We start from the raw sequence: 56,081 nt of genomic DNA, 5'->3' as shown, positions 1-56,081 counted from the left end.
CCGCAGGATCTTCTCGAAGGGGGCTTCCAGGGAGATGCCCGCGAGGTGGATGATCGCGTCGACGCCCCGGACGGCCTCCCGCAGCGCTTCCCCGTCGGCGAGGTCGGCGGTGATCGCGTCCGGCTCCCCCTCGATCGGCACCACGTCGAGCAGGCGGAGCCGGTATCCGTACGCGGGCAGCAGCCCCCGCATGAGAGTGCCGAGGCCTCCGGCGGCGCCGGTGAGCAGGACGGTACGGGCAGCGGGCATGGGCTCGTTCTCCTTGAGATGACGCGGTGACTCAGGTACGTAGACCGAATTCACATGCGTGGACACGCTAGAGAGTGGCCCGGGGGGCGTCAAGTGTCGCGCGGAAGCGGTCGGCTCCGCCTCCGGGTCGCGGTTTCCAGCCTTGACCACCGGGCCGGAGCTGGCCTAGCGTGGCAGCGTTCAGAAATGTAGACACTGATCAGAAACGTGCACGATGATCTCGCCCAGGGAGCGCTCGTGACCTCAGCCCCGCTCGCCGGCCGACTCGACGGCCTGCTGTTCTTCCCCGTCACCGCGTACGGACCCGACGGCGCGCTCGACCTCGACGTCTTCCGCGCCCATGTGCGCGCCGGGGTCGAGGCCGGAGCCGCCGCGGTGTTCGCCTGCTGCGGCACGGGCGAGTTCCACGCCCTGACCCCCGAGGAGTTCCGGACCTGCGTCGCCGCCGCGGTCGAGGAGACCGCCGGACGCGTGCCGGTGGTGGCGGGTGCCGGCTACGGCACGGCGCTCGCCGTCGAGTACGCCCGGCTCGCCGAGGACGCGGGCGCCGACGGGCTGCTCGCCATGCCGCCCTACCTCGTCGTCGCGGACCAGGAGGGGCTGCGTCGCCACTACACCGCGCTGGCCGGCGCCACGGGCCTCGACGTCATCGTCTACCAGCGCGACAACGCGATCCTCACCCCCGAGACGGTCGTCGAACTCGCCCGCGTCGACGGCATCATCGGCCTCAAGGACGGCCACGGCGACCTCGGCCTGATGCAGCGGATCGTCAGCGCCGTCCGGGACGAGGGCCTCGACCTGCTGTACTTCAACGGCCTGCCGACCGCCGAACTCACCGGCCTCGCCTACCGCGGCATCGGCGTCACGCTGTACTCGTCCGCCGTCTTCTGCTTCGCCCCCGATATCGCCCTCGCCTTCCACAAGGCGCTGAACGGCGGCGACGACGACACGGTCAACCGGCTCATCGACGGCTTCTACCGGCCGCTGGTGGAGCTGCGCGCCCAGGGCCGCGGCTACGCCGTCTCGCTCGTCAAGGCCGCGGTCCGGATGGGCGGTCTCGACGTCGGGGAGGTCCGCCCCCCGCTGAGCGAGCCCGCCCCGGCCCATCTCCAGGAGCTCGCCCGGATCATCGAGCGGGGCCGCGCCCTGCTCATCGACGACTCCGTCCGGTCCCCGGACCGCGAGGAGGGCGGGGCGTGAAGACCTCGGCCTTCGTCTACCCCTGGGACGTCATCGGCGACCCCGGCGCGGCCGAGCGCATCGCCGGGCTCGGCGTCCAGCAGGTCACCCTGGCCTCCGCGTACCACTCCACGCGCGCGCTGACCCCCCGTCACCCGCGCCACCGCCTCGTCACCGCCGAGTACGCCGCCGTGCTCTACCCGCCGGACCCGGCGCGCTGGGCCGGGCGCGCCCTCGCGCCGTACACGGCGGGCGACTGGGCCCCGGACGACGCCTACGGCAGGGCCGCCGAGGCTCTGGAGGCGGCCGGACTGGAGGTGCACAGCTGGGTCGTCCTCGCCCACAACTCCCGCCTCGGCGCGGAGCACCCCGGCACCTCCGTGGTCAACGCCTACGGCGACCGCTACCCCTGGGCGCCCTGCATCGCCCAGGACGCCGTGCGGGCCTATCTGGTGGAGCTGGCCGCGGAGGCCGCCGTACGGCCCGGGGCGAGCGGCACCGAACTGGAGTCCTGCGGCTGGTACGGCATGGCCCATCTGCACGCCCACGACAAGATCGGGGGCGTCGCCCTCGGGGACGCCGCGCAGTACCTCATGTCGCTGTGCTTCTGCCCCGCCTGCCGCGAGGGGTACGCCGGACAGGGCCTGGACCCCGACACGACGGCGGCCGCCGTGCGCCGCGCCCTGGAGCCCGTCTGGGCGGGCGGCGACGCGTCCGGCTCCGGCCTGCCCGCCGTCGAGCGGCTGATCGGGGCCGGCCTCGCGGCGGCCACCCTCGCCTGGCGCGTCCAGGCCGCCCGGACGCTCCAGGAAGCGGCTGTCGCAGCGGTGCGGGCGGCCGCCCGCGGGGTCTCGGCCGACGAGGAGGCCCGGCCGTTCCAGGTGCTGCTGCACGCCGACCCCGCCCCCCACCGCGGCGGCGCCAACGTCGGGGTGGACCCCGCGCACATCCTCTCCCTGGCCGACGGGGTCGTCGTGCCCTGCACGGGCGGCGGCGCGGACACGGTGCTCCCGCCGTTCGCGGAGCACGCGGGGCCGGACAGCGTGCTGGCGGCGAACCTCACCGTGGTGACCGGCATGGGCGGCGCGCCGGCCCGGCTCGCCGAGGACGCGGCCCGCGCGGCCGCCCTGGGCGCCACCGAACTGCGCCTGTACCACGCGGGCCTGGCCTCCGGCCCGGACCTGGCCGCGGTCACCGAGGCGCTGGCCGCCCTGCGCCGGACGGACGGGGCCCCGGCGCCGGGGCGGTGACGGGGCGGGCGTCGGCGTGCCGGTCGGCACGCACGGCGGCCCGGCCCCGATCAGGCCGCTCGCGGCCGGTGCCACCCCGCCGTACGGCGGGTTCCGGGCCCCGCCGCGACGGCGTACGGGGAGACGCCGGCCGCCCCGGAGGCACGCTCCGGCATCCGCCCCGGAAGCGGTGATCCACCCGCCGGGCCCACGACCACCGGGCGCGCGCCCCGCACCGCCCGCGGGACCCCCGGGCAGGCGCACGCGCCCGCACACGGTGCCGGCCGCCGTGCCGTCACCGTCCCGTCGGCGCCGCCGCGCCGTCACCGCCCGTCCGGCGCCGGCGGCCGCGGTGAGGGCGAGCCCCGCAGAGGCCGCGCGCCTCCGCGCGCCCTGCGTGGAACCCCCCTTGCCGGCGGCTTTCTCGCACTCCTCCTCCCGTACGGGCGCGGCCAGGGCGCCCGCCCGCCGCCAGGGCGCACGCCGCGGCGCCGAGCGGCCCCACGGGCGCCGCCGCGAAGAGGATCGCGGTACGGACCGGGCGGTTTCCGTATCCGAACGACCTTGTTCTGTCAGAAGCGTTGACGAATGCGGGGCGTCGCTCTAGCTTCATCGCGTCGTACTTCGTACGTCATATATGAGACGCGATATGCGAGATATGAGAGCCGCCGTATGGCCTTCGCCGCCCCCACCCCGATTCCCTCCCGCACCCAGTACGTCCTGGAGGCGATCAAGCACGCCATCCTCACCGGCCGGTTCAGCCCCGGAAAGGCGCTGGTCGAGACCGAACTGGCGGCCCACTTCGGGGTGTCGAAGACGCCCGTGCGGGAGGCCCTGAAGACCCTCGCCGGAACCGGGCTCGTCGTCATGAGCCAGTACAAGGGCGCCACCGTGCGCACGGTCGACGCCGCCATGGCGCGCGAGGTCTACGACGTGCGGCTGCTGCTCGAACCGGAGGCGCTGCGCCGCACCATCACCCGCCGCGCGTCCCTGGAGGCCGCGGGGCAGGCCCTGGCCGACGCCGACGGCGCGGCCGACCAGGCCGAACGCTCCCTGGCCAACCGGGAGTTCCACCGCGCGCTCTATCTGCCCTGCGGCAACCCGCTGCTCGCCCGGATGCTCGACGAGGTGCGCGACCAGGCCGCCCTGGTGTCGACCGTCGCCTGGAGCGCCGACCCCTCCTGGCGCCGCGAGGCCGATGAGCACCGGCGCATTCTCGGGCTCGCTCAGGCCGGCGACGCCGACGGCGCCGCGCGGGCCCTGCACGACCACATCGCCTCGTTCCTCCACCGGGCCTTCCCCGACGGGGTGCCGGACGACGGCACGGCGATCCCGGACCACCTGTGACCGAGCCAGAGAAGGGCCAAGCACGCATGGACCACTCCTCGTTGAGGGCGGCGCTCGCGGACGTCGTCGCGATCCCCGTGACACCGTTCGACGCCGACGGCGGCGTCGACCGTGACACGTATCGCTCTCTGCTGCGCAGGCTGCTCGACGGCGGCGTACGGGCCGTGACCCCGAACGGCAACACCGGCGAGTTCTACAGCCTCACCCCCGACGAGCGGTACCTGGTCACCGAACTGACCCTGGAGGAGGCCGGCGACCGGGCCGCCGTCCTCGTCGGCGTCGGCCACGACCTCCCCACCGCGACCGCCGCCGCCCGGCACGCCCGTGACGCCGGCGCCGGCATGGTCATGGTCCACCAGCCCGTCCACCCGTACGTCTCACGCGACGGCTGGATCGACTACCACCGGGAGATCGCCGACGCCGTCCCCGAACTGGGCGTCGTCCCCTACATCCGCAACCCGCTGCTGGGCGGCGACACCATCGCCCGCCTCGGCGAGCTGTGCCCCAACGTCATCGGCGTCAAATACGCCGTGCCCGACGCGGCCCGCTTCGGCGCCGTCGCCCGGGACGCCGGCCTCGGCCGGTTCGTCTGGATCGCCGGCCTCGCCGAGCTGTACGCGCCCTCCTACTGGGCGATGGGCGCCACCGGCTTCACCTCCGGCCTGGTCAACGTCGCACCGGCGCTCTCCGTCGCCCTGCTGGACGCGCTGCGCGCCGGGGACCGATCGGCCGCGCTGGAGATCTGGGAGCGGATCCGCCCCTTCGAGGACCTGCGCGCCGCCGACCAGTCCGCCAACAACGTCACCGTCGTCAAGGAGGCGCTGGCGGCGCTGGGGCTGTGCCGCCGCGACGTCCGCCCGCCGAGCCGCCCGCTGCCGGAGCCGAACCGCGCCGAGGTGGCCGGCATGGTCAAGGGCTGGGGCATATGAGCACCGGACAGCGACCGCTGCGCAGCCACCAGTGGTACGGCACGGACGGGCTGCGCTCCTTCAGTCACCGCGCCCGCACCCGCCAGCTCGGCTACCTCCCCGAGGAGCACCTGGGCAAGCCGGTCATCGCGATCCTCAACACCTGGTCCGACATCAACCCCTGCCACGTCCACCTACGCGACCGCGCCCAGGCCGTGAAGCGGGGCGTGTGGCAGGCCGGGGGCTTCCCGCTCGAATTCCCGGTCTCCACGCTCTCCGAGACCTTCCAGAAACCCACTCCCATGCTCTACCGCAACCTGCTGGCGATGGAGACCGAGGAGCTGCTGCGCTCCTACCCCGTCGACGGCGCGGTGCTCATGGGCGGCTGCGACAAGTCCACCCCCGCGCTGCTGATGGGCGCGGCCTCCGTCGACCTGCCCGCCGTCTTCGTACCGGCCGGACCGATGCTGCCGGGTCACTGGCGCGACGAGGTCCTCGGCTCGGGCACCGACATGTGGAAGTACTGGGACGACAAGCGCGCCGGGCTCATCGGTGACCGCGAGCTGGCCGAGCTGGAGAACGGCCTGGCCCGCTCGCCCGGCCACTGCATGACCATGGGGACGGCCTCCACGCTGACCGCCGCCGCCGAGGCGCTGGGCGTCACCGTGCCGGGCGCCTCCTCCATCCCGGCCGTCGACTCGGGGCACGACCGGATGGCGGCCGCCTCCGGCATGCGGATCGTCGAGCTGGTGCGCCAGGACCTCACCCTGTCGAAGATCCTCACCCGGGAGGCGTACGAGGACGCCGTCACCACCGTCCTCGGGCTGGGCGGCTCCACCAACGCCGTGATCCACCTGATCGCCATGGCGGGCCGTTCCGGCGTCCGGCTCACCCTGGACGACTTCGACCGCATCGCCAGGACGGTGCCGGTGCTGGCGAACCTGCGCCCCGGCGGGCGGTACCTGATGGAGGACTTCCACTTCGCCGGCGGCCTGCCCGGATTCCTCTCCCGGATCACGGACCTGCTGCACCTGGACCGGCCGACCGTCGCACACGCCACGATGCGGGAGCAGCTGGCCGGCGCCCGGGTGCACAACGCCGACGTCATCCGCGACCGCGACGAACCGCTCGCCGACGAGGGCGGCGTGGCCGTCCTGCGCGGCAACCTCTGCCCGGACGGCGCGGTCATCAAGCACATCGCCGCCGAGCCGCATCTGCTCGAACACACCGGCCCGGCCGTCGTCTTCGACGACTACCGGACCATGCAGCGGACCATCAACGACCCCGCGCTCGGCATCACCGCCGACCACGTCCTGGTGCTGCGCAACGCCGGCCCCAAGGGCGGCCCGGGCATGCCGGAGTACGGGATGCTGCCGATCCCCGACCACCTGCTGAAGCAGGGCGTACGGGACATGGTGCGGATCTCCGACGCCCGGATGAGCGGTACGAGTTACGGCACCTGTGTGCTGCACATCGCGCCCGAGTCGTACGTCGGCGGCCCTCTGGCCCTCGTCCGCACGGGCGACCTCATCACCCTCGACGTCCGGGCACGCGTCCTGCGGCTGGAAGTGGGCGACGAGGAGCTGGAGCTGCGCAGGGCCCGGTGGACCCCGCCGCCCGCACGGTACGGGCGCGGCTACGGCGCGCTCTACAACGAACAGATCACCCAGGCCGACACCGGCTGCGACTTCGAGTTCCTGGCCAGGACCGGCGAGGTCCCCGAGCCCTACGCGGGCTGAACCGCCCTTCGCGGCACCGGGAACCGCATGTCCGAAATCCCGAACATTATCCGCGAAGCGCTTCACCCGCACCGTACTTCGAACGGAGAACATGTCATGGCCCAAGCCGCAGCCGTGGCGGAACAACCCCGGGCCCGGCGCCGCACGGGAGCCGAACCACGCCGCCTGCCCTATCTGCTGATCGCCCCCGCCGGTCTGCTGATGCTCGCCTTCATCGCCTATCCCGTGCTCAGCGTCTTCTACTACAGCCTGCAGAACTACAACGTCACCAAGCCCTGGAAGAACGGCTTCGCGGGCCTGGACAACTTCACCCGCGTCTTCACCGAGGACCCCCTCTTCTGGTCCACGCTCGGCTTCAGCGCCAAGTGGGTGATCGTCCAGGTCAGCCTCCAGCTCGCGCTCGGCCTGGTGCTGGCGCTCCTGGTCAACCAGACGTTCGTGGGACGGGCCCTCGCCCGCTCGCTGGTCTTCTCGCCATGGGCCGTCTCCGGCGTGCTGACCACCACGATCTGGATGCTGCTCTACAACCCGTCCACCGGCATGAGCCGCTACCTCGCGGACGTCGGCATCGGCTCGTACGGCACATCCGTGCTCTCCGACACCGGGACCGTCTTCTGGGCGGCCGTCGTCGCCGAACTCTGGCGCGGCGTCCCCTTCTTCGCCATCCTGATCCTCGCCGACCTCCAGTCCATCCCGAAGGACCTGTACGAGGCGGCCTCGGTGGACGGCGCGAGCCGGCTGCGGCAGTTCTTCCACATCACCCTGCCGCACCTCAAGGACGCGATCATCCTCTCCACGCTGCTGCGCGCGGTCTGGGAGTTCAACAACGTCGACCTGCTCTACACCCTCACCGGCGGCGGCCCGGCCGGAGTCACCACCACGCTCCCGCTGATGATCGCCAACACCGGTATCGAGGGCCACGACTTCGGTTACGCCTCCGCGCTCACCACCGTCGCGTTCGTGATCCTCCTCTTCTGCTCGATCCTCTATCTGCGCCTGAGCAAGTTCGGAGGCGACCGCACATGACCGCCGCACTCGCGGAGAAGGGCACCCGCACGGGCGTGCCCACGCACACCGGCCACCCCGCGCCCCGGCCCGCCGTGCGCCGGCCGAAGCGCGAACGCGCCTTCGACGACGTACCGCGCTGGCAGATCTATGTGCCGCTCGGCATCTACCTGCTCTTCACGCTCGTCCCCTTCTACTGGATGCTGCTGTTCGCGCTGCGGCCCGCGGGCTCCACCTCGCTCGTGCCGTGGCCGGTCACCTTCGAGCACTTCTCCAAGGTCTGGAACGAGCGCAGCTTCGGCGTCTTCTTCCAGAACAGCATGATCGTCGGACTGGCCACGCTGGTGACCACCACCGCCGTGGCGCTGGCCGGCGGGTACGCGCTGGCCCGCTTCGACTTCCGCGTCAAGAACGGCTTCATGCTGGCGCTGCTGTGTTCGCAGTTCATCCCCGGCGCCCTGATGCTGGTCCCGCTGTTCGAGATCTTCCGCAACATGCAGATGATCAACTCCCTGGGCAGCGTGATCATCGCCGAGACGGTCTTCCAGCTGCCGCTGTCGATCATCCTGATCAGCGGATTCATCAAGAACGTGCCGGTCTCCCTGGAGGAGGCCGCCTGGGTGGACGGCTGCTCCCGCTTCCGCGCCTTCTGCGCGGTGGTCCTGCCGCTGCTGCGGCCGGGACTCATCGCGGTCGGCTCCTTCGCCTTCGTGCACAGCTGGAACCACTTCCTCTTCGCCCTGATGTTCCTCAGCGAGCAGGACAAGCAGACGATCCCCGTCGGCCTCAACACCCTGATCGGCGCCGACAGCGTCGACCTGGGCGCCCTGGCGGCGGGCGGTGTGGTCGCGGCCGTCCCCGTGGTGATCGTCTTCGCCTTCATCCAGAAGTGGCTGATCACCGGATTCAGCGCCGGCGCGGTCAAGGGCTGACCCCGCCCGGGCGCGGCCGCCGGCCCGCCCGCGCGAGCCCGAGGGGCCGGCGCCCGCCCGCCCCGGCCCCGCGGAACCAACGAGGAGGACGACACATGAGAAGCACAGCAGCCGGCCGGCTCCGCCGGACGGCCCCGAGCGCGGGCGCGGCCGCCCCGGTCGCCATCCTCGCGGTGCCCGCCGCCGCGCGGGCCGAACCGCCCGCGTACGCCGGGGGCCGGGACCCCGGCCGGGGGGTCCTGGCCCCGGGGGACGGCGGGAACGGCACCGCACCGCACGGGACCGGCGCCGCGTTCAACGGCTTCCCGGCCGACCTGCTCCCCCTCCACGACGCCGACGCCTCCGGCAGCGCACGCCCCCTCGTGGCCGGCCCCGGCCGGACCCCCGCCCTCCACGGCGGGGCCGCCGGCGCGCCCCGGGCCGCACAGGACGCCGCACGCGGCGCGGGCGCCGGGAGGATCCGATGAGCACCCCCCTCCCCGTCGTCCTCGCGGGCGCCCGCGGCCACGGCCGCTGGCACCTGCACAACATCCACCGCCTCGCCCGGCAGGGCCTGGTCGAACTCGCGGGCGTCTGCGAACTGCGACCGCTCGACGCGCACGAGCTCGACGGCTTCGGCTCCCCGCTCCAGTCGCCCGACCTCGGCGCCCTGCTGGACGCCACGGGTGCCGCCGTCGCCGTCGTCTGCACCCCCATCGACACCCACACCGAGCTGGCGCTCACCGCCGCCCGGCGCGGCACGCACATCCTGCTGGAGAAGCCGCCCGCCCCCTCCTACGCGGAGTTCCGGCGGATGGCCGACGGGGTGCGGGAGGCCGGCACCGTCTGCCAGATCGGCTTCCAGTCGCTCGGCTCGCACGCCCTGCCCGCCATCGCGCGACTGGTCGCCGACGGCGCGATCGGCAGGCTCGTGGGCATCGGCGCCGCCGGGGCCTGGGCCCGCGACGAGGCGTACTTCCGGCGCTCCCCCTGGGCGGGCAGACGGCGCATCGGAGACACCGACGTGGTCGACGGGGTGCTCACCAACCCCCTCGCCCACGCCGTCGCCACCGCCCTCGCCCTGGACGGCAGCACGCACGCCGAGGACATCACCGACATCGAACTGGAGCTCGCGCGCGCCAACGAGATCGAGGCCGACGACACCTCCTGCGTACGGATCACCACCACCCGCTCCACCTCCGTGACCGTCGCCGTCACGCTCTGCGCCGAGGAACCCGGCGAGCCGTACGTCCTGGTCCACGGCAGCCACGGCCGGATCACCTTCTGGTACAAGCAGGACCGGGTGCTGGTCCAGCGCGCGGGCCACGGGCCGGTCGAGAGCGTCCACGGCCGCACGGACCTGCTGGAGAACCTGGTCCACCACCTCGGACGCGGTGACGAACTGCTGGTCCCCCCGGAACGCACGGGCGCCTTCATGCGGCTGGTCGAGGCCGTGCGCACCGCCCCCGAACCACGCGCGCTGCCCGCGGGGGCCTGGCGGACCGAGCCGGGCGACGCCCGGCCGCGCCGGGTGGTGAAGGGCATCGACGGCCTGATCGCCGCGAGCGCCGACACCCTCACGCTCTTCTCCGAACTGGGCGCCCACTGGGCGATCCCCGACGAGGTGACATCCCCATGAACACCACCGCCCCCGGCACCACCCTTGTCCTGCGCTGCGCCGGACGTCCCGTCGGCCGCTACCTCTACCGGCCCGAGCTCGACACCCGGCTCTCCCCGCGCCCCTACCTCCACCCCGTCACCACCCTCCGGGGCACCCCCGTCACCGAGGAGCTCCCCGAGGACCACCGGCACCATCTGGGCGTCTCCGTCGCCGTGCCCGACGTGGCCGGGCGCAACTTCTGGGGCGGACGCACCTACGTCCGCGAACAGGGCCCGACCGAGCTCGACAACCACGGCGAGCAGCGCCACGCGGAGTGGAAGCTCCGCGACCCCGACGGTTTCGTCGAGGACCTCTCCTGGCACGCGGACGGCACGGAGCTGCTGCGCGAACGCCGCACCGTCGCCGCCACCGGCCTGACCGCCACCGCCTGGGCCCTGGACTTCACCTTCTCCCTCACCAACCCCGGCACAAAGGACCTGTCCATCGGCTCACCGGCCACCAACGGCCGCCCCGGCGCCGGTTACGGCGGCTTCTTCTGGCGCGCCCCGAAGGAGGCCGCCGCACCCGCCGTCCTCAGCGCCGCCTCCCACCCGGCCGGGGGGCCCGGCGTAGACGGCGGCGGCGGAGCGAGTGGCGAGGAGGCGGTCCACGGCCGTCCGGCCGACTGGCTGGCGCTGGTCGGCGAGGACTGGACGCTCGTCTTCGCCGGGGCCACCGACGACACCCGCAAGGACCCCTGGTTCGTACGGACCGGCGAGTACCCGGGAGTCGGCTCGTCGCTCGCCTGGGACGGCAGGCTGGCCGTCCCGGCGGGCGGGACGGTCGTACGCCGGGTCGTGACCGTCGTCGCGGACGGCCGCCTGGACCGTGCCGGGGCCGCCGCACTCGTACGCAAGGCCCTGTCGTGACCGCCGCCCGCAGCGCCGACCTCGGCGACGGCACCTACCGCAACCCGGTCCTGCACGCCGACTGGTCCGACCCCGACGTCCTCGCCGTGGGGGAGGACTTCTACCTGACCGCGTCCAGCTTCGGCCGCGCCCCCGGCCTGCCGCTGCTGCACTCCCGCGACCTGGTCAACTGGTCGCTCATCGGACACGCCCTCGAACGGCTCACCCCGGACGCCGACTTCGCCGTGCCCCGCCACGACCGGGGGGTGTGGGCGCCCTCCCTGCGCCATGCCGACGGCCGCTTCTGGATCTTCTGGGGCGATCCCGACCACGGCATCCACCAGATCAACGCGGAGCACATACGCGGCCCCTGGAGCGAGCCGCATCTGCTGAAGGCGGGCAAGGGACTGATCGACGCCTGCCCGCTGTGGGACGAGGAGACCGGCGAGGCGTACCTCGTGCACGCCTGGGCCAGATCGCGCTCCGGAGTGAAGAACCGGCTCACCGGCCACCGGATGAGCCGCGACGGCCGCGAGCTGCTCGACGAGGGCACGACCGTCGTGGACGGCGACCGGATCCCCGGCTGGTTCACCATCGAGGGCCCCAAGCTGTACCGCCACGGCGGCTGGTTCTGGATCCTCGCCCCGGCCGGGGGAGTGCGCACCGGCTGGCAGGGCGCCTTCCGCGCGCGGGACTTCTTCGGCCCGTACGAGGAGAGGACCGTCCTCGAACAGGGCGGCACCGACGTCAACGGCCCCCACCAGGGCGGCTGGGTGCGCACCCCCGCGGGCGAGGACTGGTTCCTGCACTTCCAGGAGCGCGGGGCCTACGGCAGGGTCGTCCACCTCCAGCCGATGGCCTGGGACGCGGAGGGCTGGCCCGTACTGGGCGACGGGGGCGAGCCCGTCCTCGTCCACCGCAAGCCGTCCGCCCCCGCCCAGCCCCCGGAGGCGCCCGCGACCGACGACCGCTTCCCGGGCGGGCGGTACGGCCGGCAGTGGCAGTGGACGGCGAACCCGCGGGCCGGGTGGACCGTCGAGCACGGAGCCGACGGGCTGCGCATGAGCTGTGTACGCACCTCCGACGCCCATGACCTGCGTCTGCTGCCCCATGTGCTCACCCAGCGGTTGCCCGCCGAGACCTTCACCGCCGAGGTCACCCTCGCCCTGGACAGCACCGGGCCGGGAGCCCGGGCGGGGCTCGCGGTCCTCGGCGACGCGTACTCCTGGATCGGGCTGCAACGGGGTGAGGACGGCGAGGTCCACCTCGTGCACCGGTTCGCCGAGCAGGTCGCCGAGCGTGAACGGGACGCCGCCCGCCCGCGCCCGGTGCCCGGCGGGAGGGTCCGGCTGCGCGTCGAGGTGTCGGCGGGCGCCCGGTGCCGCTTCTACGCCACCGACCTCAGCGGCCTCAGGGACCTCACTGGCCCTACCGGCCCGGCCGGGCCGGCCGGTGGCGCCGGGCCGGGTGCCTCGGGGCCGGTCTTCGCCGCCACGCCCTGGCGCTGGGTCGGGGCGCTCCTCGGCCTGTTCGCGCTCACCCCCGCGGAGCCGGGGCGGCCGGACGGTCCGGTGCCGTCCGACGGGGGGAGCCCCGGCACGGCCACGTTCACCGACTTCCGCATCACCCCCTGACCCGCCGCCCGGGGCACTCCCGGGCCACACCCACCCACCTGTACGCCTGTAGGAGCCGCAATGACGCACCTCCTTAGCAAGCGCTTGCCGGGCGGAGCCCTGGCCACCGTCACGGCCCTGCTGGCCGCCCTGGGACTCGGAGCGGCCGGCCCGGCACCGGACGCCCGGGCGGCCACCCCCGACCGTCACACCGCCACCGCCACCGCCCCCGCCCCCGCCTCCGTCCCCGCCTCCCAGGGCACGTGGTCCGATCAGCCCCACGGGTTCGCCTCACTGGCGGGCGGGACCACCGGCGGCCGGGGCGGCAGGGTCGTCACGGTCCGCTCCCAGGCCGAGCTGGCGGCGTACGCGGCCGCGCCCGAGCCCTACGTCATCCGGGTCGCGGGCACGATCGACGTCGCCCCCTTCGGCTCGGACATCGTGGTGGCCTCCGACAAGACCATCGTCGGGGTCGGCACCGCCGGCGAGATCGTCCACGGCGAGCTGCACCTGAGGCCGGGCACGCACAACGTCATCATCCGCAACCTCACCATCCGCGACTCCTACGTCGAGGGCGACCCGGACGGGAAGACCAGCGACTTCGACGCCATCCAGATGGACTCCGCGGACCACGTCTGGATCGACCACAACCGGTTCGCGCACATGGGCGACGGACTGCTGGACGTCCGCAAGGACAGCCGGTACATCACCGTCTCGTACAACCGCTTCGAGAACCACAACAAGGCGTTCGGGATCGGCTGGACCGACAACGCCATCACGCAGATCACCATCGACCACAACTGGTTCAGCGGCACCAAGCAGCGCAATCCGTCCGTCGACAACTGCGCCTACGCGCACCTGTACAACAACTACCTGTCGGCGCAGGTGGCGGACGGCGACCCGGTCTGGACGTACGGGAACTGGGCGCGCGGCCGGACCCGGATGGTCATCGAGAACAGCTACTACCGGGACGTCCAGCACCCCTACCAGGCCGACGCGACGGCCGAGCTGGTCGAGCGGGGCTCGATCCTGAGGAACACCACGGGGCGGCACGACGAGTGGGGCACCGCCTTCGACCCGCGTGCCTTCTACCCGTACCGGCCGGACCCGGCGGCCGCCGTGCCGGCCCTGGTGTCCCGGTTCTCCGGGCCGCAGCGCAACCTCGGCACGGACACCGTCCTGAACGTGCCCGCCGACCACCCGACCGTGCAGTCGGCCGTCGACGCGGTGCCCCCGGGCAACGACGGCCGGGTCACGCTGCGCATCGCCGCCGGGACGTACCGCGAGAAGGTCCGCATCCCCGCGGACAAGCCGAACATCTCGCTGCTGGGGACCGGACAGGACCGGTCGAGAACCGTGATCGTGTACGACACCCCCGCCGCGTACGGGGGCTCGACGGGCAGCGCCACCGTCCTGATCGCCGCGTCCGACGTCTCCGCCCGCAACCTCACCTTCGTCAACGACTTCGACGAGGCGGCGGTGGAGCTCAGCGGCGAGCAGGCCCTGGCGATGAAGACGACCGGCGACCGGATCGTCTTCGAGGACACGGCCTTCAAGGGCAACCAGGACACCCTGATGACGGACAGCCCCAAGCTGGACCTCATCAGCCGGGTCTACATCCGCGACTCGTACATCGAGGGCGATGTGGACTTCCTCTACGGACGCGCCACCACCGTCATCGAGCGCTCGCTCATCAAGGCGCTCAGCCGCGGCTCCGCCACCAACAACGGCTACATCACCGCGGCCAGCACATGGAAGGGCAACCCGTACGGCTTCCTGATCACGCGATCGCGGATCGTCAGCGACGCCCCGGCCGGCTCCTTCCACCTCGGCCGCCCCTGGCACCCCGGCGGTGAGCCGGACGCCGTCGGGCAGGTCCTGATCAGGGAGACCCGGCTGCCCGCGGCGATCAAGTCGTCGCCGTGGACCGACATGAGCGGTTTCCCGTGGAAGGACGCCCGCTTCACCGAGTACCGCAACAGCGGTCCGGGAGCGGCCGTCACCGCCGACCGCCCGCAGATGCCGGCGTCCGAGGCCGCCGCCCACGAGGTCGCCGACTACCTCGCCGGGCAGGACGGCTGGGCGCCGCACCGCCTTCGAACGGCCTGAACCACCGCCGAACGCGCCGCTGGGCGACGCGCCTCGGCACACCACTGAGCACACCGCCGGCCGGTGCCCCCCGGCACACCAGCGGCACCGCTGAGCACACCTGAGAACCCGTGAGAGAGAAGAGCCGACCATGACCATCCCCAAGACCCTCACCAGACGAGCGGCCGCGGCCGTGTCGCTGACCGCGGTGCTCGCCCTGACCGCCACCGCGTGCGGTGACGACGGCAGCGGCGGCAGCGGGGCGGAGGGCTCCGGCACGGGAACGATCACCTTCTGGGACAACAACGGCGGTGTGCGCACCGACGTCTGGGAGGAGATCATCAAGGACTTCCAGGCGAAGAACCCGGACATCAAGGTGACGTACGTCCCGGTCCCCAGCGAGGACGTGCAGTCGAAGTACGACACCGCGATCGCGGGCGGCGGCCTGCCCGACGTCGGCGGTGTCGGCGCCGCCTACCTCGCCAACATCGTCGCGCAGGACGCCCTGGAGCCCGTCGGCGACCGGATCGAGGCGTCCGCCCTGAAGGGCAAGCTCGTCCCGAGCATGGTCAAGTCGGTCAAGTCGGCCGGCGGCCGGGGCGACGAGATGTACTCCGTGCCGACCTCCGCCAGCAACGGGACCCTCTACTACCGCACCGACCTGTTCAAGGCCGCGGGCCTCCAGCCGCCCACCACCTGGGCGAACTTCTACACGGCGGCCGAGAAGCTGACCGACGTCGACCGCAACAGGTTCGGCTACACCATCCGCGGCGGCTCCGGCTCCATCGCACCGGCGCTGGACGCCATGTACGGCCAGTCGGGCATCACGTCCTTCTGGAAGGGCGACAGGACCACGGTCGACGACCCGAAGAACGTGGCGGCGCTGGAGAAGTACGTCGGACTGTTCAAGCGGACCACGCCGCAGGCCGACGTCAACAACGACTTCAAGAAGATGGTCGCCCAGTACGACACCGGCACCATCGGCATGCTCAGCCACAACCTGGGCTCCTACACCGACCACGTGAAGGCCCTGGGCAAGGACAAGTTCCGCGGCATCCCCAACCCCGTCGGGGACAACGGCACGCGCGTCCAGGTCTCCAACCCGGTCGACGGGCTCGGTCTGTTCAAGGCCAGCAAGAACAAGGCCGCGGCCTGGAAGTTCATCGAGTTCGCCGTCTCCCACGAGTCCAACAGCAAGTGGAACGCGTCGGCGGGGGCGATTCCCTCGAACATCGAGGCGGCCGCCGACCCGTGGATCAACGAGGCCGAGCCGACCAGGCTCGGGGCGCGGTCGCTGACCGACGGGTCCACCAGGATCGTGGAGCTGCCGTACTACCTCCCCGACTGGAACAAGATCAGCAAGGCCGACAACGAGCCCAACTTCCAGAAGGTGCTCCTCGGCGCGATGACCGCGAAGGAGTTCCTGGGCACCCTCGCGAAGCAGCTCAACACGGCCCAGGCCGAGTGGAGCGAGCAGAACGGGAGCTGACCCGTCCCCGGACCGGCCGGCGGCGGTCCGAGTCGCGCCACCGCCGCCGGCCACCCACCACGGGGCCCCCGGGCCCTTCCGTACGAGAGGGAGGCACGACGACATGTCCCTGAGCCGCAGACAGACCGTGGCCGCGCTGGCGGCCGCCCTCCCCCTGGGGCCCGCCGCCGCGGGCACCGCGCGGGCACATGGGCGCGGACGCCCCCGGCCGCGGACCCTCCACATCGCCGGTGACTCCACGGCGGCCCAGAAGTACGCCGACGCCGCGCCCGAGGCGGGCTGGGGCATGGCCCTGCCGTACTTCCTCGGCGGCGGGCTCGACGTGGCCAACCACGCCGTCAACGGCCGCAGTTCCAAGAGCTTCGTCGACGAGGGCCGGCTCGACGACGTCCTGGCCGTGCTCCGGCACGGCGACATCCTGCTGATCCAGTTCGGGCACAACGACCAGAAGGCCGCCGACCCCTCCCGCTACACCGAGCCCTGGTCGACGTACCAGGAACATCTGCTCCGCTTCGTACGGGGCGCCAGGAGCCGAGGGGCCGGAGCGGTGCTGCTCACCCCGGTCGAGCGGCGCAGGTTCGACGCCGGGGGCCGGGCCGTGACCACCCACGGAGAGTATCCGGCGGCCATGCGGGCGCTCGCCGCGCGGGAGGACGTGCCCCTCGTCGACGTCCAGGCGTCCTCGATCAAGGAGTGGCAGGCCCTGGGGCCCGAGCCGTCCAAGGCGTACTTCAACTGGCTGGCGCCTGGCGAGTCGCCCAACCACCCCGACGGCAGCCAGGACAACACCCACTTCCGGCCCCGGGGTGCCATCGAGGTGGCCCGGATGGTGGCCCGCGGGCTGCGGGGACGCGGGGTCCTCCCCGCCCGTGACCTGCGGCGGATCGACGAACCGGTCCCGGCCGGGTGGATCACCTGGCCGCCCCCGCCGGACGCGGAATCGACGGCCACGGCAACCGGGCCGGCCTGACGGCCCGGCAGCACACCCACGACAGACGAGGCAGGAGCCACCATGCGTACAGAGAGATGTCAGGGCCGGGCCATCGGTTCGGCGGTCGCGCTGATCGGCTGCACCGCGCTGGTGCTGTCCCTCACCGGCGCCGCCCAGGCCGCCGGGCCGCTCGACCCCGGCCGTCGGACCCTCGCCGCCGGGGACGGCTGGGCCTCCGAGGGCGCGGGCACCACCGGAGGCGCAGCCGCCGACGCGGCGCACGTCCACACCGTCACCACCTGGGCCGAGTTCAAGGCCGCTCTCGCCCCCGGTGACGGCGCGCCCAGGATCATCAAGGTCGTCGGCACCCTGGACGCCACCGGGGGCGGCTGCGAGGCGTTCGAGGCCCAGGGGTACGACTTCGACCGGTACCTCGCCGACTACGACCCCGCCGTCTGGGGGTACGAGACGCCGGTCAGCGGCCCCCAGGAGGACCTGCGGGCGGCCTCCGCCGCCAACCAGGGCAAGGGCGTCAAGGCCTACGTCCCCGCCGACACGACCATCGTCGGTGTGGGCAGGAACGCCGGGATCACCGGCGGCAGCCTCCAGGTCCAGAACGTCGACAACGTCATCATCCGCAACCTCACCCTCGAGAGCCCGCTCGACTGCTTCCCGCAGTGGGACCCGACGGACGGCGCGACCGGGGCCTGGAACTCCGAGTACGACGCCATGGTCGTGTACGGTTCCCGGCACGTGTGGGTGGACCACAACACGTTCACCGACGGCCGTCACCCCGACAGCACGCTGCCCAGCCACTTCGGCGAGATCTACCAGCAGCACGACGGCGAACTGGACGTCGTGCGCGGCGCCGACCACGTCACGGTGTCCTGGAACGTCTTCGCCGACCACGACAAGACCCTGATGATCGGCAACAGCGACAGCGCGGCCGCGACCGACGCGGGCAGACTGAGGGTCACCCTGCACCACAACCTCTTCAAGGGCGTCGTCGAACGCGCCCCGCGCGTCCGCTTCGGCCAGGTCGACGCGTACAACAACCACTTCGTCGTCGAGCGGGGCCAGAGCTACGCGTACTCCTTCGGCATCGGCATGGACTCCCGGCTGTACGCAGAGAGGAACGCCTTCACGCTCCCGTCCGGTGTCGGCGCCGGGAGGATCCTCAAGAAGTGGAAGGAGGCGCCGCTCACCGCCGTGGGCAACCACGTCAACGGCAGGGCGGTCGACCTGATCGCCGCGCACAACGCGGAGAACCCGCAGACGCCCCTGCGGTCGGGCGCGGGCTGGACCCCGGCCCTGCGCACCAGGGTCGACGACGCGCGCGCCGTGCCCGGCATCGTCGGCAGCCGCGCGGGCGCCGGAAAGGTCTGCTGAGCCGGCCCGTTCCGGCCGAGGCCGGCGGCCGGGCGCGTCCGGCCGTCTGCCGGGCGCGCGAGGCCGGGCGCGCGAGGCCGGGCGGGGCGCGCCCCGGGCCCTGCCCGGCGCCCCCGGCGCCGTCGCGCCTGGGCCGGGGCCCCACCGACGGCCGGAGCGGCTCCGCACCGTCCCCGGCCACCCCGGGGACGTGCCGCTCCGGCCCCCTTCCGGCTGCCCCCGGGACACCCGCGCGGGGCGGCCGCAGCGATACGCGGGAGCGCCCCGCTCCACCGGGGCCCGCGGGCGCCGCTCAGATCCTGGCGCGCTCGCGGCGCAGGGCGAGTCCCGTCGCCACCGCGCCCAGCCCCTCCCACAGGCCGACGCCGAGGAAGCCCGCCGGGGCGCGGCCGGTGACGACGGCGAGGGTGAACACCGCACAGGTGAGAAGCCGGAACGGGACCGTCCAGCGGAAGAACGGCCGCCAGTCGGCGAGCGCCGCCAGCATGTAGTAGACGCCCATGTTGACCGCGGCCATGGAGGAGGCGGTCAGGAACATCAAGGTGTGGTCACCGTCCGCGCGTCGCGAGGCCGGTATGGGCTCGAAGCCCATCACCGTGAGGAGGGCGTCCGGGGCGACCAGGCCCACGAGGCCGAGCGCCGAGGCGAGCACGCCGAAGACCGCGATGGTCCAGCCGGACAGGGAACGGGGCAGCCGCACTGCGGTCCTCCGATGCGAAAGGGGGCGGTGACGATCCATCGAGACCGTCGCCCCTGCATACCCTGCGGCCCGCCCCGCCCGCCGGCCGGGTCCTACTTCAGCGCCGCCGCCATCATCTTCCGGGCGACCGGCGCCGCCAGTCCGTTGCCGCTCACCTCGGCGCGGGTCGCGTCCGAATCCTCGACCAGCACCGCGACCGCCACCTCCTTGCCGGTCCCGGAGTCCTTGGCGTACGAGGTGAACCAGGCGTACGGCGACTCGCTGTTGTCGACGCCGCGCTGGGCCGTACCGGTCTTGCCGCCGACCTCGGCGCCGTCGATGGCGGCGTTGCTGCCGGTGCCCTCCTCGACCACGGTGACCATCGCGTCGCGCAGCTGCTCCGCGGTGGACGACGACACGATCCGCCGCGAACCCTCGTCGCCGTACGACTCCAGGGCGTCGCCGTCCGCGTCGACGACCTCGGAGACCATGTGCGGCGCCTCCATCACCCCGTCGTTGGAGAGAGCCGCCGACACCATGGCCATCTGCAGTGGTGTGGCCGTCACGTCGAACTGCCCGATACCCGTCAAAGCTGTCTGCGCCTTGTCCATCCCGGACGGGTAGACGCTGGCGTAGGCGCGTACCGGTACGTCCAGTTCGTCGTCGTTGAAACCGAACTTCTCGGCCGTCGCCCTGAGCCTGTCCTGGCCCAGGTCGTCGGCCATCTTCGCGAACACGTTGTTGCACGAGTACTGGAGCGCCGTGCGGATGGTGGCGTTCTCGCAGGGCGCCGAGGAGTTCTCGTTCCTCAGAACCGTGCGGGTACCCGGCAGGGTGTACGGGTCGGGGCTGTCGGTCGCCTCGTCGACCGACCCGTACAGCTTCTCCTCCAGCGCTGCCGCCGCGACCACCAGCTTGAACGTCGAGCCGGGCGCCACCGGCTGGCGCAGCGCCCGGTTCACCATCGGCTTGTCGGGGTCACCGGTCAGCTTCCTCCAGGCGTCGCCGTCCGACGTGCCGGCGATGGCGGAGGGGTCGTACCCGGGGGTGCTGACCATGCCGAGGATCTTCCCGGTCCTGGGGTCGATCGCCACGGCCGCGCCCTTCTTGTCGCCGAGCGCCTCGAAGCCCGCCTTCTGCACCGCCGGGTCGATGGTCGTCAGCACGTCGCCGGGATCGGACGCCTGGCGGGTGAGGGCGCCGATCGGGTCCTTCAGACGGTCGTCGGTCCCGTCGAGCACCTTGGAGTAGATGCCCTCCAGCTGCGTGGCGCCGTAGGCCTGCGAGCTGTACCCGGTGACGGCGGAGTACAGCTCGCCGTCGGTGTAGGTCCGCTTGTACCGAAGGTCGCCGCCCTCCGTCTTCCTGGAACCGGTGACCGGGGAGCCGGCCACGATGATGTCACCGAGCGGGTTGGCGTACTGCGCCACCACGTTCCGCCGGTTGTGCTTGTCGTCCGCGAGAGCCTTGGCGTCGTACGCCTGCACCCAGGTCGCCCGGCCCAGCAGGGCGAGGACCAGCAGCAGACAGAAGACCGAGGCATTCCTGATCGTCTTGTTCATCCCGAGGACAGGACGAGCGGTACGGAGCCGAGCGTTCCGCTATGCCGGTTTTCTCAGAGAACCTTCATCTCGCAGCCCACCGCCGGGTGAACGCGGCGACCCGGTTCGACTCCGGGTCGCTCATGTGGGAGAAGAAGACCGGGAGGTCACCCTCCCGGACCTCGCGCAGGGTGATCGCCATCAGAGCCTGCGGGTGGCGAGGGTGAGCCGGTCGCGGGCGTCGAACAGCGCGTCCTTGACCATCTGCTCGTGTGCGGGGGTGAGCCGGGCGACCGGCACCGAGCAGCTGATGGCGTCCCGTGCCGGAGTGCGGTACGGGATGGCGATGCCGAAGCAGCGCAGGCCCAGCGTGTTCTCCTCGCGGTCCACGGCGTAGCCCTGCTCGCGGATGACGCGCAGCTCCTCGATGAGCTTCTCGCGGTCGGTGAGGGTGTGCTCGGTCAGCGCCGGAAGGGTCTCCGGGAGCAGCTTGCGCACCTGTTCGTCGCTGTGGGTGGCGAGCAGCGCCTTGCCCAGCGAGGTCGAGTGGGCCGGCAGCCTGCGGCCGACCCGCGTGAAGGGCCGCAGGTAGTGCTGGGACTGGCGGGTGGCGAGGTAGACGACGTTGGTGCCGTCGAGCCGGGCCAGGTGGATGGTCTCGGTGGTGTCGTCGGAGAGCCGGTCGAGCGTGGGGCGGGCGGCCGCCACGACCTCGTCGCCGTCGATGTACGAGGTGCCCACGAGCAGGGCGCGCACGCCGATGCCGTACCGGGTGCCCGTCGCGTCGGTCTCCACCCAGCCGAGCTCCACCAGGGTGCGCAGCAGCATGTAGAGGCTGGACTTCGGATAGCCGACGGCCTCCTGGACGGCTGCCAGGGAGTGCATGCCGGGACTGCCCGCGAAGTATTCGAGCAGTTCCACCGTGCGTACCGCGGACTTGACCTGCGCTCCGCCGGTTTCGGTAGCTGACATTCGTCCTCGCCCCTCTTGTAACACGGTACGGCCGTCAATAGAGTCCCAGCATATTCATCATCAGGAACGTTGTTCAGAATACCGAACAACACTGATGAGCGGCAGGACCGGTCACCTGAGAGGAACGTCGCGGTGTCAGCAGCACAAGTCTGGAGTGTCGACCCCCGAACCGGGAAGCAGCGCGGACAGGTTGCGGTGGAAGCCACAGCCGGGGAGGTCGACAGCGCCGTACGAGCCGCCCACGCCGCCCGCGCGGCGCTCGCCGACCGCACGGTCCGCGCCGCCTTCCTGCGCACCGCCGCCGACCTGCTCGACGAGGCCAAGGACGGCCTCGTCGCGGAGGCGGACGCCGAGACCGCGCTCGGGCAGGTCCGCCTCACCGGCGAACTCGCCCGCACCTGCTACCAGCTGCGCGCCTTCGCCGGCATCGTGGACGAGGGCGCCTTCCTCGACGTGATCATCGACCACCCCGACGCCGAGGCCACACCGCCCGTCCCCGACCTGCGCCGTTACAAGGTGCCGCTCGGTGTCGTGGCCGTCTACTCCGCCTCCAACTTCCCCTTCGCCTTCTCCGTGCCCGGCGGCGACACCGCCAGTGCCCTGGCCGCCGGCTGCCCCGTCGTCGTCAAGGCCCACCCCGACCACCCGGGCACCTCGGAGCTCGTCGCCGCCGTCCTGCGCCGCGCGGCCGCCGGGCACGGCATCCCGGAGACCGTGATCGGCCTGGTGCACGGCTTCGAGGCGGGCGTCGAACTGGTCGGACACCCGCTGATCACGGCCGCCGGCTTCACCGGCTCGGTCCGCGGCGGACGGGCGCTCTTCGACGCGGCGGCCGCCCGCCCCGTCCCCATCCCCTTCCACGGCGAGCTCGGCTCCCTCAACCCGGTCGTGATCAGCGAGGCGGCCGCCGCCGAACGCCCCGAACAGATCGGCACGGGCCTCGCCGGCTCGATGACGCTCGGCGTCGGCCAGTTCTGCGTCAAGCCCGGCCTGGTCCTGGCACCCCGGGGCGAGGCGGGCGACCGGCTGATCACGTCGCTCGCCGACGCCGTCGGCGCCACGGCCCCGGGCGTGCTGCTCGACCACCGGATGCGGGACAACTTCGTCCAGGGCGTCGCCGAGCGCGCGGCCCTCCCGGACGTGGAAGCGCCGGTCGCCCCCGGCGCGGGCGCGGTGCCGCCCCACGACGGGGAGGCGGCGGAACACACCGTCCGCCCCGGCTTCCTGACCGTCCCGGCCGCCCGCCTGGCCACCGCCGGCGCGCACGACCTGCTCCTGGAGGAGTGCTTCGGCCCGGTCACCGTCGTCGCCCGGTACGAGGACGAGGAGCAGGTCACCGCCGTCCTGTCCCGGCTGCCCGGCAACCTCACCGCGACCGTCCACCTCTCCTCGGACGAGACCGAGGGCAAGGGCAACGGCGCCGCGATCCTCGCCGAGCTCACCCCGCTGGCCGGCCGCGTCCTGGTCAACGGCTGGCCCACCGGCGTCGCCGTCGCGCCGGCCCAGCACCACGGCGGCCCCTACCCGGCGACGACCTCCACCTCCACCTCGGTCGGCGGTACCGCCATCGAACGCTGGCTGCGTCCGGTCAGCTACCAGTCGACCCCCGACGCGCTGCTCCCTCCGGAGCTGCGCGAGGACAACCCGCTCGGCCTTCCGCGTCGAGTCGACGGACGACTGGAACACTGACCGCATGGATCTGAAAATCGACGAGCTCCCCTTCCCGCTGCGCGAGTACGGCCCGGAGGCGGAGTGGTCCTACCGGGACGGGCTGCTGACCGGCCGGGCGGGCCCCCGTCAGGACCGGTTCGTGCCGCCCACGGGCGACGCCCTGGACCCCGCGTCCGACGCGCCCCGCCTGCTGGGCGCGCCGGAGGGGGACTTCCAGCTGATCGCCCGGGTGAAGGTCGGCTTCGCGGCCGCCTTCGACGCGGGCGTGCTCTACGTCCACGTGGGGGAGCGGGAGTGGGCCAAGCTCTGCCTGGAGCTGTCCCCGGACCGGCCGACGGTGTGCACGGTCGTCACCCGGGGCCACTCGGACGACGCCAACTCCTTCGTGGTGGACGGCGACAGCGTCTGGCTGCGGGTCAGCCGTACGGGCAGGTCGTTCGCGTTCCACGCCTCGACGGACGGCGAGCACTGGACGTTCGTCCGGATCTTCGCCCTCGGCGACGAGGAGCGGGCCGGGGCCGCGCTGGTCGGGTTCATGGCGCAGTCGCCGGTGGGGGAGGGGTGCGTGGTCTCCTTCGACCGGATGGAGTTCCGCCCCAGCTGGCCGAAGGGGCTGCGCGACGGCTCCTGACCCCCGGCCGCGGGCCGTGGCCGCCCCACCGGCTCAGATCCGCACCACGATCTTGCCCGTGAACGCGTTGGACTCCAGCAGCCGGTGCGCGTCCACGATCCGGTCGAGTCCCTCGAACGTCTCGGCCACGACCGGGACGAGCGAGCCGTCACGCAGCCCGGCGCCCACGAACGCCGCGGCCCGCCGGCGGTAGGCGGCGTCCCTGGCCGCGATGCCGTGGGCGTAGGTCCGCACGCTCAGCGGCCAGTTCATCGACAGCTCGATCGGCCGGGGGTCCAGCCGCCCGTACGCCACCAGGACGCCGTCGGCGGCGACGGCGTCCCCCAGGGCGGCGAAACCGGGCCCGCCGACGGCGTCGAGGACCAGCTCGACGCCGCGGCCCCCGGTCAGCCGGCGCACGGCCGTGACCAGGTCCTCCTCGTCGGTCGTGACGACATGGGCCGCCCCGAGCTCGATCAGCCGCCGCCGCTTCGCCGCGCTGCGGGTGGTGGCGATGGGCACCGCGCCCATCCGCACGGCGGTCTGGATCGCCGCCGTGCCGGACCCGCTGGACGCGCCGGTGATCAGCACATGGTCGCCGGGCCGCATCCCGCCGGTCTCCAGCATCCCGCCGTACGCGGTGGAGTACGCCAGCCAGGCGGCCGCCGACGTCACCGCGTCGGTGCCCTCGGGCCGGGCGACCACCGACTCGACCGGCAGGACGACCTGCTCCCCGTGCACGCCGTGGGCGCCGATGCCGAAGTTGGCCGCCGACATCACCGGCTGGCCGGGCGCGAAGGCCGTGACGCCCTCCCCGACGGCGTCCACGACGCCCGCCGCCTCGTAACCGAGCCGGGAGCCGGGCAGCGTGGGGCGCAGGACGTAGGTGCCCGCGCGGAACTGGGCGTCCGCGCGGTTGAGACCGAGCGCCTCGACCCGGACGCGGACCTCCCCGGGCCCCGGGTCGGGCAGCGGAACGTCCTCGACCGACAGGACCTCCGGGCCGCCGAGCTCATGGAACAGAACCGTCCGCATCGTCCGCGCACGGGGCGGGGGGCCCGGCGTGCCCGGGTTCCGGGCGGCCGTCACGGCCCGCGGAGGACGCGTGGTGCCGGGCGTGGCGGCGGACGGGGCGGCGGGTGTGGTCTTCGGCATGGTCATGGAACCGACGGTAGACACCCGGCGGGCGCGATCCGCGACGCACCGCCCGCGCCCCGGGCGCCCCTGCCCGCCGTAGGCCGTGTCCGGCGCCGGCCGGTGCCCGCCGGGTGAAGGGGACCAGCGGCCCGGCGAGCCTCGGTATCGCGGCGTACCGTGACAAAAGAGTGTGAAAGGAGCCGCAATGTCGAGTCTCGAGGCGGATCGGGTGGCACCGGATCCCGCGAAGCAGGAGGCGTTCGCCGGGCGCGTGGTGGACGTCCTCAACGGAGGGGCGCTCGCCCTGCTCACCAGCGTCGGCCATCAGACGGGCCTGTTCGACGCCATGAGCACCATGCCACCGTCCACCAGCGCCGGGATCGCCGCCCGCGTCGGCCTGGAGGAGCGGTACGTACGCGAATGGCTCGGCGGCATGGTCGTCGGCGGCTTCCTGGAGTACGAGCCGGACGGCGCGACGTACTTCCTGCCGCCGGAGCACGCCGCCGCGCTCACCACCGCGGCCGGCCCGGACAACACGGCCGCGCTGATGCCCTACATCGCGCTCATGGGCGAGGTCGAGCAGCAGGTCGTCCAGGCGTTCCTCAGGGGCGGGGGCGTCCCGTACTCGGAGTACCCGCGCTTCCAGGCGCTCCAGGCGGCCGAGACCGCCCGGGTGTACGACGCCGCGCTCGTCGACACGATCGTCCCGCTCGTACCCGGCCTGACCGAACGGCTGGCCGAGGGCATCGACGTACTGGACCTGGGCACCGGCCAGGGGCACGCGCCCGTGGTCCTCGGCCGTGCGTTCCCCCGCAGCCGCTTCGAGGGCCTGGACCAGTCCGAGGACGGCATCGGCGCCGGCCGCGCCGAGGCCACCCGGCTCGCGCTGGACAACGTGCGTTTCACGGTCGGCGACTCGACCCGCATCGAGGGCCGCTACGACCTGATCACCGCCTTCGACGTCATCCACGACCTGGCCGAACCCGCCCGCACCCTGTCGGCCGTCGCCACGGCGCTGCGGGACGGCGGCACCTTCCTGATGGGCGACATCGCGGCGTCGAGCGAGCTGGAGGAGAACATCGGCCACCCCTTCGGGCCCACGCTGTTCAGCCTGTCCCTCTTCTACTGCATGACCACCTCGCTCAGCAGCGGCGGCGCGGGCCTGGGCACGATGTGGGGTGAGGGGACCGCCCTGCGGATGCTGGCGGAGGCGGGCTTCACCGACGTCGAGGTCAGGAGGATCGAGGGGGATCCGCTGAACGTCTACTACGTCGCCGGAGGCGCGAGGCCACAGGCGCGGTGAGCACCCCCGGCAGCAGGGGGTTGTCCCCCCGCGGAGGCCGGGGGCCCGCACCAGCGCGCCGCACGCCCGCCGCACACCATGATCGCTTCACGGGCCTTCCGGAACACCCGGGGTCCGGAACCCCCGAGGCGAGGAGCGATCACGATGACGGGACACCGGACACGGTTCGGCCGACGGGGGCTGCTGGCGGCGACGGCGGCGGTCACGGCCACGGCCCTGCTGACCCCGGCGGCGGTCGCGGACACCGCGGCGCCGACGGCGGACGGACGGCGGGCGTCGGTGGTGCGCTCGCTGGAGCGGGCCGCCCACCCGCTGCGCTCCACCGAGCCCGGCGGACGCACCACCGACCTGCGGGCGCTCGACGCGATGATCGGTGACGCCGGGGTGGTCGGTCTCGGCGAGGCGACCCATGGCTCGCACGAGTTCTTCGCCATGAAGGAGCGGGTCCTTCGCCACCTCGTGGAGACGAAGGGCTTCACCACCTTCGCCCTGGAGATGAGCTGGTCGGCGGGGCTCACGATCGACGAGTACCTCCAGGGCGGCGAGGGGGACGCCCGCCGGATCGCCGAGGAGGCCCTGGCCGGGTCCCCCTGGGAGCGCGAGGAGTTCGTCAGCCTGATCGCCTGGATGCGCGACCACAACCGCCGCCACCCGGAGCGCAAGGTCCACTTCATGGGCGACGACATCGGGGCACCCCGGCTCGGCGACCGGATCTTCGAGCGGGTGACCGCCACCGTACGCACGGCGGAGCCCGCGTCGCTGCCGCGCCTCGACGAGCTGTACGCGGGCCTGCGCCCGATGGACGACGTCTTCGCGTACCTGCGCAAGCCTCTGGCGGAGCGACGGGAGAACGCCGTCCGGGCGCAGGAGGCGCTCGACCTGGTGACCACCGCCGTCGGCGGGGGCGCGGCCGGGGAGGACGGGGAGTGGGCGGTGCAGCACGCCCGGAACATCGCGCAGACCTTCGCCTTCACCGGCCTCGACGTCTCCGACCCGGCGTCCGTGTCCGCCGCCGAGCACCTCCGTGACCGGGCCATGGCGGACAACGTCCTGTGGTGGCACCGGCGGACCGGCGACCGGATGCTGCTCTCGGCGCACAACGGCCACGTCGGCTACCTCTCCACCGATCCCCGGATGTACCCCGTGACGCAGGGCGCCTACCTGCGTGACGCCCTCGGCGGGGGCTACCTCACCATCGGCTTCACCTTCAACCGCGGCTCGTTCCTCACCAAGGACACCTCCCTCGGCGGCGACTGGAGGAAGACCACCGTGCCCCCGGCCGCCCCCGGCATGCACGAGCACACCCTCGACCGGGTCCGTCACCGGGACTTCTACCTCGATCTGCGCACCGCCCCGGCCAGGGCGCGGGACTGGCTGAACACCGCGCGTCCCGTCTACGACGCCGGCTCGGTGTTCCACCCCGACCCGCCCGCTCTCGCCCTCGGCCTGGCCTACGACGTCCTCATCCACCTCCACCGGGTCCGCGAGGCCCGCCCGCTCTGAGTCCGGCGGCAGGCCGCCCGGGGGTTCGGCGCCCGGCACCGGACGCCGAGCCCCTCGTGCGTCCGGTCACATCGGGGCGCCGGATCGGAATGGGCCGCGCGGCGGGGGCGTTGTGGTGCCCGGCGGAGGGGGAGCCTCCGTGCCGTACCCCTCATGACCTGGAGAGACAGAGAGACATGCGCGTCGAGATCTGGAGCGACATCGCCTGCCCGTGAACCAAGGGAACCAGAGCTTATCGCGGGGCCTCTGATCAGCGCAGACGAACAGCGAAGGCCCCGCCCATGCGCCACGGGGGAAGCGCACAGACGGGGCCGTCCAGGGGGACCTACAGGGCCGCGCTCAGGGTCTCGCAGACCTCGGCACTGGTAGGCCGGTTGGCGGGCGAACGGCTGAGCATGTGAGGGATGAGACCTCCCAGCACTCCAGGGACGTCTACCGGTCGGTGAGGGCCCGCCACGATCGCCCAACGCTGCTCTTCCCGGGAAGCGTCGTCCGGATAAGCCACATGCCGCCATCCCGTCGCGCTGATGAACAGGGCAGCACCCAGCGCGTACACGTCGGCTTCCCGCGTCTGGGTTGCCGTCCCCGAATCCAGCACGCTGGCGGAGATTTCGGGGGCTTCGTAGTGGACGAGACAGCCCCGGTATGGGAAGTCATAGGCGCGGGGAATCCGTCCACCGCTGGACAGCGCAAGATCGATCAGGAACGCGCCGCCCGACTCACCGAGAAGGAAATGGGCGGGCTGTACGTCCCCGTGGGTCCATCCCATTCCGTGCAGTGCGGACAGAGCCACGGCGCACGAAAGGGCCTCCCCGATGTTCGGTTCAGCGTCTCCGTTCCGGCAGGGTGCCCATCGGTCATAGAGGCTGTTTCCGCTCCGCCACGGCTGAGCGCCCCACGTCCCGTGTTCCCATTCCCCGCTGAGAATCCGTTCGCGGGTGAGCTGACGCAGAACAGCCGCTTCACGGGCAGGAGCCAGCGCGGTCCACGCGTGCGTTCGACTCGGGTAGCCGACTTTCACCGCGTACGGACCGGCTTCCGTTTTCACCTTCCACACAGACGAACCGCGCCGGTTGAGCACCAGTTCGGCCGGTCCCGGATTCAGCAATTGCAGCGCGCCGGGCGGCGGATCGTATGGCCCTTCAAAGATCATTCTTCACCCTCTAACGGCGGGGCCAGCCCTCGCAGTTGAGGACCGGCCCCTTCCCCTGTTCTGGCTAGGACGGCTGTCAGACCGCCCGGTAGTCCCGCCCGCAGTCGGAGTCACACTGCGCGGCATTCTCGCCGTTCACGGTCCACAGGTCATCCATGACCATGAACCCGCTGGCCTTGATCGCGTGCGCCGTCGCCTGCACCTCCTCCAGGACCCGGCCACCGCCACCCGGGCGCGGGTTGTGCTCCAGGAACCGGCCCGCGTACTTCTCGCAGAACTCGCGGTAGTCGGCGGTGTGCAGGATGAACGAGTGAAGCGCGCCGTCCACGTCGTCGCTGGGAACCATCTTGACCGTGGCCGTGCCGACCGTGGCGAGGAACGCGAGGGCCTGATCCGTCGCGCGCTCCGCCTTCTCCAGGTCGTAGCCGAAGTGGGTCACGGTGAACTCAGCGATGCTGTCGAACAGGTCAGACTTGACCAGCGCGCGGCCGGTCCGAAGGTCGTTCGCGGTTGCCGTCATGGCTGTTTCTCCTTGTGGTAGATGAGCTGTTCCGCAGCGCGCCGAACAAGGACGGGAGCCGCACCCCATATAGCCGCCTCCCATTCCCGGGCCTCTCGCTCAGCGAAGATACGAACCAATCCGGCATCGATCTCCGCGCGCTGTTCCGGGGTGAATCGGGGAACCGGCTTCACATCCGTTCCCTTATCCGCTGGCTCGTGTTGGCGGTGACCACGGCAGCACTGAGGGCATCGGACTGGTATGCCTCCCTCAGGCTCTCCGGGTCCGCCTCCCACTCCCGACCACCGTTCAGCGGGCGAAGTTGGTAGCGCGGGCCCACATGACCCATGACGCGCCCCACACGCCCCTTGGAGACGTCCAGCGCCGTTTCCCCCGCCTCCCACTGTCGGGGGTGCTCACGTGCGCTCTCAGGGCTGCTCATGGCTGCACCTCTCGTGCTCGTCCGGCTGCTCACAGAAGGCAACCGCGTAACCACAGCAGAGCGGTACCGTTGCGACAGCGGCAGGACTTAAGAGCTTTAAGCGGCTTCACAGCGCGGGGAGTTGAGGGCCAGTGGCTACACCGGAACCGAACGAGGGGCTAGAGCGCCTGTACCGGGAAACCGGCTGGACGTTGCGTCAGTTCGCACAGGAGATCAACCGGCTAGGAACAGAGCGCGGGACGCCCCTCCGATACCGAGAGCCATCGGTGCACCAGTGGCTCAAGGGGCACAATCCGAAAGAGGGCGTGCGCCCGCTGATCTTGGAAGCCCTCTCCCGCAGGTTGCGCCGCCCCGTCACGGCCAGTGAGGCCGGATTCCCCCCGGCTCCCGGAGATCAGCAACACGACCACCCCAGTACGGTGGAGGGGTTGCTAGACCTGGGGAGGCAAGACATGGACCCATCCCGACGGAGCATTCTCGGGGTTGGCCTTTTCTCCGTCGCGCTGACTATTCCCAACTGGCCAGACGTCATCGGCCGGATGGAAGCCGTTCAAAAGGGCCACGTGCAGCGGATAGGAATGGCGGATGTTCAAACCGTCGCCGCCATGACTGAGCGAATCTCTGACCTTGACGACCAGTTCGGCGGACGGACTGCGCGCCCGATGGCTGCGGCATTCCTCGTGAACACAGCGGCCCCGTACCTACGCGCGGAGGCACCTGACAGCGTACGCAAGGCCATGATGGGTGCCGTCTCTGATCTCTGCTACCTCACGGGGTACATGGCGGTAGACGAGGGGCTGCACGGATTGGCCCAGCGCTATTACCTCAAGGCACTTGAGCTTGCCGGGGCTTCCGAGGATCACCTGACGTTCTGCACGACTTTGCGCGGCATGAGCGTTCAGGCCGTCGATTTGGGGCACGGCGCGGAGGCAATGAGGCTTGCGGATGCCGCTGCTGCCGCCTCACCGAAAGCGGGCCCAAGAATGCGCGCCTTCCTTGCCGGGCAGCAAGCCCATGCGGCAGCCCAGACGGGGGCGCGACTAGCTGCCGGGGCATATCTCAAGGAAGCCGAAGTGGCCATGGAAAAGGCGGAGTCACAGTCCAAGGCATTCGGTTCGTATGACCCTTCCTCACTGCTTTACCACACGAGCCAAGTGCGGTTCGAGTTGGGCGATGTCGCCGGATCGATCGAAGCAATGAGGGAGTCGGACAAGATTCGCCAGAGCGTCTACAGGCGCGCACGCGTCCGGCATCGCTGCACTCTTGCCGAAAGGCAGCTCGACCTAGGGCACCTTGAGGCAGCGTGCCAGACGTGGACTCTCGCACTAGAGGATTACCCGAGTCTGCAATCAGGTCGGGCGGACGACCGCATCAAGACAATGCACTCCCGCATTCGGCCGTACCTCAAGAACCACGCAGCGCGGGACCTCTTCGAGCGGGCACGGCTGGTGACGCCCCCGAACCTGCTGCCAGCCTAGGAATCGAAGGCATCCGAATCCCATGGGGGAACTGGCCCGAATGCCCTGACACCCTCTCGCCGGCCAGACTTCCCACCCTAATTTCAAAGGCTTCTCCCGGAACGCAAAAAGGCCCCCGACGTCCACCCCGGCAAGGGGCAGGCATCGGGGGCCTAGTTGGTTCTAGTCGTGGCGTTGGGTCACTCGGTGTCGGCCCAATCGGTCACGCGCTGGTCATGCTCGGGAGTCTGGAAGTCTTCGTCAGCGGAATGCCGGGCGAAGGTGCGCCGGTTTCGTGCTGCCAGGAAGGCTGTTCGGTCGGCAGGCGCAATCTCCCAGAGTGGGCGGCTTAGATCTTCGTCGCTGAGGAGTTGGAAGGCGGCAACGCGTGCCTTGTAATCGGGGCTCATGCTCACTCTCAAGGCGCAGGAAAGCCCCGGGCAGCGAGTGACCAGGGCGTCAAAAGGGGGTCGGTATCTCCGCGCAAAGGCTTCGAGTTGCGGCGCTAGCTTTTTCCCTCCCTGCCGCGCTTCTGTGAGGCCCGGAGGGGGTCACCCCCCAGGGGGGAGGGTCTGACGTGTCGTCAGATAGTCGAATTGGCGCGGCTCAGAAAGGCGGAACGTCATCTTCCGATTCACTCTTCGTGGTCCAGCGTTCCCATTCACGCTGAGCCCGTGATTGCCGCTGGCGCTCAGCTACAACGCCGCCAGCTTGATTACGGCCTGTCTCTCGGTTATGGCAGCGCACGCAAAGGGCTCTCAGGTGCTCATGTCCATTCGGATCAGAGACGCCACGCTTGACCAACTCCTTTCGGCTCAGCGGGAAGTGATCGGCCACCTTCGACGGCTGACCACACATCACGCACCACGCATTCAGGTAGAGGAATGCCGCACGCTTACGCGGCCAGTCCTTGCCGTATGCGCTGGTCCCCTTCTCGGCACGTCGGGAAGTCAGCATGTGCACATGATCGGGACAGGCCCGTTCCTTGCCGCTTATCAGGTTCGGGCAGTTTGGGGTCATGGTGCAGCGGCGCCGAGGAAGGCTAGGCATAAGAGGGGAGTCCCTTCGGGAGGCAGGGGCACCTACGGATTTCCGTATGTGGGGGTGTCGATAATGGCGCTGAATAGCTCCGCATCGCTGAGCCCCCGGATAGCCGCCACGGTGTCTATCTCGTGCTGCACGTCGTCCAGTGGGTCTAGCTCATCCTCGGCGGAACACAGCATGTTCCGAATGGCTTGCACCAGGCTGGCCGCCCTTTCCGGATCGGCATTGCCGTCAGAGAGAATGGCGCTCAATTCGTCGGCGTGAGCGAGGGCATATCTCAGCGATTGGGCCAGCGCCTCAGCGTGCGAGGGTGCGCAGTCGTCAGCGAGCACGGGTGTTCTCCTTCGCGCCAGCACACACGCCAGCTAAGAGGCTGTCAGGGAAAAATGCAGGTCAGAAATGGTGGGGCTTCTCGCCGGCACAGGGTGCCAGGTTGCGGCAGCACACCCCGGGGAGAGACCCCCTTGCCGACACAGAGAAGCGCGGCAGGGAGGGGGAAACCTGGCATGGCGAATTGAACAGTTCTTGTGGGCAGCAAGAGGGGCCGTGCCGCTGGTGGGGAGTTCCAGCAACACGGCCCCTGATGTGCTCAGGTGCTCCGCTTCCAAGTCCGGTAGCAGGCGAGACACAGTGACTTCCGGTATCCCGGGGAATCCGGACGGGAAACGCCCCGGGCAATTAGCTGAGCACGCGTCAGCGGATAGAAACAGTTCACGTCGGCTGTCACGCCTAGACCGTCGTCAGTGCACAGCTCACAGAACGGGCTATCAGCCATAGTGGTCAGCCCACATCAGCCGAAGCACATCTAGCGGAATGGTCGGAGGTAGCAGCGGACTACCGGCGGCGTCATAATGCGTGAGATCCATCAGGGCACCACGCTGACGAACCGTGCCCCGGAGCACCGGTGCTGCACCAGGCTGAGGAAAGACCACGTCCGCCGGACTGTGCGTGTCTGCGAAGCACGGCGCTCCATTGGCGTCCCGGGGCCAGATCAGATAGGCGGATTGGCCGTTGTAGTCCGGCCCCGGGTCAAGTAGGTCATACGGCACGGTTACGCCTCGCCATCAATGGCCCGGTTGCGCTTAGCCTCGAAGGCTTCCGCGAAATCGGTTACCCGACGGTTGACCTCGCTCTCAACGATCCGGGTCAGCTCAGCAGCAACGTCCACAGAATAGATGCGGTCTCCCACGGGGACTGTGCACTGTGAAACCGGAATCTCTAGAGTGGACTCAGCATTCTGAGCCGCCTGCAACACAATTCGACGCTTCTCGCGACCCGCAGCGAAACGAATCAGCCCCTCAAGGAAAGGCATGGTATTGGGGTCGTATTCAAGGTCCCTGTCACCCTCAGAGTCACGCGCCTCAGCGGCAATCTCCGTCCATCGGGAAAGAAGGTCCCGGTCATACTCACGGGCACGCTCAGCGCGCTCAGCGGCAATCTGAGCCAGCCGCGCATCCTCAGCGGCCTCAGCCTCAGCCAGCTTCGCGGCAGCCGTCTCAGCAGCCTTGCGCGCCTTCTCAACGGCGTTCTCAGTCATGTGTGTTCTTCCTCCGGGAATCAGTTGGCGTCTAGCTGAGTGGCAGCCTTGCGAGCGTTTGCGGCGTACCCCATGGACATACGCTGGCTAGGGTTGATGTCGACGCCCTGAGCCTCAGCGGTCCGCAGATGGGCAGCCACCGCATCGGCCTCTTCGCTGGCCCCCGCAGCAATCGATTCCACGTGCTTCCGGTTGCGCTCAGGGCTTCCCTTGTCGGTGGAAGTTGTGTCGGTGGTGCTCATGTACCAGGGAGTTTCAGTCATTAGAAATACCTCACAGAGTGGTGGTCACCTACGGATATCCGTAGGCGGTCAGTAGTGGTAGAACACCCGGTCATGAAACGCCGGGTCCTTTGGTCGAATGCCTATGAAACGCTTCCCATAGCGTCGCTCGCCACGCGCATAACCGGTGGCATGTAGAAGCCGATCAAAGGTGCCTAGGGGAATGAAACTAGGGCCGCTTACAGCTTTGCAGGCGTCGAAGAGAAGCCGCGTCGGGGAATCGGCCCCAGGGAACTCTTCGAGGGCTTCGCCAACGATGGCCACGAACTTAGCGACATGCGCGCGGTCGGCGTCAGATAGCTGGGTCATCGCTACCGCCCAGCGCGAGAACGTGCAGCACAGCGAAGGCGGCAAACAGCTCAGTGCGCTGCCCCTCATCCTTCGGCACTACGGTGCGCTCTTCGAGCACTTCAATTGCCTGGCTCAGGTCCATTGGAATCACTCCGAATCTCTGGGAATGAGGGCCAGATGCCGGCATCTGACCCAAAGGGGAGGACGGGGGCTGCGCATGGCTCAATCACAGCCCCCGCCCTGGTCTTAGTGGTTGCCTACGGTCCTGGGAATGTGGCGCTCTCCGGACGTCTCAGCGAGAGCGGCAGAATCCTCGGCACTGATGTTTCCCAACGCGGCTTCCCGGACCCGCCATCTGTGGAAGGTGGAGGCTGTCACGGCCGCCCTGTGCTCTCCGTCGTAACGCTGCTGTCCGGCTTCTGTGAGGGCGTCTGCCACAGCGGGCAGTACCGCCTTACCGTGCTGTCTGAATGCCCGGTCGTAAGCCCGGTGATCACGCTTGCAGAGCGGCGTGTAATAGGCCGTGTTCTCAGACCACAGATAGCCGTCCCGGTAAACCTCGGCAGGGTCCTGGTGGTTGTAGGCCCACTCAGCGGCGAAGGTCCCGCAGAACGCGCAAGCCTTATGGCTGGCCGGTCCCTTAACCTCAACCACTCGCTTGTGCGCCGCCTTGTATTCGTACTCTGCCGTAGGCATGGTGAAAATCCTTTGGTGTGGTGGCCCGCGAATCAGCGCGCGGAAACGAAAAAAGCCCCCAGACACGGGGAGCGATCCAAGAGGCCACCACGCGCCTTAGATCTCTCAACCCGTGCCCGGGGGCCGGTTCAGTGGCTATGGATATTCCCCCATAGCTGGGATGTCACTTCGCGGGCCCGGTGTGGTGGCCGCCCACGCTGAGGGACTAACTCCCCCTTACACCCTTAACCTAGGGAGTGGAATGCCCGCCAGAGAGTGACCAATAGGCCCCTGACCTGCACAAATGGCGAAACGCTGGAATTCTAATGTGGTGCACGTCACATGGATTACAGAATCCGGGGCATTCTCGGTGTGTAGAAGTGTAGAAAGTGAGGCCGGTCCGGCTATTGCTCTCTATGCGTGGGACTTAGATTGGAAGTGGGGTGCACTTCTACACTTCTACATTCATGCAGGTCAGAAGGTGTTTCTGACGGCGGGTCAGAAAACCTATCTACACGGCGGCGATTTCCGCTCCCATTCCCGCTGTCCGCCACGGCCCGACCCTGGAAGTCCTGAGCGGCCCCCTGAGGGCACGGGGGGAGTCCGCTGGTCTCTCAGGGTTATGAGGGGCTAGAAGGCGCTCAGGGGGGTCGCTCAGGGTTCTGTGTGCGGTATGCCGTCCGGCAGTCCCTGGTGGGCATGCAAAAGCCCCCGCCGGTCACTGGGACCAACGGGGGCTGTTGTCAGGTCGCTTGCGCTAGTCGGCCAGCGCCGCCGGGAAGCCCATGAGCGCCTGCTGTAGGGCCTCAAGCCGTCCTATGCGCTGTCGGGTGTAACCGGAGCCATCTCCGGCCTTCTGGGCGCCGTACAGGGCTTCCAGCTTCCGCGTGATCTGCCGCCACTCCAACTCGCGTTCCCATGCAGCGTCTTTGGCGTCCTGGTTTGCCTGCCACTGTGCGCGCTCTGCGCTTGTCATATCCTGGTGCCTTCCCTTTGAGAGGGACACCAGGCCCGGTCTCACTCGCCAAAGTCCGGCCGGGCCTGGTGCCAATTCATTGCTCTAGATCAGACTGCGGTTTGAGCGTGCCGCCTTCCCCACCTGTCCCATGCGGCTTCTTCCGCCGGGTTTCCGCTTTCGTCTTTCCAGTGGGGTTCCAGTCGCTCCATGATTGGCGTCCGGTCACCCCGGTACTTAGCGGGGGCCAGTGCGATTCCCTTCAAAGCCGCCTTGAGTAGTGCGCGCTGCCCGCCGACTCCGGCGTCTTCCCAGAGTTCGGCCAGAGAAAGCGGGTCCATCAGGGGCGTAAGATCGGCTTCCTGGGACAGCTCCGCCAGTTCGGCTTTCAGTTCCGCAATCTGAGCCGCCACCTGTTCCCGAAGTCGGTCGTACTTCTGTTCATCCATCCGACCCAGAACGAAGAACTCCTTTTCCAGCTTCATTTCCCGACCCACGGCCGACTCAAGAGCGGCGCTTACGTGAGCTTTGCGCGCTTCCTTGTCCGGGTCGTTGTATGCCAGCCAGTCTTTCGCAATGGCCAGGATGGTCGGGGAGCTCGGAGAAAGGCTGAGGATGTGGGTTAGCCACATAGTCGTAACGGCGGCATCGGCGCGCTTGCGATCCGTCGAAACTCCCTTGCAGGACGTAGGGCCTTCTACCTGACGGGCGTAGCACCGGTAATTGATCCCACCGTTCCCCATCGGGCCATTGCAGAGACCGCAGCGAAGAGTGGAGGAGAGAAGGGAAACAATCTCTCGCTTCCCGCGCGTCTTGTCGCCGATGCTGGTTCCGGGCTGCGCGCGCTCAGCAAGAATGGCCTTAATCTTCACGTGTTCCGCGAACGTGATGACCCCCTCGCCGCATGAAATCGGGTGGCCATGCTTGTTCAGAAGGGGTACCCCACCCCTGTGATACTTGCCTACGTCGTTCCCGTTCTCATCCAGCATCTTTTCCCGAATGACGACCAGTCCAGCCCATGCGACAGAATGGGCGAGTGCGACGATTCCCGGCCCTGCCCACTTCTTGCCGTGACGCGTGAGGATTCTCTCGCTGTTCAGCTTGTCAGCAATCCAGCCCGGCGTCCTGCGATCGAGAAGGTACTCAGCGATGCGGCGCGCTATGGGGTACTCAGACGGGTGGAGCTTGAGCTTTCCGGAACCCTTGGGGGAGTAGAGACCGAATGGCGTTACTCCGCCGGTCCAGCGTCCGTCTGACTTGTTGCCGTCAATGCTGATCTTCACGAACTCGCTGATATCTGCGGCCTGCTCCCGTGCTTGCTCGCTCAGGATGGCCAGCACCATTCGGCTTCGCCGGGAATCAATGTTCTCCGCGACGACGTAGATACGGGCCTGCCGTTCCTCGAACTTGTCGAGCAAGAGACCGACCTGACCCATGCCCCGACGGGAAAGGCGGCTGGTCTTGAAGACATAGAGTGTCTTGGAGAGGCCAGCGCCGGTGATTGCGGCCGTTGCCTTTTCGAACTCCTCGCGCCGGATGTAAGCCTTGCTGGCGCTCTTCTGTTCAAACCAGACGTGCCGGATTCGCTTTCCCTCTTGTCCGGCGTGCCAGCACATGCGGCGGACCTGTTCCCGCAGTGCGCTAAGGGTGTCCTTCTTCTTGCTGCGCCGGACGTACATCTCTGCCAGGTCGGCAGGGTCGCCGGTGACCGGGTCCCAGAGTCCCAGGGTCTTGAGTTCGTCGTCTTCGAATCCCAGCGCCCGCAGGTTGGGAAGGTCTTCGCGTTCCATCAGGGGTCCATTCGCCATAGGCCGTCCAGCTCTGACCTAGGGCTAGGGAGTGGGATGCTAGATCCCTTGTTTCCGCAGGTCAGGGCCGGTCTGGTTCCCTTGGTCCATGGCTGCCCGTGGTGCTACATAGGGAAGGCGCGCTTCGAGAAGGGGCTCGCGGCCTTCGCGCACCGGGACGAGGTCGAGGTGGTGCACCGGTCGTTCGAGCTGGACCCGGGGCGGGCCAAGGGGGACGTGGCGCCGGTCGTCGACATGCTGGCGGAGAAGTACGGGCGCACGCCCGAGGAGGCCCGGGGCATGGAGGAGCACGTGGCCTCCAACGCCCGGGCCGAGGGGCTCGCGTACCGCACCGAGGGCCGGGACCACGGGAACACGTTCGACATCCACCGGCTGCTGCACCTGGCGAAGGCCCGCGGCCGGCAGGACGAGCTGCTGACGCTCGCCTACCGGGCGAACTTCGCCGAGGAGCGATCCGTCTTCGACCCCGAGGTGCTGCTGACGCTCGCGGTCGAGGCGGGCCTGGCGCCGGACGAGGCGCGCGACGTCCTCGCCGACGAGAACGCCTACGCCGACGAGGTGCGCGCCGACGAGCGCGAGGCGGCCGGACTGGGCGCCACCGGCGTCCCCTTCTTCGTGCTCGACCGCCGCTACGGGGTATCCGGCGGCCAGCCCGCCGAGGTCTTCACCCAGGCGCTGGAGCAGGCCTGGCAGGGCCGCGTGATCCAGCCGGTCGCCGCGGGCGCCGACGTCTGCGGCACGGACGGCGCCTGCGACGTCTAGGGCCTCGTCCGGAGGGGGCCGGACCGGCGAGGCGTCCCCGGCGGGGCGCGCGGACGCGACCCGGCCCCCGGCCGCGTGTGATTGACGCGCGGTCGAGGGGGCCCCAGGGTGGTGGCATGGACACTCCGGGAGACGCCGAGTTCGCGCCCGCGCAGACGTACCTGAACACCGCCTCCTGCGGGCTGCTGCCCCGCCGGACCGTCGAGGCCGTCAAGGCGCTGGCCGAACAGAACGCCGCCGGCCGGCCCGACGGTGCGGGCAGTTTCGAGGCCGTGGCCGCCGCGCGAGCGGCGTTCGCCCGGCTGGTGGGCGTCCACCCGGACCGGGTCGCCGTCGGCGGGACGGTCTCCGTGCACGTCGGGCTGATCGCGGGCTCGCTGCCGCCGGGCGCCGAAGTCCTGCTCGTGGAGGAGGACTTCAGCTCCGTCATCACCCCGTTCACGGTGCGGGGAGACCTGAAGCCGCGGTACGTGCCGCTGGAGGCACTGGCCGACGCCGTGCGGCCGGGGACGTCGCTGGTCGCCTTCTCCGCCGTGCAGTCCATGGACGGCCGGATCGCCGATCTCCCGGCGGTACGCGCGGCCGCGGCCCGGCACGGCGCCCGTACCCTCGTGGACGCCACCCAGGCGGCGGGCTGGCTGCCGTTCGACGCGGGTCTGTACGACTACACCGTCACCGGCGGCTTCAAGTTCCTGCTCTGCCCGCGCGGCGCGTCCTTCCTCACCGTCAGCGAGGAGGCGCAGGAGTCACTGGTACCGGTCCACGCGGGCTGGTTCGCGGGCGAGGACCTGGACACCAGCACCTACGGCCCGGTGGAACGGCTCGCCACCTCCGCGCGCCGGTTCGACGAGCCGCCCTCCTTCCTCGCGTACCACGGCGCCGCGCAGTCCCTCGCCCTGCTGGAGGGCATCGGCGTCGACGCCCTCCACGCCCACGACACGGCGCTCGCCGCCCGCTTCAGGGACGGGCTGATCCGGCTCGGCCATGAGCCGGTTCCCGGCGATTCGGCCATCGTGGCCGTTCCGGGCCTCGGCGGGCGGCAGTCCGCGCTGGCGCGGTCGGGCATCGTCGTCGCCGACCGCGCGGGCCGCCTCCGCGCCGCGTTCCACCTCTACAACTCGGCCGCCGACGTGGACCGGACGCTGGACGTGCTCTCCGGCTGAGCGTCCTCCCCGGAATCCGGGCAGCCGTAGGACTCCTTGCAGAGGTTCGCCTCGACCTTGGCCAGCAGCCGGGCCAGCTCCGCCCGCTCGGCCGGGCCGAGCCCGGCGAGGGTGTGCTCCTCCAGCCCCGACCAGGCGTCCCTCACCTCGTCGAGCAGCGAGCAACTGCTGCCGGTGGCCTCCACCAGGACCGCGCGACGGTCGGCCGGGTCGGGGGAGCGCCGCACATGGCCGCTCTGTTCGAGGCGCTGGAGCATCTTGGTGACCGTGGAGGGGTCCAGGTCCACCGCCTTGATCAGCTCCGACTGGCGGACCGGACCCTGGTCCCAGAGGTACATCATCACGAATTCCTGGCCCGGGTAGATCCCGGCCGCCCGCAGGAATTTGCCGGCCACGATCCGGTGCAGTCGCGCCACGCGCGAGATCGTGTGGCTGACCGGTCCGCCGCGCGCCGCGGACGGCAGACGGTCGGTACAGAGGGGATCGGCCCCCTTCTCCGGGCGGTGGGGGGACATCGGCGCTCCTCGCGGTGGCGGTGTGGTGCTGCTGCGGACTGCGATGTCCCCAATATTACCTTGGTCGGCCAAGTAATGCGTTACAGTGGCGGCGAGCGAGATTACTTGGCCGACCACATAAACCTTCGGGAGCCACCATGACCACCGCTTTCGACCCGATAGACCTCTCCGGTACGCAGCTCGCCAACCGCATCGCCATGGCGCCGATGACCCGTAGCCGGGCCGCCGCCGGCCGGGTACCGACCGAGCTGACCGCCGAGTACTACGCGCAGCGCGCCTCGGCCGGTCTCATCATCACCGAGGGCATCCAGCCCTCACCGGTCGGCCAGGGATACCCGGACACCCCCGGACTGCACAGCGAGGAGCAGAAGGCCGGATGGCGCACGGTGACCGACGCCGTACGCGCCAAGGGCGGAAGGATCTTCGCCCAGCTGATGCACACCGGGCGGATCGGCCACCCGGACCTGCTCGCCGACCACCCCGGGGACCTCCACCCGGTGGGCGCGTCCGCCGTCGCCGCGCCCGGCAGGGTCTTCACCCACGAAGGCCCCAAGGACTTCGTCACCCCGCGCGAACTGACCGACGCCGAGGTGCGCGCCACCATCGCCGAGTACGCCGCGGCCGCCCGCAACGCCGTGGACGCCGGCTTCGACGGCGTGGAGGTGCACGGCGCCAACGGCTATCTGATCCACCAGTTCCTGGCGCCCGGCTCCAACCGCCGCACCGACGCCTGGGGCGGCTCCGTCGAGGGGCGCATCCGCTTCGCCGTCGAGGTGACCCGGGCGGTCGCCGCCGAGATCGGCCCCGAGCGCACCGGCCTGCGGATCTCGCCCGGGAACCCCTTCAACGGCATCGAGGAGCCCGACCCCGAGCCCACGTACACCGCGCTCGTGGAGGCCGTCGAGCCGCTGGGCCTGGCCTATCTGCACGTCCTGGAGGCCGCACCCGGCACCCGGGAGCTGACACTGGCGCTGCGCAAGCAGTTCTCCGGCGCCTTCGTGCTGAACCCCGCCACCGAGGGACCGACCGGGCGGGAGGCCCTCACGCTGATCGAGGACGGCACGGCCGACCTCGTCGCCTTCGGCGCGCTGTTCATCGCCAACCCCGACCTGCCGGCCCGGCTCAGGGCCGAGGGGCCGTACAACACCCCCGACCCCGCGACCTTCTACGGCGGCGACCACCGCGGCTACACGGACTACCCGGCCCTCGGAGGCTGACCGCCCGCACCGGGTGTACCGCCCGACCGCCGCACCGGGTGTACCGCCCGGCGGCCCGCACCCCCCCCGGGGCAGAGGCTCCGGGGGCGGTCGCGGAGGGGCTGCGCGCCCGGCGCCCGGCCCGCCCCAGCGCGTCGAGCACGCCCTGCGCCATCAGGACCGACGCCACGAACACCGCGTCCACGCCCGGGGCGCGCTCCAGCGGCAGCTCACCCGCCGCCTCGCCGCTCGCCCGGCTGTAGTCACCCGGCACCACCAGCGCGTCGTCGGCCGGCAACCCGCACTCGGCCAGCGTTTCGCGGTAGCCCGCCAGGCGCTCGACACCGCCCGGCGTGTCCGGCGGGCCGGTCACCGTGGCGATCCGGCGGCGCCCCGACGCGTACAGGTAGCGCACCATCTCCCGCGCGCCCTCCCGGTCGTCGGCCGCGACGTAACTGACCCCGACTGACCCCGGCGCTCTGCCCGAGCGGCGTGCCGCAGGCGACCAGCGGCACGCCCGCCTCGCGCAGCTGGGTCACCACCGGGTCGCCGGAAGCGGCTGGGATCCGGCCGACCCGGCGTCCGGCAACGCGTGGGAGAACCGGGCGCTGTTCGACTACGACGGGAAGCTGCTGCCGGCGGCGAAGTGGTTCAGCCACCGCTGAGGGCATGACGAAGGGGCGGGGCCGAGACCGGCCCCGCCCCTTCGTCATGCCCTCGCCGTACGGGAGTGAGGGTCCCGTACGGCGGTACCGTCGTCCCGGAGGAACGCCATGTCCCGTGGCGCCCCTCCGGAACGACGGAGCCGGTGGGCCGGCGCGCCGGGGTGAGGTCCCGCGCGCCGATGCCGTGCTGTTCCGGGGGCGACCCCCGGACCCCCGGCCGGGGGGTCAGCGCACCGGGGTGAAGTCCCGCGCACCGATGTAGTCGGGCCGGGGGACGGGAGCCGAGAACGGCTCCACCGCGGTGTTCTCCACGCTGTTGAAGACGATGAAGACGTTGCTGCGCGGGAACGGGGTGATGTTGTCCCCCGAGCCGTGCATGGCGTTGCAGTCGAACCAGGTCGCCGACCCCGCCCTGCCGGTGAAGAGCCTGATGCCGTGCTCGTCCGCGAACTTCGTCAGCGCCTCGTCCGACGGCGTGCCCGCGTCCTGCATCTGGAGCGACTTCTTGTAGTTGTCCTTCGGCGTCTCGCCGGCGCAGCCCAGGAACGTCCGGTGCGACCCCGGCATGATCATCAGGCCGCCGTTGGTGTCGTGGTTCTCGGTCAGCGCGATCGACACGGAGACGGTCCGCATGCGCGGCAGCCCGTCCTCGGCGTGCCAGGTCTCGAAGTCCGAGTGCCAGTAGAAGCCCGAGGCGCCGAAGCCCGGCTTCACGTTGATCCGCGACTGGTGGACGTACACGTCCGAGCCGAGGATCTCGCGCGCCCGGCCCACCACGCGCTCGTCGCGCACCAGCTTCGCGAAGACGTCACTGATCCGATGAACCTCGAACACCGACCGCACGTCCTGGGACTTCGGCTCGATGATCGAACGCTCATCGGCCCGGATCGCCGGGTCGGCGATGAGCCGGTCCAGCTCGGCCCGGTAGACCTCGACCTCGTCCGGCGCGATCAGCTGGTCGACGGCGAGGAAGCCGTCCCGCTCGAACGACTCCAGCTCCGGGGTCAGCGGCCCCCAGACGACCGGGTCCCGCCGGGGCGTGACGACCTCGGACGCGCCTCGGGTGGGGTACAGGTCCTGCAGGGTCGTGGTCGTCGTCATCGTTCAGGCCTCCTCGGTGAGCAGCGGGTAGACGCCGTTCTCGTCGTGGTCCTCCCGTCCGGTGACGGGAGGGTTGAAGACGCAGACGCACCGGAAGTCGGTCTTGGGGCGCATCGTGTGCCGCTCATGGCCGTCGAGCAGGTACATCGTGCCCGGCTCGATCCAGTGGGTCTCGCCCGTCTCGTCGTTGGTCAGCTCGGCCTCGCCCTCGACGCACAGCACGGCCTCGATGTGGTTCGCGTACCACATCGACGTCTCCGTACCCGCGTACAGGACGGTCTCGTGGAGCGAGAAGCCCACCTTCTCCTTGGCGAGCACGATGCGCTTGCTCTCCCAGGTGCCGGAGGCGGCCTTCACATGGCGCTCGGTGTTCTCGATGTCCTTGAACGATCGGACGATCACGGTGGTGCAACTCCCTTTCGTGCGTACGTGGTGAGGTGGCGCTGCGCGGCCGGGCGGCCTCGCCCGTCAGGCGGTCTCGCGGACCGAGCGGGCCAGGGTGCGCAGCCCCTCGTCGAGCTCCTCGGGCGTGATGGTCAGCGGCGGCAGCAGCTTGACCACCTCGCTCTGCGGGCCGGACGTCTCCAGCAGCAGACCGAGCTCGAACGCCCGGCGGCACACCGCCGTGGCGCGCTCCTTGTCGGCGAACTCCAGGCCCCAGACCAGCCCGCGGCCCCGGTAGTGGGCCCCGTAGGCGGAGTTCTCGTCGCAGATCGACAGCAGGGCCTGCTCCACCTGCTCGCCCCGGGCGATGGTCTGCTTCTCCATCTGGCCGTCGGCCCAGTAGGTGTCCAGGGTGGCGGTGGCCGTGACGAAGGCCGGGTTGTTGCCGCGGAAGGTGCCGTTGTGCTCGCCCGGCCCCCACACGTCCAGCTCCGGCTTGAACAGGCACAGCGACATCGGCAGTCCGTAGCCGCTGATGGACTTCGACAGGGTGACAATGTCCGGGGTGACGCCCGCCTCCTCGAAGGAGAAGAAGGCGCCGGTGCGGCCGCAGCCCATCTGGATGTCGTCGACGATGAGCAGCATGTCCCGGCGGTGGCACAGGTCGGCCAGCGCCCGCAGCCACTCGGGCCGGGCGACGTTGATGCCGCCCTCGCCCTGCACGGTCTCGACGATCACGGCGGCCGGCTGGTTGAGGCCGGAGCCCTGGTCCTCCAGCAGACGCTCGAACCAGAGGAAGTCGGGTACCTGGCCGTCCAGGTAGTTGTCGAACGGCATCGGCGTGCCGTGCACCAGCGGGATGCCGGCCCCGGCGCGCTTGAAGGCGTTGCCGGTGACGGCCAGCGAGCCGAGCGACATCCCGTGGAACGCGTTGGTGAACGAGACGATCGACTCGCGCCCCTTCACCTTGCGGGCCAGCTTGAGGGCGGCCTCCACGGCGTTGGTGCCGGTCGGGCCGGGGAACATCACCTTGTACGGCAGATCACGCGGGCGCAGCACGACGTTCTGGAAGGACTCCAGGAAGGCGCGTTTCGCGGTCGTCGCCATGTCGAGGCCGTGGGTGATGCCGTCACGTTCGATGTAGTCGATGAGCGCGCGTTTCAGCACCGGGTTGTTGTGGCCGTAGTTGAGGGATCCGGCACCGGCGAAGAAGTCGAGGTACGAGTGTCCGTCCTCGTCGGTGAGGCGGGCGCCCTGCGCGCGGTCGAACACTGCGGGCCAACCGCGGCAGTAGCTGCGCACCTCCGACTCCAGGGTCTCGAAGACACTCAGGGCGGGCGGGGTGATGGTCACAGCGGTCACTCCTGATGGGGGGTGGGGTTCAGGCGGCGATCGGACTGATGCGGTACAGGACCTCGGGCTCGTGGGACCCGTCGGGGAACAGCCCGCCGTCGAAGAGGACTTCACGCTCCAGGGACGCGCCGTGGCGCTGCGCGTACGAGGCGAACAGCCGGTCGGACGCGGTGTTGTCCGGGGTGACGGTCGTCTCGATGGTGTGGACGCCGTCGCCGGCGAGGCGGGCGGTCAGCGCGTCCAGCAGCACACCCGCGAGACCCCGCCCGCGGTGGGCCCGGTCCACGGCGACCTGCCACACGACGAGGGTTCCCGGTCGCTGCGGTCGGATGTACCCGGTGACGAAGGCGATCGGCTCACCGTCGGTGTCGCGGGCCACCAGGGAGGTGCCGGCGAAGTCCCGGCACCACAGCAGGTAGCTGTAGGAGGAGTTGAGGTCGAGGACCTCGGAGTCGCGGGCGATACGCCAGATCGCGGCCCCGTCCTCCACTCGCGGAGTGTCGATACCGATGGCCGGCGGGTCAGCCCGGTGGAATTCGTTTCGGGCACGTGCAAGGTCTGCTTGTGCGGCGGTCATGTCGATTGAACTTACCCAGCAAATTCTGAAATTGCATCGGGGAAGGGGGTTGGGTGGCGGCGGGGCGTGTGTTATCGCGCGTGCGCGAGTTCAGTCGGGTCGCACGCCGTCCAGCGCATGCTTTTGCCCGAAAATATACGGGCAATTCGGTCACAATGTGGAGTCGGTCACACCATGGAAGCCGCCTTGACGCCTGCCCGAATTGCGAATCGGACCCTGATGGAATCTTGGTGTTTAGGGTCGTGGATGCGGGGCAGGAGAATGCGGGAAGCCGACCACACAATACGCCGGAAATGTATTCGTTGATTAACGTCGCCATTCTGTTGGTGCGAAATACACGCCGTACTCCTCCCGGCGCGCCGGGAGGCCCCGCCGGATATGCCTGCCCCGCGCGATCCGTCCCGGCCGCCGGAAGCGGCCGAACCGCTCCGCCCCGGGAGTGACCACCGCCGGCGGATCCGCCCCTTTCGCCGGCCCCGCCCCGAAGGCGTGCACCGGCCCCGGGGGCACGCCCACGGGGCCCGCCTCCGTCGCGGTCACCCTCCCGGTCCCCAGCGGCAGCCGCGGCGTGCCGCCCGGCACGTGGAAGAACCCGGTGGACCGCGGATGCCGGTGCGGCTTCGTCCCGTCCGCCCCGGCCGGCGGCGTCAGCCGGTTCGCCCCCAGCGGGCCCAGCGGGCCCAGCGGGCCCAGCGGCCCCGAGGCGCCCGTCGGCGGCCGGAACACCGCCCCCCAGGCCGGCTCCGCCGTCTCCGCCGTGTTCTCCCGCACCGCCGGATGAGTCATCACGGTCTCCCCACACGTACGTCTCAGCGTCGAGTGCGCGCCGGAAACACGTACATGGCGGGAAGAACGCCCGACCAGGAAGCGGTTGATCAGCACAGCGATCACGATGTGCGAGGGGCGATGGGTGGGGGACGGGCAGTGGAGCTGCGCCAGCTGGAGTATTTCGTCGCCGTCGCCGAGGAGCTCGGCTTCGGGCGGGCCGCCGAGCGGCTGCACACCGTCCAGGCTTCCGTGAGCCGGCAGATCGCGCGGCTGGAGCGGGAGCTGGGACTGCGGCTCTTCGACCGCTCCACCCGGCACATCCGCCTGACCTCGGCGGGCGAGAGGCTGCTGCCCGAGGCCCGGGCGGCGCTCGCCGCCGCCGCCCGGGTCGGCGAGACCGCCGACGGGATCACGTCCGGCACCCAGGGCCTCGTGCGGCTGGGCACCACCCGGGCCTTCGCCGACCGTGTCTACCGGGCCCTCGACACGCTGGCCTCCCACCGGCCGGGGCTGCGCGTACGGCTGGAGAGGGCGCCGCAGGAGGCCCGGCTGTCGGCGGTGCGCTCCGGCACCTTCGACGCCGCGCTGGTGCGCACCGTACGGCGGGTCGAGGGCGTGATCCTGCATCCGCTGTGGGCCGACCCCCTGATCGCCGCGCTGCCCGCCTCCCACGCCCTCGCCGAGGACGAACCGCCGAGCCTCGACCGGCTCGCCGGACTGCCCCTGCGACTGGCCCCGCGCACCGCGAACCCGGCCTTCCACGACCTGGTCACGGCCGCGCTGCCGCGCTGGACACCCGGCCCGCCGTTCACGACGCTCCAGGACACCCTCAGCGGGATGGCCGCCGACCCCGAGCCGTCCTGGACGCTCTTCTACCCGGTGGGCCCGCTGCCGCCGATCGCCCGGGTCGCCTTCCGCACGCTCCCCGACCTGGCGGTCCCGGTCTCGCTGGCCGTACCGGCGGGGCGACCGCTCGTCCCGCCCGTACAAGCCCTGCTGGACGCGCTGACGGTCACCGCCACGCGTCGGTGACGGCGCGCCGCGCGCCCTCCAGATCCACCGACGCGCCGGTCTCGCCCAGCGCCGCGCCCAGCGCCGCCAGGGACGACTGCACCACGCCCCGCGTGGCGTCCACGCCGTAGTGGTTGACGCGGATCATCTCCTTGGCCAACGCCCCGCCGCCCGCGATCAGCGGCAGCGACGGGTCGGCGGCCAGCGCCTTCGCCACGAGCGCGGACGCGTCCACCCCGGCCGGCGTGCGCAGGGTGGTGGCCACCGGCGCCGCGTCCCGGGCGTCGCGCACATACGGCTCCAGACCGCCGCCCAGTGCCAGCACGCCCGCCCGGGTCGCCGCCGCGGCCGAGGCGTGCCGGGCCATCAGCGCCTCCAGACCCTCGGCCTCGATGCGCTCCACACAGGCCTCCAGGGCCAGCATCTCCAGCTGAGCCGGCGCGTGCAGCAGCGCCTTGCGGCCACCGTCGATCCAGCGCTCCTTCCAGTCCAGCAGGGAGAGGTAGGAGCGCCGGGGCGCGGCCGCGTTGGCGGCGAACCGCTCCCAGGCCCGCGCGCTCACCGACACCGCCGAGACGCCCGCCGGGCCGCCCATCGCCTTCTGCGCGCCGATCACGCACAGGTCCACGCCCCACGCGTCCGGCAGCAGCGGCTCGGCGCCCACCGAGGCCACCGCGTCCAGCATGAACAGCGCGCCGTGCGCCCGGACGACCTCACCGATCCCCGCGACCGGGTTGGTGTTGCCGGTGGCGGCCTCGGCGTGCACCAGCGAGACGAAGTCGATCTCCGGGTGCTCGGCCAGGGCCCTCTCCACCTGCTCGGCGGTCACCGCCGTGTGGAACGGCACCTCCAGGTCGACGACGTTCGCGCCGCAGTCGCGCAGCCAGTTGCCGAAGGTCTGGCCGTACGGTCCGGTGACCACGTTCAGCGCGGTCGAACCAGGCCGCGCGCCCCCGCGGATGCAGCCCTCCAGCGGCAGCAGGGCCTCTCCCTGGGTGATCACCACATCCTGCTCGGTGGAGAGGAGCGAGGCGACGCGCCGCTCGATGGCCGCGAAGTGCGCGGCGGTCAGCGGGGCCAGGTCGAGGAGGGGATGCGTCACGGCGATGCTCTCTTTTCGTCATGTACGGAGTACTCCAGGGAGGGTACCCAGGGCCCCCCACCGGGCTCGTACAGTGCTGGACATGAGCGATCACGCGGTGCTGCATGTGAAGGGGCGGGTGCTCCTCGGCCCGGACGAGGTGCGGGACGAGGTGTGGGCCGTCGACGGGCGGATCACCTACGACCGGCCGTCCTTCGCCGAGGACGTCACGACCGTGCGCGGCTGGGCGCTGCCCGGCCTGGTCGACGCGCACTGCCATGTGGGGCTGGACGCCCACGGCCCCGTCGACGCGGAGACCAGCGAGAAGCAGGCCCTCACCGACCGGGACGCGGGCACGCTGCTGATCCGGGACGCCGGATCACCCGCGGACACCCGGTGGATCGACGACCGCGAGGACCTGCCGAAGATCATCAGGGCGGGCCGGCATATCGCCCGCACCCGGCGCTACATCCGCAACTACGCCCATGAGATCGAGCCGGGCGACCTGGTCGCCCATGTCGCGCGGGAGGCGCGCCGCGGTGACGGCTGGGTGAAGCTCGTCGGCGACTGGATCGACCGCGACGCGGGCGACCTGACGGCCTGCTGGCCGCGCGCCGAGGCCGAGGCGGCGATCGCCGAGGCGCACCGGCTGGGCGCCCGGGTCACCGCCCACTGCTTCGCCGAGGACTCGCTGCGCGACCTGGTCGAGGCGGGGATCGACTGCGTCGAACACGCCACGGGCCTGACCGACGACACCATCCCCCTCTTCGCGGCGCGCGGGGTCGCGATCGTCCCCACGCTGGTCAACATCGCCACCTTCCCGCGGCTCGCGGCCGGCGGGGAGGAGAAGTTCCCGCGCTGGTCGGACCATATGCGGCGGCTGTACGAGCGCCGGTACGACACGGTCCGCGGAGCGTACGACGCCGGCATCCCCGTCTTCGTCGGCACCGACGCGGGCGGCTCGCTGGCGCACGGCCTCGTCGCCGCCGAGGTCGCCGAACTCGTCAAGGCGGGCATCCCGCCGCTCGACGCCCTGTCGGCGACCACCTGGGGCGCCCGGGCCTGGCTGGGGCGGCCCGCCCTGGAGGAGGGCGCCCCGGCGGACCTGGTGGTCTACGACGAGGACCCGCGCGCGGACGTCCGCGTGCTGGCGGCGCCGCGGCGGGTGATCGTCGAAGGACGCGTCATCGGGTGAGGAACAGGAGCCGGGCCCGCTTCTCCTCCAGGTGGACCTCGGGAAGGACGATCTCGGGAAGGACCACCTCGGGGCCCGCCTCGAAGCCGTTGCGCGCCAGCAGCCCGACCGCCTTCTCGTTGGCCGCGTCGGGCTCGGCCACCAGCCTCGTGCGGCCGGTCAGCGCGTACGTCTTCAGCACGGTCACCAGAGCGGTCGAGAACCCGCGCTCGGGCGCGGCCGTCGGGGCGATCAGCAGATGGACGCCGAGGTCGCCCGGCTCCACCTCGTAGCACTCGCTGACGCGGTCGGCCTCCGGCTCGTACGTCTGGAAGAGCGCGACCGGCTCCCCGTCCCGGTGCACCATGAACGCGTGGTGGGTGGTGAGCGAGTCCAGGTGCGCGTATATCTCCCGTACGTCCTCGACGGTCGTCTCCCGCATGCCCCAGAAGCGGGCCCGGTCCTCGCTCACCCAGGCGTGCAGCAGCGCGGCGTCCCGCGCCGGATCGACGGGGATGACGCGGAAGGTCCCGAAGCCCTCCACGAACTGCTCGTGGACGGGCTGTCCGTGGCCGGACTCAATGGTGGTCATGCCGCTCCTCGGTGAGCTTGTTCCAGTCGGTGATGACCGGGGCGAGTTCGCCCCGCAGCCACAGCGGCAGCTGGTCGCGCCGGTGCGGGTCGCCGGGTACGCCGGACGCGCCGAAGGGGACCACCCACAGGCTGTCCTCGCGCCGCGCCAGGTCCCACACGTAGCGCGCGGCCGGGCCGCGGGCGCTCAGGTCCGTGATGCCGGGGACGCTGGAGGTGGACAGCACGCAGTCGTGATCGCCGTCCAGACCGGGCCGGTCCTCGGCGTCGACGCCGTCCGGCAGCGCCGACCAGGGGGCGAGACGGTGCGTGGCGCCCCACGGCTCCCGGGGAGGGCGCGCGGCCACCTCTTCGAGCGCGGCGCGCACGGCGGCCGCCCGGTCGTCCGGCGGGACGGGGCCGCCGGTCAGCAGCGTCTCCAGGGCGTAGGCGATCCGGGGCACCAGCGCGAGCCACGGTCGGAAGAGGAGCGGGTACGCGGGCGGCTCGGCGAGCACGCTCAGCGCGGGGTGGGCGGCCAGCCGCCGCACCACGGCCGCGCGCACGGCGGCGAAGACGGCCGCGTCGGTGCTGTCCGCGGCCATCTTGCGGTTCCAGCACAGCAGCCGGTCCCGCAGCTCCAGGGCGTCCTGGCCGAGCCCCTCCAGCCCGGCCGCCAGCGCCAGCAGCGGCCGTGCGGAGGCGAGGTGGGTGTCCCGGTGGATCGTCGCCATCTCCGGCGCGGACCAGTTCGTCGACCCGTCCAGGAGGCGGCGGATCCGTTCCGCCCGGTGCGGCGGCGCGAATTCGACCCCGAGCGGCGACGCCAGCCCGCGTGCGTTCGCCATCACCGCGACCCCGTCCACCCGCTCGCGGGGCAGCGGCTCGTGGTCGCCGCTCCACTCGTGGCCGGGCTCCCAGGCCGGTACGACCCGCAGCAGGTTGTCGCGGTGGCGCCGGGGCACCCGGCCCGCGGTCCGGTGCAGCGTGCCGCCCTCGGTGTCCGCCGCCTGTACGACGTTGACCGGTTCCGCCCAGAGGTCGAAGGCGCGGTCCACATCGGCGACGGTGCGGGCGGCGAGGAGGGCGGGAAGGGCGGCGAAGCCGAGCTCACCGGTCACGCGCGGCGGGTAGCGCAGGCTGATCCCGCTCCCGGCGCCGTCGGTGATGACCAGCGGGCCGCGCTCGGTCTCGACGACCTCGACGACGACCGGTTCGGCGTCCCTGACCTCGATGGTCTCGGTGTGCGCGAGGGCGGGCCGCCAGCCGTCGGGGCCGAGCGCCGCCCAGCCGTCGCCGTCGCGCCGCAGCTGCTCCCGGTACAGGTCCTGGTAGTCGGCCATGGCGTTGGTGATGGCCCAGGCGACCGTGCCGGCGTGGCCGAAATGCGCCAGGCCGGGGACCCCGGGGACGGCCAGGCCGATCACGTCGTACTCGGGGCAGGCCAGCCGGATCTGCTGGTACACGCCCGGCGCCTCGATGAACCGGTGCGGGTCGCCCGCGATCAGGGCCGCCCCGGTGGCGGTGCGCTCGCCGGTGACCAGCCAGCCGTTGCTGCCGGCCGTGCCCGGGCCGTCCGTGGCGAACAGCTCGACGGACTCGTCGCCGAGCCGGCGGGCGACCTCGTCGCGCCACAGCTTGGTGGGGAAGCCGGCGAAGAGGATGTGCGTCGACAGCCAGACCGCCAGGGGCGTCCAGGGCTCCCAGCGGCCGGGGACGAGCGCGGCGGCCGCGAACTCGGGTGCGCGGCGGGCGCCTTGCGCCAGCCCGGCGTTGACCCCGTCCACGTACGCGGTGAGCCAGGCACGGGTGTCCGCGTCGAGGCCGCGCAGGCAGCGCCGCGCGGTGTCGGCGAGCCGTGAACGGCGGGCGAAGGTGTCCCACTCGACGGCGTCGGCGCCGAGGAACGCGGCCGACGTGCCCTGCGCGCGGTGCCGTTCGATCTCCAGCTGCCAGGCACGGTCGTGGGCGGTGACCCGGCCCTGCGCGTAGGCGAGTTCCCGCGCGTCGGCGGCTCGGAGATGCGGGATGCCCCAGGTGTCCCGGTAGACCTCGATGCTCACTGTTGTCCCGATCTCTATGGTTAGGCTGGCCTAACTTAAGCCCACGGGTGCCGGGGAATCAATCCGGGGGTCCGGTTGACGACCTGTGACCATGCGGCTGAAGGATCGTTGAAACACCTTTACCTCTGCGAGTGGTGTGCGAGGCACGTGTGAACGGGTATGCCGAAAGATTCGAATGTGAAGGCGAAAACCCCACTTTGGGGTGAACTCACTTCAGGTGTCCACCGGTTCACTCTCCGTGCGTAAGGATTCCGGTGTCCCCGTCGCCGCCGCCCACACGTCCCCGTGGCCGAGGCCGGCGACGCCATGTCTCCCGTGGGGGTTCCACCACCGTGAACAGCAACACCTTCCGCATGCCCGCACGCCGGGGCGCCGCCGCCACCGCGGTCATGGCGCTCGCCGCCGGTCCGTCGCTGCTCGCCGCGCCCGCGGCGCACGCCACCGGGGGCACGGGCGACGGACGGGCGACCGCCGTCGTCCTGCGGGCCGGCCTGGACGTCTCCCTGCTCGACGGAACGGTCGACGTGCCGCTGAGGACCACCCTCAACGACGTCCGGGCCCCGGGAAACGCCGAGCAGACCACCCTCGGCGTGCGGCTGGACGGGGTCGACCAGGGCAGGCCCGTCGGCGTGCTGCGTGCGGACGTGGCCACCGCGACCGCCACCTCCGACGCCCGCAAGGCCGAGGGGACCGTCAACCTCGCCAAGGCGAAGGTGCACGTGCCCGGTCTGCCCCTGCTGTCGCTCATCGAGGTCGAGAAGGTCACCTCCAGGGCGGTCTGCGAGGCGGGCCGCCGCCCGGTCGCCGAATCGAACCTGCTCGGCCACGTCACGGTCCTCGGCCGCAAGGTGACACTCACCGCCGGCGGACCGACGAAGGTCGACGTTCCGGGCGTCGGCCAGGTGGCGCTGGACCTGTCCAACACCCACACCACCTCGCGCACGGCCGCGGCCACCGCGCTCGGCCTCAAGGTCTCCGTGAACCCCCTGCGGCTGAACGTCGCGGAGGTCACCGGAGCGGTCACCCTCGCCGAGGCCACCTGCACATCGCCGACCGCGCGGGCGCAGCCCGCCGAGGCGTCCGACGTGCCCGACGCCGACGGGGTGCGGGCGCAGTCGGCCGTCGAGCCCGCCGAAGAGGCCCTCGCCGAAACGGGCGGCAGCTCCACCACCCCCTACCTGATGGGCGGTGCGCTCGCCCTGCTCGCGGCGGGCGCGGGCGGACTGGTCCTGGCCCGCAGGGGCCGCTCCCGGGACTGATCTCCCCCGGCCCGCGACCGTCCGGCGCCCCCTGTCCGCACGCGCGGGACAGGGGGCGCCGGACGTCCGCCACCGCGTCCCGCCGTCCGGGCGCGCAGGCGCCCGCGCGCGGGTGCACGCTGGAGGGACAGCCCAGGAGGTGAGCGTGATGCAGACACTCGTCGGATGGCATGTCGAGGTCGAGTTCGCCGAGGAAGGGAGCAGGACCAGGGCGGCCTGCATGGTGAGGCTGCCCGACGGTACGGAGATGCGCGGGCACGGTCACGCCAAGCGGCACCCCGACGACATGGAGCAGCAGCGGATCGGCGAGGAGATCGCGGCGGCACGCGCGCTCAACCAGCTCTCCCGCGATCTCATGAAGAAGGCGGGTGGAGAGATCGAGGAGGTGACCCACATCCCGGCCCACCTGGCGATGTGACACCGGGCGCCGCACCGGGAATCGAGGAGCCGGGGCGGCCGCCTACGGCCGGTGGCCGCGCGCCGGGCCCGGTGCGCGTCGAACGGCCCGGACGGGCGGCCAGCGGCACGGGCGCCGGTGCCGGCGCCATGCCCGCGCCGGCCCGGCCGGGCGCGAGCGCCCACCCGCCGGTCGTGGCACCCGCCGGGCGCGGGCGGGCACCGGGAGTCGGGGTGCGGGAGCCGAGCCGGTGACGGCACATATGCGCCGCCCCGACCCGTCCCCGCGTCGGCATGCCCGGTGCCGCGGCACTGTCGTGCCCGCCTCGGCATGCCCGGCACCGACCCCGCACCCGGCAGTGACTCGCGTTCGGCACCGACCCGGCACCGACCCCGTACCCGGGGCTGACCCGCGCCCGGCACTGTCCGTGCCTCCAGGACCTGCCCGCACGGCGCCGTGCCGCGCCCTGCGCCGACCCCGCGCCCTGCGCCGACCCCGCGCCCTGCGCCGCCCCGCGCCGCACCGGCCCTCGGGTCCCCGGCGCCGGTGTTCAGTCGTCGTCGTCCCGGTCCGCCGCGCACCCCGCCATCAACAGGGCCTGGTCCAGAGCCTGGAGGAAACGATTCGTCGTCGTACGGTCCCGGACCGCCAGGCGAAGCCACTGCGGGCCCAGGCCCGGGAAGGTGTCGCCGCGCCGGGCGGCGAAGCCCAGACCGCGCAGCCGGTCCCGTACGACGTCCGCGCCCGCCATCCGGACCAGCACGAAGGGCCCCTCGGCCGCCGTCACCGCTCGCACCTCGTCGAACTCGGCGAGCCCCGCCAGCAGATGGGCCCGCTCCACCGCTATCCGGTGCGCCGCGTGCTCGGCCTCCGCGAGCGCAGCCCGCGACATGCACGCCTCGGCCGCCGCCAGTGCCGGGGTCGACACCGGCCACAGCGGCTGCGCCCGCTCCAGCGCGGCCACCGTCCCCGCGTCGCCCAGCACGTAGCCGATCCGCAGCCCCGCCAGTCCCCAGGTCTTGGTCAGGCTGCGCAGCACCACCAGTCCGGGCACGTCCGTACGCCCGGCCAGCGTCTCCCGCTCGCCCGGCACGGCGTCGATGAACGCCTCGTCGACCACCAGGATCCGCCCCGGCCGGGCCAGCCGGGCGATCGTCCCGGCCGGGTGGAGCACGGAGGTGGGGTTCGTCGGATTGCCGACGACCACCAGATCCGCGTCCTCGGGCACCATGGCGGGATCCAGCCGGAACCCGTCCTCCTCGCGCAGCAGTACGCGACGCACGTCGTGCCCCGCGTCCCGCAGCGCCGCCTCCGGCTCGGTGAACTGCGGGTGCACCACGACGGGCTTCCGCACCGGAAGTGCCCGCGCCAGCAGGACGAACGCCTCCGCGGCGCCGGCCGTCAGCAGCACCCGCTCGGACGGCAGGTCGTGCCGCTCGGCGACGGCGGCCCGCGCCGCCCGCCCGTCCGGGTAGGCGGCGAGCCCGGTGAGTGAAGCGCTGATACGTTCCCGCAGCCAGTCGGGCGGGGTGTTCGCACGGACGTTGACCGCGAGATCGGTCAGCTTCTCGTCCCGGACCTCCGCGTCACCGTGGTGGCGCAGATCGTGGGTGTCAGTGTGCGTATGCATGGCCGCCATGGGTGTGGTGGGAGTGGGGGTGGACGGCAGCCCGTGGGTGGCGGACTGCCGGTAGCGCTCCATGTCTAAAGAGACCGGTGCTGCCGGTGTTGTCAACGCCGCCTCCCCACCGGTGTACCCCTGCCCCTCCTCCGACAATCCCGGAAGGCGCGCCACCGCACACGTCACCCGGACCCCCTCGCGTCCCTTGCGTTTCGGCACGAGGAGCTCGCCGCCGCCCACCAGCGCCGCCGCCTCCGCGACCGAGGGTGTCCCCACGG

The 56,081-nt window shown here is 71.3% G+C and carries 53 protein-coding genes and 1 pseudogene (2 of these 54 running past the window's edge); 27 read left to right on the top strand and 27 right to left on the bottom strand.

All coding sequences use genetic code 11. The features are described 5' to 3' along the window. Window positions 1-249: the 5' portion of an NAD-dependent epimerase/dehydratase family protein gene (locus tag PUR26_RS20900; RefSeq protein ID WP_329873965.1), read on the bottom strand. 561 nt of this gene lie to the left of the window's left edge; only the first 249 of its 810 coding nucleotides appear in the window; it begins with the start codon at window positions 247-249; its stop codon lies off the left edge, out of view. A gap of 237 nt (window positions 250-486) precedes the next feature. On the opposite strand from PUR26_RS20900, the gene PUR26_RS20895 reads away from it, so the two are divergent. The 15 genes from PUR26_RS20895 to PUR26_RS20825 all read left to right on the top strand — a co-directional run bounded on the left by PUR26_RS20895 (window position 487) and on the right by PUR26_RS20825 (window position 18,585). Further along, a complete protein-coding gene (locus tag PUR26_RS20895) occupies window positions 487-1,449 on the top strand; it encodes a 5-dehydro-4-deoxyglucarate dehydratase (RefSeq protein WP_329873964.1) in 963 nt (320 codons plus the stop codon). Beyond that, complete coding sequence (locus tag PUR26_RS20890) at window positions 1,446-2,678, top strand: hypothetical protein (protein WP_329873963.1); 1,233 nt, start codon at window positions 1,446-1,448, stop codon at window positions 2,676-2,678. The genes PUR26_RS20895 and PUR26_RS20890 overlap by 4 nt, the downstream gene beginning before the upstream one ends. A 651-nt stretch (window positions 2,679-3,329) precedes the next feature. Further along, complete coding sequence (locus tag PUR26_RS20885; RefSeq protein WP_329873962.1) at window positions 3,330-4,004, top strand: GntR family transcriptional regulator; 675 nt, start codon at window positions 3,330-3,332, stop codon at window positions 4,002-4,004. Window positions 4,005-4,030: 26 nt separating this feature from the next. Then, window positions 4,031-4,933: a dihydrodipicolinate synthase family protein gene (locus PUR26_RS20880; protein WP_329874278.1), complete on the top strand. Its 903-nt coding sequence runs from the start codon at window positions 4,031-4,033 to the stop codon at window positions 4,931-4,933. Further along, window positions 4,930-6,651 carry an L-arabinonate dehydratase gene (gene araD, locus PUR26_RS20875; protein ID WP_329873961.1) on the top strand — a complete coding sequence of 574 codons (1,722 nt, stop codon included), beginning with the start codon at window positions 4,930-4,932 and terminating at the stop codon, window positions 6,649-6,651. Before PUR26_RS20880 ends, araD begins: the two co-directional genes overlap by 4 nt. Window positions 6,652-6,747: 96 nt before the next feature. Continuing rightward, a complete protein-coding gene (locus PUR26_RS20870) occupies window positions 6,748-7,677 on the top strand; it encodes a carbohydrate ABC transporter permease (protein WP_329873960.1) in 930 nt (309 codons plus the stop codon). Beyond that, window positions 7,674-8,588, top strand: a complete 915-nt coding sequence (locus PUR26_RS20865) for a carbohydrate ABC transporter permease (RefSeq protein ID WP_329873959.1) — start codon at window positions 7,674-7,676, stop codon at window positions 8,586-8,588. The genes PUR26_RS20870 and PUR26_RS20865 overlap by 4 nt, the downstream gene beginning before the upstream one ends. A 95-nt stretch (window positions 8,589-8,683) precedes the next feature. Continuing rightward, window positions 8,684-9,055 (top strand): hypothetical protein, encoded by a 372-nt coding sequence (locus PUR26_RS20860; protein WP_329873958.1) that lies wholly within the window; start codon window positions 8,684-8,686, stop codon window positions 9,053-9,055. Further along, on the top strand, window positions 9,052-10,206 hold the full coding sequence (locus PUR26_RS20855) for a Gfo/Idh/MocA family protein (RefSeq protein ID WP_329873957.1): 1,155 nt from the start codon (window positions 9,052-9,054) through the stop codon (window positions 10,204-10,206). The genes PUR26_RS20860 and PUR26_RS20855 overlap by 4 nt, the downstream gene beginning before the upstream one ends. Next, window positions 10,203-11,096 (top strand): PmoA family protein, encoded by an 894-nt coding sequence (locus tag PUR26_RS20850; protein WP_329873956.1) that lies wholly within the window; start codon window positions 10,203-10,205, stop codon window positions 11,094-11,096. Before PUR26_RS20855 ends, PUR26_RS20850 begins: the two co-directional genes overlap by 4 nt. Then, on the top strand, window positions 11,093-12,709 hold the full coding sequence (locus PUR26_RS20845; protein ID WP_329873955.1) for a glycoside hydrolase family 43 protein: 1,617 nt from the start codon (window positions 11,093-11,095) through the stop codon (window positions 12,707-12,709). The genes PUR26_RS20850 and PUR26_RS20845 overlap by 4 nt, the downstream gene beginning before the upstream one ends. Window positions 12,710-12,769: 60 nt before the next feature. Continuing rightward, window positions 12,770-14,797, top strand: coding sequence for a pectinesterase family protein (locus PUR26_RS20840; protein ID WP_329873954.1), 2,028 nt, complete (start codon window positions 12,770-12,772; stop codon window positions 14,795-14,797). A gap of 130 nt (window positions 14,798-14,927) precedes the next feature. Next, window positions 14,928-16,265 (top strand): ABC transporter substrate-binding protein, encoded by a 1,338-nt coding sequence (locus tag PUR26_RS20835; protein ID WP_329873953.1) that lies wholly within the window; start codon window positions 14,928-14,930, stop codon window positions 16,263-16,265. A gap of 103 nt (window positions 16,266-16,368) precedes the next feature. Then, window positions 16,369-17,235 carry a rhamnogalacturonan acetylesterase gene (locus PUR26_RS20830; RefSeq protein WP_329873952.1) on the top strand — a complete coding sequence of 289 codons (867 nt, stop codon included), beginning with the start codon at window positions 16,369-16,371 and terminating at the stop codon, window positions 17,233-17,235. 42 nt (window positions 17,236-17,277) lie between these two features. Further along, the gene (locus tag PUR26_RS20825; protein WP_329873951.1) at window positions 17,278-18,585 is read left to right on the top strand and encodes a pectate lyase family protein; all 1,308 of its coding nucleotides are present in this window, start codon (window positions 17,278-17,280) and stop codon (window positions 18,583-18,585) included. Between the two features lie 292 nt (window positions 18,586-18,877). Here PUR26_RS20825 and PUR26_RS20820 read toward each other — a convergent pair whose 3' ends face one another. The 3 genes from PUR26_RS20820 to PUR26_RS20805 form a co-directional block, all read right to left on the bottom strand. Then, entirely contained in the window at window positions 18,878-19,324 is a 447-nt protein-coding gene (locus tag PUR26_RS20820) for a hypothetical protein (protein WP_443077125.1), read from the bottom strand. Between the two features lie 53 nt (window positions 19,325-19,377). Beyond that, a complete protein-coding gene (locus PUR26_RS20815; RefSeq protein ID WP_329873949.1) occupies window positions 19,378-20,826 on the bottom strand; it encodes a peptidoglycan D,D-transpeptidase FtsI family protein in 1,449 nt (482 codons plus the stop codon). A 180-nt stretch (window positions 20,827-21,006) separates the two neighbouring features. Continuing rightward, the gene (locus PUR26_RS20805; RefSeq protein WP_329873948.1) at window positions 21,007-21,777 is read right to left on the bottom strand and encodes an IclR family transcriptional regulator; all 771 of its coding nucleotides are present in this window, start codon (window positions 21,775-21,777) and stop codon (window positions 21,007-21,009) included. Window positions 21,778-21,909: 132 nt separating this feature from the next. Here PUR26_RS20805 and PUR26_RS20800 point away from each other — a divergent pair, with 132 nt between their 5' ends. Then, on the top strand, window positions 21,910-23,466 hold the full coding sequence (locus tag PUR26_RS20800; protein ID WP_329873947.1) for an aldehyde dehydrogenase (NADP(+)): 1,557 nt from the start codon (window positions 21,910-21,912) through the stop codon (window positions 23,464-23,466). Between the two features lie 4 nt (window positions 23,467-23,470). Continuing rightward, window positions 23,471-24,079 carry a DUF1349 domain-containing protein gene (locus PUR26_RS20795; protein WP_329873946.1) on the top strand — a complete coding sequence of 203 codons (609 nt, stop codon included), beginning with the start codon at window positions 23,471-23,473 and terminating at the stop codon, window positions 24,077-24,079. A gap of 33 nt (window positions 24,080-24,112) precedes the next feature. Here PUR26_RS20795 and PUR26_RS20790 read toward each other — a convergent pair whose 3' ends face one another. Continuing rightward, window positions 24,113-25,093: a zinc-dependent alcohol dehydrogenase family protein gene (locus PUR26_RS20790; RefSeq protein WP_329874277.1), complete on the bottom strand. Its 981-nt coding sequence runs from the start codon at window positions 25,091-25,093 to the stop codon at window positions 24,113-24,115. 307 nt (window positions 25,094-25,400) lie between these two features. Here PUR26_RS20790 and PUR26_RS20785 point away from each other — a divergent pair, with 307 nt between their 5' ends. Further along, window positions 25,401-26,498, top strand: a complete 1,098-nt coding sequence (locus tag PUR26_RS20785) for a class I SAM-dependent methyltransferase (protein ID WP_329873945.1) — start codon at window positions 25,401-25,403, stop codon at window positions 26,496-26,498. Between the two features lie 144 nt (window positions 26,499-26,642). Further along, window positions 26,643-28,001 carry an erythromycin esterase family protein gene (locus PUR26_RS20780; protein ID WP_329873944.1) on the top strand — a complete coding sequence of 453 codons (1,359 nt, stop codon included), beginning with the start codon at window positions 26,643-26,645 and terminating at the stop codon, window positions 27,999-28,001. 325 nt (window positions 28,002-28,326) lie between these two features. Here PUR26_RS20780 and PUR26_RS20775 read toward each other — a convergent pair whose 3' ends face one another. The 3 genes from PUR26_RS20775 to PUR26_RS20765 all read right to left on the bottom strand — a co-directional run bounded on the left by PUR26_RS20775 (window position 28,327) and on the right by PUR26_RS20765 (window position 30,095). Then, window positions 28,327-29,154 carry a protein kinase gene (locus PUR26_RS20775; protein ID WP_329873943.1) on the bottom strand — a complete coding sequence of 276 codons (828 nt, stop codon included), beginning with the start codon at window positions 29,152-29,154 and terminating at the stop codon, window positions 28,327-28,329. A 76-nt stretch (window positions 29,155-29,230) separates the two neighbouring features. After that, entirely contained in the window at window positions 29,231-29,674 is a 444-nt protein-coding gene (locus PUR26_RS20770) for a hypothetical protein (RefSeq protein WP_329873942.1), read from the bottom strand. Window positions 29,675-29,843: 169 nt separating this feature from the next. Next, window positions 29,844-30,095 (bottom strand): hypothetical protein, encoded by a 252-nt coding sequence (locus PUR26_RS20765; protein ID WP_329873941.1) that lies wholly within the window; start codon window positions 30,093-30,095, stop codon window positions 29,844-29,846. Window positions 30,096-30,226: 131 nt separating this feature from the next. Here PUR26_RS20765 and PUR26_RS20760 point away from each other — a divergent pair, with 131 nt between their 5' ends. Next, window positions 30,227-31,573 carry a tetratricopeptide repeat protein gene (locus tag PUR26_RS20760; protein WP_329873940.1) on the top strand — a complete coding sequence of 449 codons (1,347 nt, stop codon included), beginning with the start codon at window positions 30,227-30,229 and terminating at the stop codon, window positions 31,571-31,573. A 179-nt stretch (window positions 31,574-31,752) separates the two neighbouring features. On the opposite strand, the gene PUR26_RS20755 is transcribed toward PUR26_RS20760, so the two are convergent. The 9 genes from PUR26_RS20755 to PUR26_RS20715 all read right to left on the bottom strand — a co-directional run bounded on the left by PUR26_RS20755 (window position 31,753) and on the right by PUR26_RS20715 (window position 38,125). Next, complete coding sequence (locus tag PUR26_RS20755; RefSeq protein WP_329873939.1) at window positions 31,753-31,962, bottom strand: hypothetical protein; 210 nt, start codon at window positions 31,960-31,962, stop codon at window positions 31,753-31,755. Window positions 31,963-32,158: 196 nt separating this feature from the next. Next, window positions 32,159-32,509, bottom strand: coding sequence for an HNH endonuclease (locus tag PUR26_RS20750; RefSeq protein ID WP_329873938.1), 351 nt, complete (start codon window positions 32,507-32,509; stop codon window positions 32,159-32,161). A 125-nt stretch (window positions 32,510-32,634) separates the two neighbouring features. Beyond that, window positions 32,635-32,928 (bottom strand): hypothetical protein, encoded by a 294-nt coding sequence (locus tag PUR26_RS20745; RefSeq protein WP_329873937.1) that lies wholly within the window; start codon window positions 32,926-32,928, stop codon window positions 32,635-32,637. A 719-nt stretch (window positions 32,929-33,647) separates the two neighbouring features. Further along, entirely contained in the window at window positions 33,648-34,133 is a 486-nt protein-coding gene (locus tag PUR26_RS20740; protein WP_329873936.1) for a hypothetical protein, read from the bottom strand. Window positions 34,134-34,153: 20 nt separating this feature from the next. Then, window positions 34,154-34,375 carry a hypothetical protein gene (locus tag PUR26_RS20735; protein ID WP_329873935.1) on the bottom strand — a complete coding sequence of 74 codons (222 nt, stop codon included), beginning with the start codon at window positions 34,373-34,375 and terminating at the stop codon, window positions 34,154-34,156. A gap of 331 nt (window positions 34,376-34,706) precedes the next feature. After that, window positions 34,707-34,847, bottom strand: coding sequence for a hypothetical protein (locus PUR26_RS20730; RefSeq protein ID WP_329873934.1), 141 nt, complete (start codon window positions 34,845-34,847; stop codon window positions 34,707-34,709). A 104-nt stretch (window positions 34,848-34,951) separates the two neighbouring features. Then, complete coding sequence (locus PUR26_RS20725) at window positions 34,952-35,401, bottom strand: hypothetical protein (RefSeq protein WP_329873933.1); 450 nt, start codon at window positions 35,399-35,401, stop codon at window positions 34,952-34,954. 736 nt (window positions 35,402-36,137) lie between these two features. Beyond that, window positions 36,138-36,287, bottom strand: coding sequence for a hypothetical protein (locus PUR26_RS20720; RefSeq protein WP_329873932.1), 150 nt, complete (start codon window positions 36,285-36,287; stop codon window positions 36,138-36,140). A gap of 158 nt (window positions 36,288-36,445) precedes the next feature. Continuing rightward, window positions 36,446-38,125 carry a recombinase family protein gene (locus PUR26_RS20715; protein ID WP_329873931.1) on the bottom strand — a complete coding sequence of 560 codons (1,680 nt, stop codon included), beginning with the start codon at window positions 38,123-38,125 and terminating at the stop codon, window positions 36,446-36,448. A 54-nt stretch (window positions 38,126-38,179) separates the two neighbouring features. Between PUR26_RS20715 and PUR26_RS20710 the strand changes: the two genes are divergently transcribed. Continuing rightward, entirely contained in the window at window positions 38,180-38,905 is a 726-nt protein-coding gene (locus PUR26_RS20710) for a DsbA family oxidoreductase (protein WP_329873930.1), read from the top strand. A 116-nt stretch (window positions 38,906-39,021) separates the two neighbouring features. Next, window positions 39,022-40,068: an aminotransferase class V-fold PLP-dependent enzyme gene (locus PUR26_RS20705; protein ID WP_329873929.1), complete on the top strand. Its 1,047-nt coding sequence runs from the start codon at window positions 39,022-39,024 to the stop codon at window positions 40,066-40,068. On the opposite strand, the gene PUR26_RS20700 is transcribed toward PUR26_RS20705, so the two are convergent. After that, on the bottom strand, window positions 40,017-40,583 hold the full coding sequence (locus PUR26_RS20700; RefSeq protein ID WP_329873928.1) for a MarR family winged helix-turn-helix transcriptional regulator: 567 nt from the start codon (window positions 40,581-40,583) through the stop codon (window positions 40,017-40,019). The two genes, PUR26_RS20705 and PUR26_RS20700, sit on opposite strands and share 52 nt — an antisense overlap. Window positions 40,584-40,720: 137 nt before the next feature. Between PUR26_RS20700 and PUR26_RS20695 the strand changes: the two genes are divergently transcribed. Beyond that, window positions 40,721-41,800 (top strand): alkene reductase, encoded by a 1,080-nt coding sequence (locus PUR26_RS20695; protein WP_329873927.1) that lies wholly within the window; start codon window positions 40,721-40,723, stop codon window positions 41,798-41,800. A gap of 105 nt (window positions 41,801-41,905) precedes the next feature. On the opposite strand, the pseudogene PUR26_RS20690 reads toward PUR26_RS20695, so the two are convergent. The 5 genes and pseudogenes from PUR26_RS20690 to ectA form a co-directional block, all read right to left on the bottom strand. Continuing rightward, window positions 41,906-42,345: pseudogene (locus PUR26_RS20690) on the bottom strand (substrate-binding domain-containing protein); the annotation flags it as partial. 324 nt (window positions 42,346-42,669) lie between these two features. Beyond that, window positions 42,670-43,545, bottom strand: a complete 876-nt coding sequence (gene thpD / locus PUR26_RS20685) for an ectoine hydroxylase (RefSeq protein ID WP_329873926.1) — start codon at window positions 43,543-43,545, stop codon at window positions 42,670-42,672. Between the two features lie 3 nt (window positions 43,546-43,548). Then, complete coding sequence (locus PUR26_RS20680) at window positions 43,549-43,947, bottom strand: ectoine synthase (RefSeq protein ID WP_329873925.1); 399 nt, start codon at window positions 43,945-43,947, stop codon at window positions 43,549-43,551. Between the two features lie 66 nt (window positions 43,948-44,013). Further along, a complete protein-coding gene (gene ectB, locus PUR26_RS20675) occupies window positions 44,014-45,282 on the bottom strand; it encodes a diaminobutyrate--2-oxoglutarate transaminase (protein WP_329873924.1) in 1,269 nt (422 codons plus the stop codon). 28 nt (window positions 45,283-45,310) lie between these two features. Beyond that, entirely contained in the window at window positions 45,311-45,859 is a 549-nt protein-coding gene (gene ectA / locus PUR26_RS20670; RefSeq protein ID WP_329873923.1) for a diaminobutyrate acetyltransferase, read from the bottom strand. Between the two features lie 924 nt (window positions 45,860-46,783). Here ectA and PUR26_RS20665 point away from each other — a divergent pair. Continuing rightward, complete coding sequence (locus PUR26_RS20665; protein WP_329873922.1) at window positions 46,784-47,659, top strand: LysR family transcriptional regulator; 876 nt, start codon at window positions 46,784-46,786, stop codon at window positions 47,657-47,659. Here PUR26_RS20665 and PUR26_RS20660 read toward each other — a convergent pair. Further along, complete coding sequence (locus tag PUR26_RS20660; RefSeq protein ID WP_329873921.1) at window positions 47,640-48,740, bottom strand: pyridoxal-phosphate-dependent aminotransferase family protein; 1,101 nt, start codon at window positions 48,738-48,740, stop codon at window positions 47,640-47,642. The genes PUR26_RS20665 and PUR26_RS20660 overlap by 20 nt on opposite strands. Before the next feature lie 82 nt (window positions 48,741-48,822). On the opposite strand from PUR26_RS20660, the gene PUR26_RS20655 reads away from it, so the two are divergent. Beyond that, window positions 48,823-49,914, top strand: coding sequence for an amidohydrolase family protein (locus tag PUR26_RS20655; protein ID WP_329873920.1), 1,092 nt, complete (start codon window positions 48,823-48,825; stop codon window positions 49,912-49,914). Here PUR26_RS20655 and PUR26_RS20650 read toward each other — a convergent pair. Both PUR26_RS20650 and PUR26_RS20645 read right to left on the bottom strand, forming a co-directional pair. Continuing rightward, complete coding sequence (locus PUR26_RS20650) at window positions 49,904-50,485, bottom strand: GNAT family N-acetyltransferase (protein ID WP_329873919.1); 582 nt, start codon at window positions 50,483-50,485, stop codon at window positions 49,904-49,906. The two genes, PUR26_RS20655 and PUR26_RS20650, sit on opposite strands and share 11 nt — an antisense overlap. Beyond that, window positions 50,472-52,526 (bottom strand): penicillin acylase family protein, encoded by a 2,055-nt coding sequence (locus PUR26_RS20645; protein WP_329873918.1) that lies wholly within the window; start codon window positions 52,524-52,526, stop codon window positions 50,472-50,474. The genes PUR26_RS20650 and PUR26_RS20645 overlap by 14 nt, the downstream gene beginning before the upstream one ends. Before the next feature lie 332 nt (window positions 52,527-52,858). On the opposite strand from PUR26_RS20645, the gene PUR26_RS20640 reads away from it, so the two are divergent. Together PUR26_RS20640 and PUR26_RS20635 are read left to right on the top strand one after the other, a co-directional pair. Further along, the gene (locus tag PUR26_RS20640) at window positions 52,859-53,785 is read left to right on the top strand and encodes an SCO1860 family LAETG-anchored protein (protein WP_329873917.1); all 927 of its coding nucleotides are present in this window, start codon (window positions 52,859-52,861) and stop codon (window positions 53,783-53,785) included. 148 nt (window positions 53,786-53,933) lie between these two features. Then, window positions 53,934-54,203, top strand: a complete 270-nt coding sequence (locus PUR26_RS20635) for a DUF1876 domain-containing protein (RefSeq protein WP_329874276.1) — start codon at window positions 53,934-53,936, stop codon at window positions 54,201-54,203. 529 nt (window positions 54,204-54,732) lie between these two features. Here PUR26_RS20635 and cobC read toward each other — a convergent pair. Next, window positions 54,733-56,081 carry the 3' portion of an Rv2231c family pyridoxal phosphate-dependent protein CobC gene (gene cobC / locus PUR26_RS20630; protein ID WP_329873916.1) on the bottom strand. The gene runs 265 nt beyond the window's last position, so only the last 1,349 of its 1,614 coding nucleotides appear in the window; its start codon lies beyond the right edge, outside the window; the stop codon is at window positions 54,733-54,735.

This window comes from Streptomyces sp. SP18CS02 (assembly GCF_036322365.1).
GTDB lineage: Bacteria > Actinomycetota > Actinomycetes > Streptomycetales > Streptomycetaceae > Streptomyces.
Note: the sequence above shows the minus strand (reverse complement) of the source record. Positions and strands in the feature narration are given on the sequence as shown.

What these genes read in the sequence shown, in the direction of transcription:
- PUR26_RS20635 (WP_329874276.1), top strand. Translation starts at nt 53,934, where the DNA reads ATGCAGACACTCGTCGGATGGCATGTCGAGGTCGAGTTCGCCGAGGAA.
- PUR26_RS20870 (WP_329873960.1), top strand. Translation starts at nt 6,748, where the DNA reads ATGGCCCAAGCCGCAGCCGTGGCGGAACAACCCCGGGCCCGGCGCCGC.
- PUR26_RS20775 (WP_329873943.1), bottom strand. Translation starts at nt 29,154, where the DNA reads ATGATCTTTGAAGGGCCATACGATCCGCCGCCCGGCGCGCTGCAATTG.
- PUR26_RS20725 (WP_329873933.1), bottom strand. Translation starts at nt 35,401, where the DNA reads ATGCCTACGGCAGAGTACGAATACAAGGCGGCGCACAAGCGAGTGGTT.
- ectA (WP_329873923.1), bottom strand. Translation starts at nt 45,859, where the DNA reads ATGACCGCCGCACAAGCAGACCTTGCACGTGCCCGAAACGAATTCCAC.
- PUR26_RS20735 (WP_329873935.1), bottom strand. Translation starts at nt 34,375, where the DNA reads ATGAGCACCACCGACACAACTTCCACCGACAAGGGAAGCCCTGAGCGC.
- PUR26_RS20750 (WP_329873938.1), bottom strand. Translation starts at nt 32,509, where the DNA reads ATGCTGACTTCCCGACGTGCCGAGAAGGGGACCAGCGCATACGGCAAG.
- PUR26_RS20650 (WP_329873919.1), bottom strand. Translation starts at nt 50,485, where the DNA reads ATGACCACCATTGAGTCCGGCCACGGACAGCCCGTCCACGAGCAGTTC.
- PUR26_RS20855 (WP_329873957.1), top strand. Translation starts at nt 9,052, where the DNA reads ATGAGCACCCCCCTCCCCGTCGTCCTCGCGGGCGCCCGCGGCCACGGC.
- PUR26_RS20860 (WP_329873958.1), top strand. Translation starts at nt 8,684, where the DNA reads ATGAGAAGCACAGCAGCCGGCCGGCTCCGCCGGACGGCCCCGAGCGCG.
- PUR26_RS20780 (WP_329873944.1), top strand. Translation starts at nt 26,643, where the DNA reads ATGACGGGACACCGGACACGGTTCGGCCGACGGGGGCTGCTGGCGGCG.
- araD (WP_329873961.1), top strand. Translation starts at nt 4,930, where the DNA reads ATGAGCACCGGACAGCGACCGCTGCGCAGCCACCAGTGGTACGGCACG.
- PUR26_RS20825 (WP_329873951.1), top strand. Translation starts at nt 17,278, where the DNA reads ATGCGTACAGAGAGATGTCAGGGCCGGGCCATCGGTTCGGCGGTCGCG.
- PUR26_RS20850 (WP_329873956.1), top strand. Translation starts at nt 10,203, where the DNA reads ATGAACACCACCGCCCCCGGCACCACCCTTGTCCTGCGCTGCGCCGGA.
- PUR26_RS20700 (WP_329873928.1), bottom strand. Translation starts at nt 40,583, where the DNA reads ATGTCCCCCCACCGCCCGGAGAAGGGGGCCGATCCCCTCTGTACCGAC.
- PUR26_RS20755 (WP_329873939.1), bottom strand. Translation starts at nt 31,962, where the DNA reads ATGAGCCCCGATTACAAGGCACGCGTTGCCGCCTTCCAACTCCTCAGC.
- PUR26_RS20740 (WP_329873936.1), bottom strand. Translation starts at nt 34,133, where the DNA reads ATGACTGAGAACGCCGTTGAGAAGGCGCGCAAGGCTGCTGAGACGGCT.
- PUR26_RS20705 (WP_329873929.1), top strand. Translation starts at nt 39,022, where the DNA reads ATGGACACTCCGGGAGACGCCGAGTTCGCGCCCGCGCAGACGTACCTG.
- PUR26_RS20770 (WP_329873942.1), bottom strand. Translation starts at nt 29,674, where the DNA reads ATGACGGCAACCGCGAACGACCTTCGGACCGGCCGCGCGCTGGTCAAG.
- PUR26_RS20830 (WP_329873952.1), top strand. Translation starts at nt 16,369, where the DNA reads ATGTCCCTGAGCCGCAGACAGACCGTGGCCGCGCTGGCGGCCGCCCTC.
- PUR26_RS20885 (WP_329873962.1), top strand. Translation starts at nt 3,330, where the DNA reads ATGGCCTTCGCCGCCCCCACCCCGATTCCCTCCCGCACCCAGTACGTC.
- PUR26_RS20765 (WP_329873941.1), bottom strand. Translation starts at nt 30,095, where the DNA reads ATGAGCAGCCCTGAGAGCGCACGTGAGCACCCCCGACAGTGGGAGGCG.
- PUR26_RS20730 (WP_329873934.1), bottom strand. Translation starts at nt 34,847, where the DNA reads ATGGACCTGAGCCAGGCAATTGAAGTGCTCGAAGAGCGCACCGTAGTG.
- PUR26_RS20865 (WP_329873959.1), top strand. Translation starts at nt 7,674, where the DNA reads ATGACCGCCGCACTCGCGGAGAAGGGCACCCGCACGGGCGTGCCCACG.
- PUR26_RS20715 (WP_329873931.1), bottom strand. Translation starts at nt 38,125, where the DNA reads ATGGAACGCGAAGACCTTCCCAACCTGCGGGCGCTGGGATTCGAAGAC.
- PUR26_RS20840 (WP_329873954.1), top strand. Translation starts at nt 12,770, where the DNA reads ATGACGCACCTCCTTAGCAAGCGCTTGCCGGGCGGAGCCCTGGCCACC.
- PUR26_RS20880 (WP_329874278.1), top strand. Translation starts at nt 4,031, where the DNA reads ATGGACCACTCCTCGTTGAGGGCGGCGCTCGCGGACGTCGTCGCGATC.
- PUR26_RS20805 (WP_329873948.1), bottom strand. Translation starts at nt 21,777, where the DNA reads ATGTCAGCTACCGAAACCGGCGGAGCGCAGGTCAAGTCCGCGGTACGC.
- PUR26_RS20785 (WP_329873945.1), top strand. Translation starts at nt 25,401, where the DNA reads ATGTCGAGTCTCGAGGCGGATCGGGTGGCACCGGATCCCGCGAAGCAG.
- PUR26_RS20790 (WP_329874277.1), bottom strand. Translation starts at nt 25,093, where the DNA reads ATGCGGACGGTTCTGTTCCATGAGCTCGGCGGCCCGGAGGTCCTGTCG.
- PUR26_RS20795 (WP_329873946.1), top strand. Translation starts at nt 23,471, where the DNA reads ATGGATCTGAAAATCGACGAGCTCCCCTTCCCGCTGCGCGAGTACGGC.
- PUR26_RS20710 (WP_329873930.1), top strand. Translation starts at nt 38,180, where the DNA reads ATGCTAGATCCCTTGTTTCCGCAGGTCAGGGCCGGTCTGGTTCCCTTG.
- PUR26_RS20815 (WP_329873949.1), bottom strand. Translation starts at nt 20,826, where the DNA reads ATGAACAAGACGATCAGGAATGCCTCGGTCTTCTGTCTGCTGCTGGTC.
- PUR26_RS20820 (WP_443077125.1), bottom strand. Translation starts at nt 19,324, where the DNA reads ATGGATCGTCACCGCCCCCTTTCGCATCGGAGGACCGCAGTGCGGCTG.
- PUR26_RS20835 (WP_329873953.1), top strand. Translation starts at nt 14,928, where the DNA reads ATGACCATCCCCAAGACCCTCACCAGACGAGCGGCCGCGGCCGTGTCG.
- PUR26_RS20695 (WP_329873927.1), top strand. Translation starts at nt 40,721, where the DNA reads ATGACCACCGCTTTCGACCCGATAGACCTCTCCGGTACGCAGCTCGCC.
- thpD (WP_329873926.1), bottom strand. Translation starts at nt 43,545, where the DNA reads ATGACGACGACCACGACCCTGCAGGACCTGTACCCCACCCGAGGCGCG.
- PUR26_RS20655 (WP_329873920.1), top strand. Translation starts at nt 48,823, where the DNA reads ATGAGCGATCACGCGGTGCTGCATGTGAAGGGGCGGGTGCTCCTCGGC.